Annotated in this window: 50 protein-coding genes (1 of these 50 running past the window's edge); 32 read left to right on the top strand and 18 right to left on the bottom strand. The window is 71.7% G+C overall.

The genetic code is table 11. The annotated features are described in order from the left end of the window. Positions 1-163: 163 nt before the first annotated feature. From ACZ4FV_RS22750 to ACZ4FV_RS22605, 30 genes are all read left to right on the top strand, one after another. Positions 164-886, top strand: coding sequence for a hypothetical protein (locus ACZ4FV_RS22750; protein ID WP_465323161.1), 723 nt, complete (start codon positions 164-166; stop codon positions 884-886). A 349-nt stretch (positions 887-1,235) separates the two neighbouring features. Next, positions 1,236-1,475, top strand: a complete 240-nt coding sequence (locus ACZ4FV_RS22745; protein ID WP_465323160.1) for a hypothetical protein — start codon at positions 1,236-1,238, stop codon at positions 1,473-1,475. Then, positions 1,472-1,846 carry a hypothetical protein gene (locus ACZ4FV_RS22740; protein WP_465323159.1) on the top strand — a complete coding sequence of 125 codons (375 nt, stop codon included), beginning with the start codon at positions 1,472-1,474 and terminating at the stop codon, positions 1,844-1,846. Before ACZ4FV_RS22745 ends, ACZ4FV_RS22740 begins: the two co-directional genes overlap by 4 nt. A 26-nt stretch (positions 1,847-1,872) precedes the next feature. Beyond that, entirely contained in the window at positions 1,873-2,961 is a 1,089-nt protein-coding gene (locus ACZ4FV_RS22735; RefSeq protein WP_465323158.1) for a hypothetical protein, read from the top strand. 141 nt (positions 2,962-3,102) lie between these two features. Further along, a complete protein-coding gene (locus ACZ4FV_RS22730) occupies positions 3,103-3,300 on the top strand; it encodes a hypothetical protein (protein ID WP_465323157.1) in 198 nt (65 codons plus the stop codon). Positions 3,301-3,436: 136 nt separating this feature from the next. Then, positions 3,437-3,661 carry a hypothetical protein gene (locus ACZ4FV_RS22725; RefSeq protein WP_465323156.1) on the top strand — a complete coding sequence of 75 codons (225 nt, stop codon included), beginning with the start codon at positions 3,437-3,439 and terminating at the stop codon, positions 3,659-3,661. A gap of 110 nt (positions 3,662-3,771) precedes the next feature. Beyond that, complete coding sequence (locus ACZ4FV_RS22720) at positions 3,772-4,239, top strand: hypothetical protein (protein WP_465323155.1); 468 nt, start codon at positions 3,772-3,774, stop codon at positions 4,237-4,239. A gap of 22 nt (positions 4,240-4,261) precedes the next feature. Then, positions 4,262-4,522: a hypothetical protein gene (locus ACZ4FV_RS22715; protein WP_465323154.1), complete on the top strand. Its 261-nt coding sequence runs from the start codon at positions 4,262-4,264 to the stop codon at positions 4,520-4,522. Between the two features lie 3 nt (positions 4,523-4,525). Continuing rightward, positions 4,526-4,819 (top strand): HNH endonuclease, encoded by a 294-nt coding sequence (locus ACZ4FV_RS22710; RefSeq protein ID WP_465323153.1) that lies wholly within the window; start codon positions 4,526-4,528, stop codon positions 4,817-4,819. 266 nt (positions 4,820-5,085) lie between these two features. After that, positions 5,086-5,331 carry a hypothetical protein gene (locus tag ACZ4FV_RS22705; RefSeq protein ID WP_465323152.1) on the top strand — a complete coding sequence of 82 codons (246 nt, stop codon included), beginning with the start codon at positions 5,086-5,088 and terminating at the stop codon, positions 5,329-5,331. Beyond that, positions 5,300-6,832 (top strand): terminase large subunit domain-containing protein, encoded by a 1,533-nt coding sequence (locus ACZ4FV_RS22700; RefSeq protein ID WP_465323151.1) that lies wholly within the window; start codon positions 5,300-5,302, stop codon positions 6,830-6,832. The genes ACZ4FV_RS22705 and ACZ4FV_RS22700 overlap by 32 nt, the downstream gene beginning before the upstream one ends. Positions 6,833-6,846: 14 nt before the next feature. Continuing rightward, positions 6,847-7,077: a hypothetical protein gene (locus tag ACZ4FV_RS22695; RefSeq protein WP_465323150.1), complete on the top strand. Its 231-nt coding sequence runs from the start codon at positions 6,847-6,849 to the stop codon at positions 7,075-7,077. Between the two features lie 2 nt (positions 7,078-7,079). Further along, positions 7,080-8,297: a phage portal protein gene (locus tag ACZ4FV_RS22690; RefSeq protein ID WP_465323162.1), complete on the top strand. Its 1,218-nt coding sequence runs from the start codon at positions 7,080-7,082 to the stop codon at positions 8,295-8,297. Positions 8,298-8,300: 3 nt separating this feature from the next. Continuing rightward, entirely contained in the window at positions 8,301-9,143 is an 843-nt protein-coding gene (locus tag ACZ4FV_RS22685) for an HK97 family phage prohead protease (RefSeq protein ID WP_402235857.1), read from the top strand. Continuing rightward, the gene (locus ACZ4FV_RS22680) at positions 9,140-10,585 is read left to right on the top strand and encodes a phage major capsid protein (RefSeq protein ID WP_402235856.1); all 1,446 of its coding nucleotides are present in this window, start codon (positions 9,140-9,142) and stop codon (positions 10,583-10,585) included. Before ACZ4FV_RS22685 ends, ACZ4FV_RS22680 begins: the two co-directional genes overlap by 4 nt. A gap of 94 nt (positions 10,586-10,679) precedes the next feature. Continuing rightward, entirely contained in the window at positions 10,680-10,916 is a 237-nt protein-coding gene (locus tag ACZ4FV_RS22675) for a hypothetical protein (protein ID WP_465323149.1), read from the top strand. Continuing rightward, positions 10,909-11,676 (top strand): hypothetical protein, encoded by a 768-nt coding sequence (locus ACZ4FV_RS22670; protein ID WP_465323148.1) that lies wholly within the window; start codon positions 10,909-10,911, stop codon positions 11,674-11,676. The genes ACZ4FV_RS22675 and ACZ4FV_RS22670 overlap by 8 nt, the downstream gene beginning before the upstream one ends. After that, the gene (locus ACZ4FV_RS22665) at positions 11,673-12,269 is read left to right on the top strand and encodes a head-tail connector protein (protein WP_465323147.1); all 597 of its coding nucleotides are present in this window, start codon (positions 11,673-11,675) and stop codon (positions 12,267-12,269) included. Before ACZ4FV_RS22670 ends, ACZ4FV_RS22665 begins: the two co-directional genes overlap by 4 nt. 14 nt (positions 12,270-12,283) lie before the next feature. After that, on the top strand, positions 12,284-12,730 hold the full coding sequence (locus ACZ4FV_RS22660) for a hypothetical protein (RefSeq protein ID WP_402235845.1): 447 nt from the start codon (positions 12,284-12,286) through the stop codon (positions 12,728-12,730). A gap of 4 nt (positions 12,731-12,734) precedes the next feature. After that, positions 12,735-13,469: a hypothetical protein gene (locus ACZ4FV_RS22655; RefSeq protein WP_465323146.1), complete on the top strand. Its 735-nt coding sequence runs from the start codon at positions 12,735-12,737 to the stop codon at positions 13,467-13,469. A 4-nt stretch (positions 13,470-13,473) separates the two neighbouring features. Continuing rightward, a complete protein-coding gene (locus ACZ4FV_RS22650) occupies positions 13,474-13,884 on the top strand; it encodes a phage tail tube protein (protein WP_465323145.1) in 411 nt (136 codons plus the stop codon). Beyond that, positions 13,884-14,396 (top strand): hypothetical protein, encoded by a 513-nt coding sequence (locus ACZ4FV_RS22645; protein ID WP_402235838.1) that lies wholly within the window; start codon positions 13,884-13,886, stop codon positions 14,394-14,396. The genes ACZ4FV_RS22650 and ACZ4FV_RS22645 overlap by 1 nt, the downstream gene beginning before the upstream one ends. Before the next feature lie 12 nt (positions 14,397-14,408). Beyond that, complete coding sequence (locus tag ACZ4FV_RS22640; RefSeq protein ID WP_402235835.1) at positions 14,409-14,819, top strand: hypothetical protein; 411 nt, start codon at positions 14,409-14,411, stop codon at positions 14,817-14,819. Then, on the top strand, positions 14,816-14,965 hold the full coding sequence (locus ACZ4FV_RS22635) for a hypothetical protein (protein ID WP_402235832.1): 150 nt from the start codon (positions 14,816-14,818) through the stop codon (positions 14,963-14,965). The genes ACZ4FV_RS22640 and ACZ4FV_RS22635 overlap by 4 nt, the downstream gene beginning before the upstream one ends. A 6-nt stretch (positions 14,966-14,971) precedes the next feature. Then, positions 14,972-16,888, top strand: a complete 1,917-nt coding sequence (locus ACZ4FV_RS22630; protein ID WP_465323144.1) for a phage tail tape measure protein — start codon at positions 14,972-14,974, stop codon at positions 16,886-16,888. A gap of 15 nt (positions 16,889-16,903) precedes the next feature. Beyond that, on the top strand, positions 16,904-19,615 hold the full coding sequence (locus tag ACZ4FV_RS22625; RefSeq protein ID WP_465323143.1) for a hypothetical protein: 2,712 nt from the start codon (positions 16,904-16,906) through the stop codon (positions 19,613-19,615). Positions 19,616-19,631: 16 nt separating this feature from the next. Continuing rightward, positions 19,632-20,093, top strand: a complete 462-nt coding sequence (locus tag ACZ4FV_RS22620; RefSeq protein WP_465323141.1) for a hypothetical protein — start codon at positions 19,632-19,634, stop codon at positions 20,091-20,093. Positions 20,094-20,172: 79 nt separating this feature from the next. Continuing rightward, positions 20,173-21,009, top strand: a complete 837-nt coding sequence (locus ACZ4FV_RS22615; RefSeq protein WP_465323140.1) for an N-acetylmuramoyl-L-alanine amidase — start codon at positions 20,173-20,175, stop codon at positions 21,007-21,009. Next, the gene (locus ACZ4FV_RS22610; RefSeq protein WP_465323139.1) at positions 21,006-21,260 is read left to right on the top strand and encodes a hypothetical protein; all 255 of its coding nucleotides are present in this window, start codon (positions 21,006-21,008) and stop codon (positions 21,258-21,260) included. The genes ACZ4FV_RS22615 and ACZ4FV_RS22610 overlap by 4 nt, the downstream gene beginning before the upstream one ends. Beyond that, positions 21,257-21,583, top strand: coding sequence for a hypothetical protein (locus ACZ4FV_RS22605; protein ID WP_465323138.1), 327 nt, complete (start codon positions 21,257-21,259; stop codon positions 21,581-21,583). The genes ACZ4FV_RS22610 and ACZ4FV_RS22605 overlap by 4 nt, the downstream gene beginning before the upstream one ends. 56 nt (positions 21,584-21,639) lie before the next feature. Here ACZ4FV_RS22605 and ACZ4FV_RS22600 read toward each other — a convergent pair whose 3' ends face one another. The 5 genes from ACZ4FV_RS22600 to ACZ4FV_RS22580 form a co-directional block, all read right to left on the bottom strand. After that, positions 21,640-21,903, bottom strand: coding sequence for a hypothetical protein (locus tag ACZ4FV_RS22600; protein WP_465323137.1), 264 nt, complete (start codon positions 21,901-21,903; stop codon positions 21,640-21,642). A gap of 17 nt (positions 21,904-21,920) precedes the next feature. Then, positions 21,921-22,442 carry a hypothetical protein gene (locus tag ACZ4FV_RS22595; protein WP_465323136.1) on the bottom strand — a complete coding sequence of 174 codons (522 nt, stop codon included), beginning with the start codon at positions 22,440-22,442 and terminating at the stop codon, positions 21,921-21,923. Then, the gene (locus ACZ4FV_RS22590; RefSeq protein WP_465323135.1) at positions 22,439-22,720 is read right to left on the bottom strand and encodes a hypothetical protein; all 282 of its coding nucleotides are present in this window, start codon (positions 22,718-22,720) and stop codon (positions 22,439-22,441) included. The genes ACZ4FV_RS22595 and ACZ4FV_RS22590 overlap by 4 nt, the downstream gene beginning before the upstream one ends. A gap of 217 nt (positions 22,721-22,937) precedes the next feature. Further along, positions 22,938-23,126, bottom strand: a complete 189-nt coding sequence (locus tag ACZ4FV_RS22585; RefSeq protein ID WP_465323134.1) for a hypothetical protein — start codon at positions 23,124-23,126, stop codon at positions 22,938-22,940. Positions 23,127-23,201: 75 nt separating this feature from the next. Then, positions 23,202-24,404: a helix-turn-helix domain-containing protein gene (locus ACZ4FV_RS22580; RefSeq protein WP_465323133.1), complete on the bottom strand. Its 1,203-nt coding sequence runs from the start codon at positions 24,402-24,404 to the stop codon at positions 23,202-23,204. A 207-nt stretch (positions 24,405-24,611) separates the two neighbouring features. Here ACZ4FV_RS22580 and ACZ4FV_RS22575 point away from each other — a divergent pair, with 207 nt between their 5' ends. Further along, positions 24,612-25,364, top strand: coding sequence for a GntR family transcriptional regulator (locus ACZ4FV_RS22575; RefSeq protein ID WP_465323131.1), 753 nt, complete (start codon positions 24,612-24,614; stop codon positions 25,362-25,364). Positions 25,365-25,527: 163 nt separating this feature from the next. Here ACZ4FV_RS22575 and ACZ4FV_RS22570 read toward each other — a convergent pair whose 3' ends face one another. From ACZ4FV_RS22570 to ACZ4FV_RS22530, 9 genes are all read right to left on the bottom strand, one after another. Continuing rightward, a complete protein-coding gene (locus tag ACZ4FV_RS22570; RefSeq protein WP_465323130.1) occupies positions 25,528-26,001 on the bottom strand; it encodes a Dps family protein in 474 nt (157 codons plus the stop codon). Positions 26,002-26,134: 133 nt separating this feature from the next. Then, positions 26,135-26,527 carry a helix-turn-helix domain-containing protein gene (locus tag ACZ4FV_RS22565; protein ID WP_395862211.1) on the bottom strand — a complete coding sequence of 131 codons (393 nt, stop codon included), beginning with the start codon at positions 26,525-26,527 and terminating at the stop codon, positions 26,135-26,137. A 244-nt stretch (positions 26,528-26,771) separates the two neighbouring features. Then, positions 26,772-28,049, bottom strand: coding sequence for a CinA family nicotinamide mononucleotide deamidase-related protein (locus ACZ4FV_RS22560; protein ID WP_402231855.1), 1,278 nt, complete (start codon positions 28,047-28,049; stop codon positions 26,772-26,774). Positions 28,050-28,086: 37 nt separating this feature from the next. Next, positions 28,087-28,761 (bottom strand): CDP-diacylglycerol--glycerol-3-phosphate 3-phosphatidyltransferase, encoded by a 675-nt coding sequence (pgsA, locus tag ACZ4FV_RS22555; protein ID WP_395862207.1) that lies wholly within the window; start codon positions 28,759-28,761, stop codon positions 28,087-28,089. Then, positions 28,758-30,257 (bottom strand): 30S ribosomal protein S12 methylthiotransferase RimO, encoded by a 1,500-nt coding sequence (rimO, locus tag ACZ4FV_RS22550; protein ID WP_395862204.1) that lies wholly within the window; start codon positions 30,255-30,257, stop codon positions 28,758-28,760. Before rimO ends, pgsA begins: the two co-directional genes overlap by 4 nt. An 81-nt stretch (positions 30,258-30,338) precedes the next feature. Further along, positions 30,339-31,229, bottom strand: a complete 891-nt coding sequence (locus ACZ4FV_RS22545; protein ID WP_465323129.1) for a helix-turn-helix domain-containing protein — start codon at positions 31,227-31,229, stop codon at positions 30,339-30,341. A gap of 57 nt (positions 31,230-31,286) precedes the next feature. Beyond that, positions 31,287-33,794 carry a DNA translocase FtsK gene (locus ACZ4FV_RS22540; protein ID WP_395862200.1) on the bottom strand — a complete coding sequence of 836 codons (2,508 nt, stop codon included), beginning with the start codon at positions 33,792-33,794 and terminating at the stop codon, positions 31,287-31,289. A 149-nt stretch (positions 33,795-33,943) separates the two neighbouring features. Then, positions 33,944-34,636: a response regulator gene (locus ACZ4FV_RS22535; RefSeq protein WP_395862198.1), complete on the bottom strand. Its 693-nt coding sequence runs from the start codon at positions 34,634-34,636 to the stop codon at positions 33,944-33,946. 374 nt (positions 34,637-35,010) lie between these two features. Beyond that, positions 35,011-40,701, bottom strand: coding sequence for a HAMP domain-containing protein (locus tag ACZ4FV_RS22530; RefSeq protein WP_395862196.1), 5,691 nt, complete (start codon positions 40,699-40,701; stop codon positions 35,011-35,013). A gap of 319 nt (positions 40,702-41,020) precedes the next feature. Between ACZ4FV_RS22530 and ACZ4FV_RS22525 the strand changes: the two genes are divergently transcribed. Further along, positions 41,021-43,543 (top strand): SpoIIE family protein phosphatase, encoded by a 2,523-nt coding sequence (locus tag ACZ4FV_RS22525; RefSeq protein WP_402231860.1) that lies wholly within the window; start codon positions 41,021-41,023, stop codon positions 43,541-43,543. Between the two features lie 330 nt (positions 43,544-43,873). On the opposite strand, the gene ACZ4FV_RS22520 is transcribed toward ACZ4FV_RS22525, so the two are convergent. From ACZ4FV_RS22520 to ACZ4FV_RS22505, 4 genes are all read right to left on the bottom strand, one after another. Then, complete coding sequence (locus ACZ4FV_RS22520) at positions 43,874-44,395, bottom strand: GNAT family N-acetyltransferase (RefSeq protein ID WP_402231862.1); 522 nt, start codon at positions 44,393-44,395, stop codon at positions 43,874-43,876. A gap of 19 nt (positions 44,396-44,414) precedes the next feature. Further along, positions 44,415-45,335: a type IV toxin-antitoxin system AbiEi family antitoxin domain-containing protein gene (locus ACZ4FV_RS22515; RefSeq protein WP_402231864.1), complete on the bottom strand. Its 921-nt coding sequence runs from the start codon at positions 45,333-45,335 to the stop codon at positions 44,415-44,417. A 178-nt stretch (positions 45,336-45,513) separates the two neighbouring features. Continuing rightward, on the bottom strand, positions 45,514-46,017 hold the full coding sequence (locus ACZ4FV_RS22510) for a peptidoglycan-binding domain-containing protein (protein WP_402231866.1): 504 nt from the start codon (positions 46,015-46,017) through the stop codon (positions 45,514-45,516). 408 nt (positions 46,018-46,425) lie between these two features. Next, positions 46,426-46,888, bottom strand: partial view of a ribonuclease J gene (locus ACZ4FV_RS22505; protein WP_395862186.1) — the end only. Its footprint extends 1,226 nt past the window's final position; the window shows 463 of its 1,689 coding nt (coding positions 1,227-1,689); its start codon lies off the right edge, out of view; it ends in the stop codon at positions 46,426-46,428.

Below are 46,888 nucleotides of genomic sequence, written 5' to 3'. Positions count from 1 at the left end.
TTTTTTTTTTTTTTTTTCTCCCCCCCCCCCCCCCCCCCCCCCCCCCACAACCCCCCCCCCCCCCCCCCCCCCCCCCCCCCCCCCCCCCCCCCCCCCCCCCCCCCCCCCCCCGGGCCCGGTGACCCTGGGGAGGGGTCGCCACCGTACGACGCAGGAGACCGCCATGCAGCCCAGCAGCGCAGATCGCGACCTGACCGCAATCCGAGACCTGTGGCCGGAGTTGGTCGCGGCGCCCGGCACCCGTCCGCGCGACAGCGGCACGCCACGCGCGCTCACCGCCGCCGAACAGGCCCTTCAAGAGGAGCGGTTCGCCGCCGAACGGGCCGACCGCGAGGGCGGTGCCATCGGCCGCGGCGCATCGCCCGCGCCCCTGGATCTCAATCTGTTGCACGTCGAGCGCACCCTGGCCGAGGACCTGTGCGACCTCGCCGACCGCGTCGCGCAACGCGTGCAGCGTCCGCCGGCGTCGGTGAGCACGCGTGTGGAGAGCAGCCGCGTGTGGCTCGCCAGGGGCGTGCGGCCGGTGCGGATCGCCCGCCCGGTCCTGGGCCCGTTCCCCGCCGACGACCCCGGGCGGTGGCGCTACAACGCCTCGCACCGCCACGGGGCCGAGTGGGCGTGCACGTGGCTGCTGAGCGCGCTCGACGACGGCGTGCCCACGCTCGTCCTCGACGACATCACCATCACCGCTCGCCGCATCCTGCGGCAGCTCCGGACCGCGCTCGACCACCAGGACGAGCGGTACGTCGGCGCCTGCCCCAATCCCGCGTGCGGTGTCGACCTGGCGGTCGCGCCCGACGACGACGTCGTCACCTGCACCGGATGCCGCACCGCGTACGGCCGGCGGGCCTGGACCCGCATCGCCCGCGCCCGCGGCGCCGCCTGACCCCCACAACGCAATCGGCGTCCGGCCGGGGCTCGTATCCCCGGCCGAACGCCTCACCACCGACAGGCAGGAAAACCCGATGGCTGATCGGCACCGTACCCGCCGACACGACACCGCGACACCCACCCGACACCACCCGACACGCCGCCAACCACACGGCTGCGCCGCCTAATCGACCCGCCAACCAGGCGACTGGAACCCACGCCCGGACCCGACCGGTGTGCCGTACACGCACCGACAACCAGGTCGTTGTCGCCCCGACCCGACACGACGTGTCGGGTGGGCGAATCGGGCGGACACAGGACCCGACACGACCCGCCACCACACCCGCCATCCGGGCGGTCGCGGCATGAGCTTGCACCAGCTCGCCGGCGAGATGCTCGCCCAGGCCGACACGCGCACGACCAACCCGAAGCAGATCGGTGTCGGCCTGTCCGTCGCGTTCAGCATCGCCGGCTACATCGCCGGACAGTGGCGCAAGACCGGCAAGGGCAAGCGGTCGGACGCCCAGCGCACGGCGATGCTGTGGTTCACGCTCGGCGCCGTCATGGTCCTCGCGCTGGGCCTGGCCCTGCGCGGCGCGCGGTGACCGCGCCGACCCGCGCCGAGATGCGACGCGAGGCCTACCTGGTCCTGGTCCTGGCGATCATCGGACCCGGCCGCCTCGCCGTCCACCTCGCCGAGTTGTACGCCACCCTGCGCGGCTACCCGCACTGGGCCGACCGCGACGACCGCGCCCTGCGCGCGCTCCTCGAGGACCTCGCGGTCCCGGTACGCCCGCAGGTCCGTGTCGGCCTCGTCGGCGGCCGCGCCGGCATCCACCGCCAGGACGTCGAGCCGCTGCTGTCCGGGGTGCCCGTTCCGGACCCGCCGCCGACCCCGACACCACCCACCCACGCCCCCTGTCCGCGCCCCGACACCGAGTACGAAAACCGCCGCTTCTCACCCGCCAACGGATGACACCCGCCACCCGGGAAGGACCGATCGTGACCAAGCCCGAACCGATCCCGCACTACCCAAGCTGGGCCGCCATCCCGGTGCCGACACTGCTGACCGGCACCCAACACGCCGCCCTTGACCTGCCCCGCGTGCCCGCGACGCACCCGGCCGCCCGGGTCGCCGCCCACGACCACCGGGGCCGGGCCGCCACCTACGACCTGTACGACGCCACCGAGAGCGTCCCGAACAAGAGCACCGCCACACGCCTGCTCGCGATGGACCGGGACGCCCACACGTGCGAGGACTGCGGCGCCCGCACCGAACGCCCGGCCGCCGTACGCCACGGACACACCCGCCGGCAGTGCCCCACGTGCGCCCTGGTCGACGCCATCGTCACCGCCCAGGGCCGAGCACGCCTCGACCGCACGGCACAGACCGCGTGGGCCCGCGAGGTGATGGCCGACCCGAGGTCGGTGTGGGTCCACCTGGACTACGCACCCCGATCGCGCACCGCCACCGGCCGGTTGCGCGCGTGCCCCGCCGTCACGGTGCACGCCGCCGACCACGCAGGCCTGCCCGTACTACGCACCATCGTGCGCCTGGTCGCCCCCGGCAACCGCGAGGTGCCGCCGCACGCGATCGACGAGGCCACCGCCGCCCGGCTGATCGCCGAACGCCTCGGCGACCGCCGCGTGATCATGTGGGACACCGACCAGGCTGCCCGACTGTCCTTCCTCGCGCATCGGCACGCGCCCCTCACCGTCGACCCGCTCGACCTGCTCGACGCCCGCCTGCCGGCGTGGCGCGGCCTGGTCGACGCCACCGGCGTACCCGTGCGGACATGCCTGCCCCCGGGGCGGGCCGACCGGCTGTTGGTCGCCACCGCCCGCATGGCCGACACCACCGACGCCGCCACCGAACACCGCGAGTGGCTGACCGGCGGCCGCGGCGCAACCGTCGTCGACATCACCGGCGGCGACGACGACACCCACCGCATCGCCACGATCCTTCGCGCGGTCGGCGTGGACGTGGAGGGCACCGATACCGAACCCACCCGCGTCCCCGACACCGAGGGCCTGGTCCGACTGCGGGTGCTCTGCCACCGCGACGGCATCGCCGGACCACCCACCCGCTGACCACTCCCCCACCGCCCCGACCTACGCCTACACCGCAGGTCGGGGCGACGTAGACCACCCCGTAGACCACACGGTGACCCCAGGGGAGCGGGTCACGCGAACTCCGAGCAGGCACCGCGATCGGGACGTAGCATCGGCCACATGGACCGGGTGATCATCGTCGACCTGCCCGCGGCCGCGCTGCACTGCGAGGTCGACCCCAGGCTGCTCCGGCAGTGGCTCCACCGCGGCCGGCTCAGCCACCACGGGTACGACGCCCGGCGGCGCGCGCTCGTCGATCTGCTCGAAGTCGAGGCCCTGGTACCCGAGGAGAGCGCCGCGCAAATCGATCACGCTTGATCACGTCGCGACCGAGTGTCACACTGCGTGCAGTGCCACCAGTGCGCCCACACACCACCGAGAGCCCCGAGCCGACCCGGCCCGGGGCTCTCGTCGTACCACCCGCCGAACCCGCCTTCGAGTGGCTGGAATCCACATGCCCCGCATCGACACCACCGACCGACACCCCGCCACCGTCGCGATCACTCGCTGGTTCGACTACGACCACCTCGTCGGCGAACAGCGGGCGATCAGCGTCCTGTTCCACACGATCGCGGTCGACCTGCTCGCCCGCCTCAACGACAGCCCCGAACTGGTCGTCGCGCTGCGGAAGCTCCTCGAATCCAAGGACGCCGCGGTACGGGCGTCACTGCCCCAGTGACCGACGCCGCAACCGGTTGTCGACCGGTTGCGGTTGGTCGTGTCGCTGCGCCGTACAACCTCCGGCGGCCGCCAACAGTCGAACCAGGGACGTCAACCCTGGGGAGACCAATGCGCCACCGCCACACCGCCGCTCTCGTCACCGCGGCCGGTCTGCTGTTACTCACCGCGTGCGGCGGCGACAGCGACGACAAGAAGGCCGACGCGCCGGCGGCGAAGGCCGAGACGACCGCGCCCGCCAAGGCCGGCGCGAGCAGCGCCGCCGCCGTGGCGGTGCCCAAGTACACCGTGATCAACGAGTCCAAGCGGGCCGCCGGCGGGAAAGCGGACCTGGTCGTGCCGGACGTCACGGTCGACCAGGCCCAGGCCGCGATCCGCGACTATGCCAAGGGCATCGACGGCGGCGCCAAGGACGTGTCGATCACCGTGGTTCGCACCGCCGACGCCAAGGTGTACGTGTGCTCGGGCCGGTGGATCAAGGACGAGGCCGCCTCGAAGCTGTACACCGGCGGCAGCGTCAAGGCCGACAAGTGGCCGACCATCGCGATGAACTGCCCCGACCCGGGCGGCAAGAAGTAGCGCCGTCGCATAGGAGGTGACCGTGTCCGTCGCGCCCATGCACGCCGTGACGCTGACCAGCCGAGGCACCGGGCACGCCCTGGCGGTGGACGGCGCCGACATCTCGGATGCGGTCGCCTGCGTCGACCTGGTCGTCGAGGCCGGGCAGCCGGCGCGCCTGATCCTCACCCCGGCGGTGCACGAGGTCGAGGTGGACCAGGACGAGGTCGAGATCCACCTGGCCCCGCGGGCACATGCCGCGCTGGTGCTGCTGGGATGGACGCCGCCGGCCGGCGGGGCGTGAGCGGTGGCCGGCCGGTCCGACCTCACCTCGCACGCGTACCGCACCATGCGCGCCAGCATCCTGGCTGAGGACGACACCTGCATCTGGTGCGGGCACCCAGGGTCGGACGCCACCGACCACCTCACCCCGGTCGCCCGCGGCGGCGCCCGGATCGACCGGGACAACCTGGCCCCCATCCACGGGGTGGCCGGCTGCCCGACCTGCGGGCGCAAGTGCAACAACGAGAAGGGCACCGGCGCGCTGAGCCAAGCCTCGCGTCTCGTCACGTCGCGTGACTGGTACGCCGGCCCGAGCTGAGGCAACCCAGTCTTTGGGAGGGGCTCATCCCAGCCCCACGCCCAAACTGGGGTTTCTCTCCCCGAGGCCCGCGCCACCGGGCGGCCCGCAGGCCCCTGACCTGCACATATGCCCTCCTGGGCTCTGGCCCGGGCGTGACCGGCGGCCGCCCTGGGGCCCCAACCGCCCGGTGTTGCGTCAAGCCCGGGGCCGGGTGGGTCGGCCGGGCCTGCCTCCGCCGGTCCGCCGCCCGCCGGGGCGGCCACACACAGTGAGGGGGTGGCCGCGTGGGTCCGGTCGAGAAGGCCGTGCACCGCGACGTCGACGACCTGGGCGACCTGGTCGGCGTCGAGCCGTCCCTGTCGGAGATGGCCTACGCCCTGGCCCGCGCGATCGACCAGGGCGGCGGCGACGAGGGCCGGATGCTGCCCGCGCTCAACCGCGAGCTGCGCGCCACGCTCGCCGCGATTCTCGCCGGTCGGATGGTCGAGGAGGGCGACGATGGACTCGGCGACCTGGCAGCACCCGCCTGAGTACGCCGATCGCCTGCGCGAGTTGTACGGCCTGGAGTGCCCGCCGCGGTGGGGCACGCCGCGGTGCCTGGAGCACGCGACCCTGGGCCCGCAGGCCGCGAAGGTCATGGGCCGGCTGGGGTACACCCCGATGCCGTGGCAACGGTACGTCCTCGACGTGGGCCTGGAACTCGACCCGATCACGGGGCTGTTCGTCTACCGCGAGGTGGGCCTGTCGGTGCCGCGCCAGCAGGGCAAGACGCAATTGCTGCTGGCCCTGATGGTGCACCGGGTCATGGCCTGGACCAGACAGAACGTCGTGTACGCCGCGCAGACGCGAAGCATGGCGCGACAGCGGTTGGAGGACGAGTTCGTCCCGACGCTGGACACGTCGTCGCTGCGGCGGCGGTACCGCACCCGGATGACCAACGGCAACGAGGCGGTGCTGTGGACCAGCACCCGGTCCAAGCTCGGCATCACCTCGAACACCGAACGCGCGGGCCACGGTCCGGCGCTCGACCTGGGCGTGATCGACGAGGGCTTCGCGCACACCGACGATCGTGTCGAGCAGGCGATGTCGCCGGCCATGCTGACCCGCGACATGGCGCAACTGTGGTGGGCCTCGGCCGGCGGCACCGACGCGTCGGTGTGGCTCAACCGCAAACGGACGACGGGCCGCGCGCTCATCGAGGAGTGGTGGCAGACCGGCGAGCGTCCGACCGCGGCGTACTTCGAGTGGTACGCGCCGCCGGAGTTGTCGCGCGCCGACCCGGTGACCTGGCGCCTGTGCATGCCGGCGCTGGGCCACACGGTGACCGAGGCGGTGGTGCGCTCGGAGTTGGACCGGCTCGAACCGGCCGAGTACGACAGGGCCTATCTCAACCGGACCAGGCTCAAGACACCCGCCGCCGACCCGAACGTTCCGCGCGCCGGATGGCCGACGCTGGTCGACGCGAGCTCGCAGGCCGGTGACGACCTGGCGTTCGCGATCGACGTCTCGGGCGCACGGGACAAGGCCTCAATCGCGGTGGCGTCGGTGCGAGCGGACGGGCGGATGCACGTCGAGGTCGTCGACCAGCGCCCCGGCACCGACTGGCTGGTGCCGGCGCTGCTGCGCCTGTCCGCGCTGTGGTCCCCGGTGGCGGTGGCGGTGGCCGCGGGTTCGCCCGCGGCCGCGCTGATCAACGACCTGACCGCCGCCGGTTTCCGGGCGCCGGGCCTGCAGGAGGACCCGGTTCGGGGCGACCTGGTGATCGTGCGTCCGAACGACGTGGTCGAGGCGTGCGGCCAACTCTCGGACGCGATGCGCCAGGGCACCCTCGTCCACCTCGACCAGGCGCCGCTCACCGGCGCGGTCAACGGCGCCCGCACCAAGCCGGTCGGCGACGCGTGGCGGTGGCACCGCCGCAGCTCGACGGCCGACGTCTCCCCGCTGCTCGCGGTCACCCTCGCGCGGTGGGCCCTGTTGACCCTGGGCCCGCAGGTCGCCCGGCCGTACGACCCGCTCGCCAACATCTACTGATCGGAGGATCCGACGTGGCCGCACCCCGCAGCGCGCGTGTCCCGCCGCCGTCCCGTGCCGCCCGCGCGGGCGTCGTCGCCGCCGGCGCGGCCGGGCACGCGATCCGTGCCGTGGTCCGCTACGGGCCCGGCCTGGCCGGCGCCGCGCTGATGACGTGGGCCGGGTGGATGCTGTGGCCCGCCCTCGGCGCCGCCGTCGCCGGCGGGTTCTGCCTGGCGCTCGACCACCGCCGGGAGGACGCGTGAGCATGTGGACCCGCCGCCCCGACCGCGACCGGGCGCGCGCGGGCGTTCGGCCCGTCCGCTCGACCGTCGACGAGATCCTGGCGACGTTCCGCGGCCTGAACAACTCGTACACCGACGTGGACCTCTCCAGCGCCGAAGGCCCGCTGCAGGCCGTGGCGGTGTGGTCCGCGTGCGACCTGGTCGCCAGCCTGGTCTCCGAACTTCCCGTCGACCTCTACCGGGGTGCGGGTGCGGAGCGACGGCAGTTGCCGATGCCCTCGTACCTGCTGGATCCCGACGGGTCCGGGCACGGCCTGGCCGACTGGTCGTATCGCGTGGTGATGTCGTGGCTGCTGCGCGGCAACACCTACGGGGCGGTCCTGGACCGGGGGGCGGGCGGGTTCCTGCGCCAGGTCGACCTGTTCCACCCCGATCGGGTGCGCCCGACCCGTGTCGACGGCTCGGTGGCGTGGACGGCCGACGGCGCCCCGGTGCCCGATGCGCAGATGCTGCACCGGCGGGTGAACCCCATGCCCGGGTGCCTGCTGGGCCTGTCGCCGGTGCAGCTGCACATGACCACCATCGGCCAGCAGGTGACCGCCGGCCGGTTCGGTCTGCAGTGGTTCCAGGACGGCGCGCACCCCTCGGCGTTGCTGATCAACACCGAGACGGCGCTGGACGCGGACCAGGCCGCCACCGCGAAGGAGCGGTTCCTGGCCGCGGTCCGCGGCCGCCGGGAACCGCTGGTGATGGGCAAGGGCTGGGACTACAGGCCCCTGCAGGTCTCGGCCGAGGAGTCACAGTTCCTGCAGACGCAGGGATACAGCGCGGCCGAGTGCGCGCGGATCTTCGGCCCCGGCATCGCCGAGGTCCTGGGCTACGGCTCCGGGTCGATGACGTACGCGAACATCGTCGACCGCGACCTGCACCTGCTCAAGTACGCCGTCGGGAAGTGGATCCGCCGCCTGGAACGGCTGCTGTTCGAGTTCCTGCCGCGGCCGCAGTACGTGCGGCTGAACCGGGACGCGCTCCTGGAGACGAACACCGCCCAGCGGTACGCCGCGTACGGCTCGTCGCTGACCGCGGCCTGGCAGACGATCAACGAGGTCCGGGCGATCGAGGACCGGCCGCCCGTGCCGTGGGGCGACGCCCCGTACGTGCCCGCCGCCGCGACCGGCCCCGCACCCGACGAGTCCGACGATCCACCACCGACGGACGTCGACCCCACCCAGGAGGAGTGACCCATGGCCGCGATCCGCGGGCTGTATCTGATCCGCGGCACCACCGCCGCCCCCGCACTCGCCGCACCGCCCGCCCCGCATGCCGCACGCGCCGCCCGCGCGGACGACGAGGCGGGCATGCCGGTGATGACCGTCGAGTTCTCCCGGTTCGGCACCTGGTACGAGATCGACAGCTGGTGGGAGGGGCGGTTCCTGGAGTCGACGGCGCCGGGCGCGTTCAAACGGACGATCGCCAACAACGGGTCGGCGGTCAAGGTGCTGTTCAACCACGGCCGCGACAGCGCGATCGGGTCCAAGGCGTTGGGTGTGCCGGCCCTGATCGAGGAACGCGAGACGTCCCCCTACATGGAGGTCCCGCTGCTGGACACCTCCTACAACCGCGACCTGGTCCCCGGCCTGGAAGCCGGCGCCTACGGCAGCTCGTTCATGTTCGAGGTCCTCGCCGAGGAGTGGAACAACGAGCCCGAGGCGTCCGACCACAACCCGCAACGCCTGCCCGAGCGCACCATCACCGAGGTTCGGCTGATGGAGGCCGGGCCGGTGACGTGGCCGGCGAACCCCGACGCCACGGCCGGGCTGCGCTCCGGCGCCGACTGGCTCATGGCCGACCTCGCCGAACATGGCGACGAACACTCCGTCCGCGAGCAACAGCGCGCGTACGACGCATTCCGCGCCCTGCACGGGCTCCGCACCACCTCGCCCACCCGGCAGGTGCCCGCGGCCCCCGAACAGGGCGAACCCGCCACCTCGGCACCCGACGCGCCCGCGTCGGCCCGCCACGTCGGCGAGCTCACCGCGGCGGAACGACTCCGCCGCCTGAACCGCTACGGCGTAAGGAACCGATGACCATGCCGACCGAATACCTGGCGAGCGCGAACGCCGACGCGGCGAGGCGCCGCATCGAACAGATCAACGAAGAGCTCGCGCGCATGCACCGCGAGGCGGGCGACCAGCCGCTGAGCGCGGCCGCGCGCGAGGACTGGGACACCCTGGAGACCGAACGCGCCTGGCGCGAGGACGAGCACTCCACCCTGGAGCGCCGCGCCCGCCTGAACGCGTCCCGCGAACGCTGGAACAGCACACAGTTCACGCCCGACACCGACCCGTTCGAGGACGACCCGCGGACCCTGCGCGGCGACGCGGTGTACTCGCGGGCGATGGCCGTCCTCGACGACCCGCAGGGCGGCCGGCACCTGCGCGCCGACCAGAAGTCCCAGGTCCAGAGCATCCTGCGCACACACACCGGCGACACGAACGGCGAGCTCGTCGGTCAGTTGCTGCTCGCGACGGAGAACCCGGCCTACCGCAGCGCGTTCCAGCGGTCGGCCGCCTCGCAGTCCCCGGCGTTCACCCAGGACGAGGCCCGCGCGATCGAGCGGGTACAACTGATCAAACGCGCGATGTCGGTCGGGGTGGACGCCGCCGGCGGGTTCGCGGTGCCGGTCCTGATCGACCCCACCGTGATCCTCACCGCGCAGGGCTCCTCGAACGACATCCTTCGTTTGGCCAGGGTCGAGACGATCACCAACGACACCTGGCGCGGCCTGTCCAGCGCGGGCGTCACCTGGTCGTTCAAGGCCGAGGGCGCCACCGCCGCCGACAACTCGCCGACGATCGCCCAGCCGGAGGTGCCCACCCGCCGCGCGGACGGGTTCGTGCCGTTCTCGATCGAGGTCGGCATGGACTGGCCCGGGTTCGCCGAACAGATGGCACAGCTCCTCGCCGACGGGTACGACGAACTCCTGGCGAGCAAGCTGACCAACGGCACCGCCGGGTCCAACGAGCCGACCGGCCTGGTGGCCGCGCTCGACGCGAACACCAACGTCGAGCTGGAGGTGACCACGTCCGGGGCGATCGGCGCCGCCGACATCTACGACCTGTGGGCCGCGCTGCCCCAGCGGCACCGCCGCTCGGAAACCACCGCGTTCATGAGCTCGACCGACGTGCAGAACGTGGTCCGGCAACTTGGTACCACGGACCCGAACTTCTCCGTCAACATCACCGAGTCCGCGATCCCGCGCCTGTTCGGCCGCGAGTACCCGATGAACGACTACATGAGCTCGCTCATCGCCGGAACCGGCACCCAGCCGCTCCTGCTGGTCGGCGACTTCCGGAACTACCTGGTCGCCCAACGCGCGGGCATGTCGGTCGAGTTCGTGCCGATGCTGTTCGACGTCACGAACAACCGGCCGACCGGCCAGCGCGGCTGGTTCGCCTGGGCCCGCGTCGGCGCCGGCGTCATCAACCCGACCGGGTTCCGGCTCCTGGTCAACAACGACGGCGCCTGACCGGCGGCGGCGTGCCCTCGGGCACGCATTCCCCCGGGCGGCGGCGCGCCCCACGCGTGCCGCCGCCCCCATTCCAGGGCGAGAGGAGCCCACGGTGAAGCACGCACTGATGACCTGCGTCGTGCGCTGGTCCGGCGGCAGCACGACGCTGCGCGAGGGCATGACCGTCGACGACGATCACCCGCTGGTGATCGAGCGGCCCGACCTGTTCGGCGACGGCGACGCACCCGCGCAACTGCCGATGCCCCCGCGGATCGAGCGGGCGACCCGCGAACCGGGCCAACGCAGCCCCGCCCGCCCGCCCAGGAAGACGACCGCCCCGAATGCGTGAGCCCGAACCCGCCGTCCCGATGGGGGCGCCGGAGGAGTCCACCGGCGACGGCCTGGTCCAAGTCGCCTACCTGCACCCGCACATCGTGTCCCACTGCTGGCACGAGTCGGTCACGGCGCTGCTCCTGCACGACCTCGACCACGACGGCCGTATCGTCCGCAGCGGCGGACCGATCATGGTGTCCTGCCCCACCGGCGGCCTCGTCCAGGCCCGCAACTCCGTGATGCGGCAGTGGCTCGACGAGACCGACCACGAATGGCTGTGGTGGATCGACACCGACATGGGCTTTCGTCCCGACACCGTCGACCGCCTCCTGGCCGCCGCCGACCCCGCCACCCGGCCCGTCGTCGGCGCACTGGCCTACTCCGCCCGCGAGATCGGCCCGGACGGGTACGGCGGCCGCCACATCACCGCCGTGCCCACGATGTACCAGGTCGCGACCGACCCCCAGGGCCGGACCGGGTTCGCGCCCGTCGCCGACGTCCCACCCGACACGCTCGTTCCGGTCGCCGGCACCGGCTCGGCGTGCATCCTCATCCACCGCTACGTCGCCGAGGCGATCCGCCGCCGCCACGGCGACAGCTGGTACGACCCCATCCGCTACCAGGACGGCCGGTGGGTGTCCGAGGACCTCTCGTTCTGCAGGCGCGTGGCGGACGCGAGCGCCCCCGTCCACGTCCACACCGGGATCCTGGCCACCCACCACAAACAGGTGTGGATCGGCGCCCCGCCGCCCGCCGCCCCCGGGACCGGCCCATGAGCGAACCGGCGTACGTGACCCTGGCGTTCTTCAAGGAATCCATGGGCATCCTCGACGACGACCGCGACGAACAGCTGCAGCAGCGTCTGGACGCCGCCTCACGCGGCGTGGACTCGCACTGCGGCCGCCGATTCCACCTCGACGACATCCCCGCACCACGCACCCTGCGGATCGCCCGCCGGGTCGTCGTCGACCAGGACGGCCCGCGGCTGCTGGTCCCCGACATCGGCACCACCACCGGCCTCGTCGTCGAGCTCGGCCGCCCCGGCGCCTGGCGCGACATCACCACCGAGGTCGAACCCATCCGCGACCACGACGACGACCAGACATGGCCGTACACCTCACTCGCCCGGCCCGGCGGATGGCACGCCGCGCCCGGCACCCGCGCACGGATCACCGCCCGGTGGGGATGGCCCGCCATCCCCACCGCCGTCGAGATGGCCACCGTGCTGCAGGCCTCACGGCTGTGGAACCGCAGAAACAGCCCCGAGGGCATCACCGGGTCCGCCGAGTGGGGCGGGATGCGCCTGACCCGCGTCGACCCCGACGTCGGCATGCAGCTGCAGCGCCTGGTCCTGCCGGCGTTCGCATAGAGGAAGGAACCGCCGTGCAGATCTCCGCCGTACGCGCGGCCATCGCCACCGCCGCCCGCGCGGTCGTCCTGCCCAAAATCGCCGGCCACCTCACCTGCAGCGGCTTCACACCCGACGCGGTGATCGAACCGCACTTCTTCGTCGGCGAATACAACATCACCTACGACAAGGCCTTCGGGCGCGGCCAGGACGAGGTCGAGTTCACCGCCCGGGTCCTGGTCGGCCGCGCCGACGACCGCACCGCCCAGGCCCACCTCGACGCCATGCTCTCCGGCGGCGGACCCGCATCGCTGAAACAGGCGATCGAGGCGGCCCGCGGCGCGCCCGGCGAGGCGGCCCTGGGCGGCCTCGCCGACGACCTGCACGTGGTGCGTGTCGCCGGCTACCGCTGGTACGAACACGCCGGCACCCAATACGTCGGCGCCGAGCTCACGATCCGCGTGATCGGGGACGGGAGTTGAAGTCATGGGCATGATCCTGCTCAACGTGCGCGCGTTCGCCGTCGGCCTCGACCTCACCGGGGCCTCGACCAAGGTCGAGATCTCGGCAGAGGTCGAGGACAAGGACGCCACCACCTACGGCAGCGGCGGATGGAAGGAACTGCTCGGCGGCCTGTCGTCGGCCGAGATCTCCGCCGAAGGCCTGTGGGAGGCCGGCGACCCGAGCATGGTCGACGACGCATCCTGGTCCCAACTCGGCGGCATCGGCCCGTGGACGGTGGGCCCGGTCGGCGCCGCCGTGGGCGATCTCGCGTACTTCACCCAGGCCCTGCGCGCGGCCTACAGCCTCGGTGACCAGGTCGGCGAGATCGCCCCGTGGAAGGGCAGCGCGAAATCGTCATGGCCGCTGGTGCGCGGGAGCGTCGCGCACCCGCCCGGTACCGCGCGCACCGTGACCGGGGTCGGCACCGCCATGCAGCTCGGCGCCGTCACCACCGGGAAACGGCTGTACGCCGCACTGCACGTGCTCTCGGTCGCGGGCACCGCCACGCCGACCATCACCGCGCGGGTCGAGTCGGACGACGCGAGCGGTTTCGCGAGCCCCACCACCCGCGCCACCTTCACCGCGGCGAGCGTCGCCGGCGGTCAGACCCTACGCACCGACGGCACCGCGATCGCCGACACCTGGTACCGGCTTGCCTGGACCATCACCGGCACCGCCCCCTCGTTCATGTTCGCCAGCGCACTCGGAATCAGGTGATCCCATGCCCAAGATGGTCCTGCTCGCCGCCTACGTATCGATCAACGCCAACGACCTGTCGACCTACGCCACCAAGGCCGAGATCGCGATCGAGGTCGAGGACAAGGACGTCACGACCTACGGATCACTCGGCTGGAAGGAAGTACTCGGCGGCCTCAAGTCCGGCGAGATCGCGCTGGAGTTCAAGCAGGACTTCGCCGCGACCAAGCTCGACTCGATCATGTGGCCGCTCCTCGGCCAGGTCGTGTCCTTCGAAGTCCGCGCGGACCAGGCCGCCGTCGGCACGTCCAACCCGAAGTACACCGGCAGCGTGCTGATCAACAAGTGGTCCCCGATCGAGGGCGGCGTGGGCGACGACGCGTCCGTCAAGGTCTCGTACCCGACGTCCGGCGTGGTGACCAGGGCGACCGCCTGATGGCCCGCCCCGACCCGCCGGTCGACCTCAGCGTGTCCCACGAAGGTCTCGACGCCCTCGTGCGGGCGATCCGCGCCGAGGCCGACGGCAAGGAACTGCGCAAGGAACTCGCCCAGGGTTTGCGCGACGCCCTGAAGCCGGCGATCGGCGACGCCCGCACCGGGATCATGGGCATGGCGTCCGCGGGCATGGGCACCGCGTCCCCGGGCCTGCGCACCTCGATCGCCCGCAGGATCCGGTCCGAGGTCAAGCTGGGCGGCCGCTGGTCGGGCGCGCGGGTCAAGGCCCGCAAGACGCCCAACGTCAGGGGCTTCGCGAACGCCGCGAAAAGGACCCAGCAGGAGACGTGGCGCACGCAGATCTACAAGAGCGACGTCTGGCACGAACAGCGCGGGTCGCTCAACTGGTTCGACGACGCCATGAGCCGCCGCGGCCACCTGTACGCCGACGCGATCCGCGACGCCATGGAATCCATGGCCCGCCGCATCGCCAACCGCATCCCACCCACGTAAGGAGCGACGCCCGTGTACCTGGTCTACACCCCCGACGGCGCCGACGAGCCGACCCGCTGGCGCTACGACCCGCGCAAGCTCATGTCGATCGAGCGCGAGGACCTCGAGCGCAGGACCGACCGGCCGTTCACCCAATTCACCATGGACGTCATCCAGGGGCACGCCTTGTGTCGGCGCGCGCTCTTGTTCACTTTCATGCGGCGCGAGCACCCCAAGTTGCGGTTCGCCGACGTCGATTTCGCCTGGGACGAACTGAAGTTGGAGTTCTCCAAGGCCGAGCTGATCGAGCTGCGCGCGGAGACCGCCGAGGCCCTGCACGGCGACGAGCTCGCCGCCCGGCTGACCGCGTTGGACGCCGAGATCGAGACGGCATGGGACGACCCGGCCGACGAGGGAAAAGCACGGCGGCCGATCGCCGATTGAGGCAGCTCGGCAACGCCGCGCACCTGCTCGGCATCCGGCCGTGGGAGTGGGCCCTGCTCACCGTCGACGAGGCCGACGAGGTGCTGGCCTGGTTGGACTCCTACCGCGACGAGATCGAAAAGGCCGAGTCGGCCGGGAGGAGGTGAGCCGGCATGTCGGACACGTCGCTGGTGTTCAACCTGATCGCCAAGGACCGCGCGAGCGGCCAACTGGACGCGATGAAGGACAAGTTCACCGCCACCGCCGGCGCGATCAGCGCAGGTATCGCCGGTGCTCTCGCGTCGGGTGTGGCCACCAACTTGGACATGAGCCGCGCCAACAGCGTGATGGCCGCGCAGCTCGACCTCACCGGCGACCAGGCCGCCCGCGTCGCGAAGCTGTCGGGGGCGGCATTCAAGTCGGGATTCGGCGAGAGCATCCAGGACGTCAACGGCGCGCTGAGTGCGGTCATCACCTCGGTCGGCGCCCTGGGCACGACCAGCGACACCGAACTGATCCGGATGACCAAGCAGGCGACGGCGCTCGCCGAGGTCTTCGAGTTCGACGTGGGTGAGGCGACGACGGCCGCCGGCCAGCTCATCAAGACCGGCCTCGCCAAGAACGGCGTCGAGGCGTTCGACCTGATCACCTCGGCCGCACAGAGCCTGCCCAAGAGCATGCAGGCCGACCTGCCAGCCACGATTAACGAGTACAGCACGCAGTTCCGCAGGCTGGGCCTGGACGGCACCACTGCCATGGCGCTGCTCGCCCAGGGCGTCAAGGGCGGCGCCCGCGACATCGACCAGGTCGCCGATGCCATCGGCCAGTTCGGCGAGCTGGCCCTGGCCGGCGGCACCGCCGCGAAAGACGCGTTCAAGAGCATCGGCCTGGACGCGGACGACATGGCCGCCAAGATCGCCAAGGGCGGCCCGACCGCCGCGTCGGCACTCCAGATCACCCTCGACGCGCTACGCGGCACCAAGGACGAGAGCGTCAAACTCAACGCGGCCACGGCACTTTTTGGTGACCCCGGCACTGTGATGGCCGATGCCCTTTTCGCACTGAATCCCGCCTCTGCGGCGGCCGCGACGGGCATGGACAACACGGCCGGGGCGGCTACCAGGATGACCGACACCCTGGCAAAGGACCCCTCGCGCAGGCTTGAGGCCTTCAAGCGGACCGTGATGGCCAAGCTCGGCGAAATCGGCGGCGTAGTCGTGCAGTTCGCACAGACCCACCAGCAGTACATGCGGCCCGCGTTGATCACGCTGGCCGGTATCGCCGCCGCCGTCCTGGTCGTCAAGGCGGGCATGATGACGTGGGCTGCGGCGCAGGTCGTGTGGACCGGCGCCACTGCGGCCGCGACCGGCGTGCAGTGGTTGTGGAACGCAGCCATGGCCGCATCGCCGATCACCTGGGTGATCATCGGCATCATCGCCCTGGTCGCCGCGCTGGTGCTCCTGTGGCAGAACTCGGAGACCTTCCGCGCGATCGTGACCGCCGCCTGGTCGGCGACCTGGTCGACGATCCAGTCGGTCGCCGGCTGGTTCACCGGCACCCTGTGGCCGGGCGTCGTCGCGGTCTGGGACGGGATCGCCGGCGGCGCGACCCGCATGGGCGAGGGCATCCGCGGCACCTGGGACGGAATGATGTCCTGGCTCACCGGACTACCGGGCCGGGTGACCAGCGCCACCGCCGGCATGTGGAACGGCATCAGCGGCGGCTTCCGATCAGCCGTGAACGGCGTGATCGGCGGCTGGAATCGCCTGTCGTTCACCGTCGGCGGCGGCAGCTTCATGGGCGTGTCCGTCCCCTCGTTCACCCTGGGCACCCCCGATATCCCGTTCCTGGCGCGCGGTGGTGACATCGTCCGCGGCGGCCGGGTCGTCGTCGGCGACGGCGGGCCCGAGATCCTCGACCTGCCGGCCGGCGCGCGGGTGACGCCGCTCTCGCGCGCGGGAGGGGGCGGCGGCCAGACCGTGCGCCTGGTCCTCGACGTCACCGGCGCCGACGAGGACATGAAGAGGTTGATCCGCCGCATGGTCCGCGTCGACGGCCGCGGCCAGGTCCAGACCGCGTTCGGCACCTGAGATCGGAGGAACACCGTGGCGTTTCCCCAGAGTCCGCTGCCGGTCGAGGTGGCCGTGCGCATCGGCACGGCCTGGACCGACATCACCTCCGACGTGTACCTGCGCGACCGCATCACCATCACCCGCGGCCGCGCCGACGAGGGCGCCCGCGTCGACGCCGGCCGATGCAGCCTGACCCTGAACAACAGGTCCGGGAAGTACTCGCCGCGCAACCCGACGAGCCCCTACTACGGGCAGATCGGCCGCAACACGCCGGTGCGCGTCTCGGTCCTGGCCGGGCCGTCCTACCTCGACGCGCCCGGCGGCGCGGGCGACCGCGCGACCACCCCCGACCACGCCGCCCTGGACATCACCGGCGACCTCGACGTGCGCATCGACGCCACCCTGCCCGACTGGCGCACCCCGGACACGGTCGAGCTCATCGCCAAATACTTGCCCACCGGCAACCAGCGATCGTGGAGGTTGATCACCTTCGGCGGCGGCACCCTGTTTTTCGGGTGGAGCACGGACGGCACGAGCGTCCTTCAGTCCGGGGCCACCGCCCCGCTGGACATCCCGCCGTCCGGGCGCCTGGCCGTGCGCGTGACCCTGGACGTGAACAACGGCGCCGGCGGGAACACGGTGGTGTTCTACACCGCGCCCACCATCGCCGGGCCCTGGACCGCCCTGGGCGATCCCGTCGTCACCGCCGGCACCACCAGCGTGTACGCGAGCACCGCGCCCCTACAGATCGCCGACGTCGCCGACCTCGTGTTCACGCCCCTGGTCGGTCGGGTCCACGCCGCCCAGGTCCGCAACGGCATCGCCGGCACGCTGGTGGCCTCCCCCGACTTCACTGCCCAGACCCCGGGCACCACGACGTTCGCCGACTCCGCCGGCCGCACCTGGACCCTCGGCGGCGCCGCCACGATCACCAACCGCCGCACAAGGTTCGTCGGCGAGATCAGCGCGTGGCCTTCGCGGTGGGACGTCTCCGGACGGGACGTGTGGGTACCGGTCGAGGCCGCCGGCATCCTGCGCCGCCTCGGCCAGGGAGCCTCACCCCTGGACTCGACCCTGCGCCGGCGCATCCCCTCGCAGGCCCCGCTGGCGTACTGGCCCATGGAGGACGACCGCGACGCCACCCACGCCTACTCGCCGCTCCCCGGCATCGCGCCCCTGGACGTGTCCGGCCTGACGTTCGCCGACAACGACGGCCTTGCCGGCTCCCGAGCCCTGCCCTCGATCGGGACGGGCGCCACCATCCGCGCCACCGTCCCGCCGCCCGCGACCGTCACCGGGCAATGGAGCGTGCAATTCGTGTTCCGCCTCGACGCGCTGGCCGCCGGCGAGTCGACGCTGATGGAGTGGAGCTCCACCGGGACCGTCGTGCGGTGGGTCGTTGCGGTACAGAACAACCTGGCCATCACCACCGGATACGACTCCACCGGCGTCAAGGTCGTCGACCAGGCCGTCGCGTTCGCCCCCGCGGTCGACGTGTGGTGTCGACAGCAGTTCAGCGCCGTCCAGGAAAGCGGAAACGTGCGCTGGACGCTGCGATGGGACACCATCGGCGGCTCGGCCGGGCAGTTCGACACCACCTACGTCGGCACCGCCGGCCGGGTCACCGCGATCGACACGGCGTTCGGTCCCGACCTGGCCGGCACCCACATCGGGCACCTCGGCGTGTTCGCCTCGACCGCCGTCGAGGCCTACGCGTTCGCGGACCACGGATTCAACGCCGAGGTCGCCGGCACCCGAATCAGGCGTCTGTGCGACGAGGAGGGCGTGCCCGCGGCCGCCGGCGGCATCCTCGCCGAACAGATGCCCCTGGGCCCGCAACGCCCGGCGACCCTGCTCGACCTGCTCGGCGAGTGCGCCGACGCGGACGGCGGCATCCTCACCGAGGCCCGCGACCGCACCGCCCTCACCTACCGTCCCCGCACCTCCCTCTACAACCAGGCCGCCGCGCTCGTCCTGGACTACGCCGCGCCCGGCGAGGTCGCCCCGCCGCTGGAACCCGTCGACGACGACCAGGCCACCCGCAACGACGTCACCGTCAGCCGCGCCGGCGGCTCGTCGGCGCGCCTGGTCGACCAGACGTCGCCCCTGTCCGTCCTCGCGCCGCCGGCCGGGATCGGACGGTACGACGAGTCCGTCACCCTCAACCTCACCCACGACACCCAGCCCGAGCCGATCGCCGGGTGGCGCCTGCACCTGGGCACCTGGTCCGAAGCCCGCTATCCCACCGTCCACGTGGACCTGGCGGCCGCGCCGCACCTCATCACCGCGGCGACCACCCTGGACGTCGGCGACCGCCTCACCATCACCCACCCACCCGCGTGGCTGCCGCCCGACCCCATCGACCTGCTGGCCCAGGGGTACACCGAGACCCTCGGCAGCCGCGACTGGGACCTGGTCCTGAACTGCTCACCGGCCGGGCCCTGGTACGTCGGCACGGTCGAGACCGACACCGTCGACACCGACGGATCCAAACTCGCCGCCGCCGCCGGCGCCACCGCCACCGCGCTGTCGGTCGCGGTGACCACCGGCCCGCTGTGGACCACCAGCGGCGCCGAGATGCCGGTCGACATCCGCGTCGGCGGCGAGGTCATGACCGTCACCGCGATCAGCGGCACCAGCTCGCCGCAGACGTTCACCGTCACCCGGTCCGTCAACGGCGTCGTCAAGGCCCAACTCGCCGACGCCGACGTGCGCCTGGCCCGCCCGGCGATCGTCGCCCTGTAGGTAGAGAGGAACCGTCGTGACGCAGTGGCTGCCCGGCATGCGCATCACCGCCGCAAGGCTCAACGACCAGGCGGGACTGTGGACTTCGTACACGCCGACATGGACGGCGACCGGCGGCGGCGGCGTCCTGGGCACCGGCGGCGTCATCGCCGGGTCCTGGACCCGCATCGGCCGCAGCATCACCACCCGCGTCGCCCTCACGTTCGGCACCGGCGCGAACGCCGGCAGCGGCTTCTGGACCTTCACCCTGCCGGTCGCCGCCGCGGCGGTCGCCACCGGGCAGGCCGGTCTGGGCATCGGCATGGCCACCAACGCGGGCGTCGCCATCAACCTCGGCGTCGCCTACGTCGCGGGCGGCGCCACCGACGTCTCCGTGTTCTCCGACAACTCCGGCGCCCCCTGGGGAGCGAACAGGCCCTTCACCTGGGGCATCGGCGACAACGTCACCATCCTCGCCGTCTACGAATCGGCCACCTGACCCACCATCACCGACCATCCGACCACGCCCCGCGCCGCCGCCGGCCGGGGCGTTTCCCATGCCCAGGGAGGACACACCCATGACCTGGTACCCGGGAGCCCGCAAACGCGAGCTGCAGCCCGAATCCGACAGCCAACCCGCCATCAGGCCGACACAGTTGCTGTTCCACTCGATCGCCGCGCCGTGGTCGGGCGAGCGGATGTACGAGTACTGGCGCGACTCGACCAACCTCGAATCGCACTTCGGCTGCGACTACGACGGCGGCCTGTGGCAGTTCATCGGGACCGAGACCCGCGCGGACGCCAACGCGTCGGCGAACCGCCGCGCCGACGGCACCGGCGCGGTCAGCGTCGAGACCGCGAGCAACCTCAAGCACACCGACCCCTGGACCGACAGACAGGTCGACAGCCTGATCCGGCTGGGCGTGTGGCTGCACGAGCGGCACGAACTGCCGCTGCGGATCTGCCGCACCTGGGACGACCCGGGCTACGGGTATCACCGACTGTTCGCCAAGTGGTCCGTGAGCGGCACCGCGTGCCCCGGCGACGCGCGCGTGCGTCAGTTCCACGACGAGGTGTTCCCGGGCATCGTGGCCGGAGCGGGCGGCTCGACGCCGCCGCCGAGTTCGCTGCCCGAGGTGTCGCTGTCCCGGCTGATCTCGGCAGCGCGCAGCAACCCACCGTCGTCCGGCACGCCGGTCACCTACGGGCCTGCGCGCCTGGTCGAGGTCGCCCTGGCCGACGAGGGCCTGCTGGCCCGCGGCTTGGTCGACGGGCACTACGGCACCGCCACCGTCACCGCCTACGCCGCGTGGCAGCGGCGCCTTGGCTACCGAGGCACCGACGCCGACGGCATCCCCGGCCAGACCAGCCTCTCGCGCCTCGGCGCGGCTCACGGATTCAAGGTGACCTCATGAAGGACAGCAGCAGGCGCACGATCCGCACTCTGGTCCAGGCCGCGCTCAGTCTTGCCGCGGGCCTGCCCGTGATCGTCGCCGCGTCCGGCATCCCGCAGACCACCGCCGGGGTCGGCGTGGTCCTGGCCGTGGCCGGCGGACTGACCCGCGTCATGGCGACACCGGTCGTCGATCGCCTGCTGCCGTCGTGGCTGCGGGCGACCGACCCGGACGCCGACATCCGGGCTGCGCTCGATCGGGGCCGCGAGTGAACTGGCTTCAGGTTGCCGCGACGGCGACGACGGCGGCGACCGGAACCACCGGGTTCGTGTGGCGGTTCGTCGTGCGGCCGTTGCGCGAGATCGTCCGTCGGCAGGAGGAGTTCCGCGAGGACTGGCAGGGGACACCGGCCCGGCCGGGTGTGCCGGAGCGCCAGGGCGTGATGCCGCGTCTCGCGCGGATCGAGGCGCGCCAAGCCGCGACGGAGGAACGCACCGCGCGGATCGAGCACGAGCTGCGGCCGAACTCCGGGACCAGCCTGCGCGATGCGGTCGACCGGGTCGAGCAGGCCGTCACCCCGGACCCACCCTCTTAGACAGCACGAAGCCGGCCCGCCCATCGATGGGCGGGCCGGCTTCGTGCTGTGTGGGGTCAAGTGGTCCGGCGGGCACTGCGGATGATGCTGCCGATCCGCTGAGCGGTCACACCGAGCACTGCGGCGAGCTCGGTAGGCGTAACGCCGGCGGCGTGCGCGTCGACAACGGCGGCGCGAACCTTCCGGTCTGCAATCCGCAACATCCCCTGTGAAAGCTGCCGTTCCTCGGACCCCTGGGGAAACGCATCTCGCACGGCCCTCGCCGAGCCGCGCAACCGGACCTCGGTCGCGAGGGTCGCACGGGCGATGTCGACGGCCACGCGACCACTGTCGCCGTTCACAGCGGTTCGCTACCGGCCGGGCGCGCTGCCAGCACCACCCGGCTGATCATTGCCGGGCTCACGTCCAGGATGCGACCGAGCGCCATCGGGGTTGCCCCGTCCGCGTGGGCGTCGACGATCGCCTGGTGCGTCACCGGGTGCGCCGTGCCGTACACGGCCGCCGAAGCGATCACCGCATTCAGGACCCGCCTGCGCCGGACACCGGCCAGACGCGGCGACCACCTGTAAGGGTCGACGGGCCGTGCGCGGCGCAGGATCGAGGTCGTGTATCGCTGGGTCAGTCCGGCGGTGGTGGCAATCTTCGACGCGGGCACACCGTGGCGGTGGGCATCAATCACCGCGGCGTGCAAGGCAGCGACTGCGGCACGAACCGCTCGGCGGTGGGCGCGGCCGTCCTCGGTCGACGCGATCCCCGGGTGGACACGGCACGCAGCGAGGCGGGCGCGTTCGGCGGCGGCCGCGGCAAGACGTTCGATGGCAGGGGCAGGGTCGGGCGGCGGCGTGGGCATCTCGGTCACGCCTCGTCGCCGCCCATGGCCCTGATCGTTCCGGTGAGCGGGTGCGTGGGGTCGAGGGTGTAGCCCATGGCACCTAGTCGCTTGAGCCTGATTGCGTCGTCCTTGCGGACTTCCTCGCGAAGGATGTCGGTGCGCTCGTTCTGGTCGGCGCGGGCCAGGATCGCCGCGACCAGGGCGCCAGCGGATCCCTCGGGAATCTTGAGGGTGTCGCGCTCGTAGTCCTGTCCGTCGGCGGTCAGGTAGCGGCCGACGACCAACTGATCGCCTAGACCGCCCATAACCTCGAAGTCGATCCATGTGCTGTCGGGGGATGGGGATGGTGAGGCCACGTCCTGACTCCATCGTGGGTGCGCGCGGGTGGTGGGTGCGAGGCGGGACCGGTGCCGCCATTGGGACGGCGCGGGGCAGACCTCCAGTGGTCGGGCGCCCTGCCGGCCCCGCCTCGGGGCCCGACCCGGCGGCAGGGAGTCGCCGCCGGGTCGGGGGTAAGGGGAGTCAGCCTCCGCTGTTGGTCACGCGTAGCGGCTGGTGAGGGATGGTCCGGATCAGGTAGGCGCCGAGCTGCCGGTACAGAGAGGCGGCTTCGTCGCGGGTGATGTCCGGGATAGCGCGCCCGGGGATGTGTATCCGCACCTGTTCGTCGGGATCACCGCTGCTCTCTACGCGCACCGTGTCATCGACCATGTATCCAGCGTGACGTGAGCACAGCGACGGACCGGGTACAGGGTGTACCCGGTCCGTCAAGAGAAGGTAAAGCGATCAGCTCACGCCGATGCGACGCGCCATGCGGTGCACCGGCTCACGCGACGTCAGCAGATCTCGCCGGCGCGCGGTCACGACCATGTCGCGCACCATGGCGTGTGAGTGCACGTACTCCGGTGCCAGTCGGTCGGCCTCCAGCAGAGAGCGCATCGACTCGGCGTCGTCGCGGGCCTGGGCGTGGGCGCGGCCGACGTCGATGAGGTGCCGGGCGCGGCGCTCCGTGGGCAGCACCGACAGGTCCACGCCTCGCGTCGCCTTCAGAGCAGCCCGGCCGTCCCCGAGTTCGAGCCGAGCCGACAGGTTCATCAGTGCGGTATTGGCCGGCCCGAACACCGTGCCATGGTCGTTGCGTTCGCCAGTCCGTTGGGCGGCGCCCTCGGCCTGCCTGATGTGGTCCTCGACGGTCGCCCGGTCCGACCACTGTGCAGCCTGTACCGCCGCGACCAGGTGCATGGTGCCCCACAGGCTCCATGCCGGCATGTTGTTGTCGCTCAGCAGTGCGTCGAGTCGGTCGAGACCCGCCTGTACGATGCCGAGTCCCTCGACCCGGGCGCCCGCCGATACGCACACCTCGGCCTGCGTCCACATCGCGGCGATCTCCAGCAGCGGATCGCCCGCAGCAACGGCTGCGTCAACGGCCTGGCGGGACGCCACGTTCGCCAAGTCGATCTGCCCGAGCCTCTTGACCAGCATGGCGGTGTCGCACAACACCGCCGACAACAGGCCGTGGATCTGCTCGCGTTCGTCGCCGTCGTGGTTGGCAGCTGCTGTCGACGCGTCGTCGATCAGGCCAGGGAGTAGGGCGCCGAGGTCGCCGAAGTGGGCGGCCTGCCGGTGGCGGTGGGCGGTGTATGCGTCGAGACGTAGGTCCGCGAGGGGCCGCGGGTGGCCGGTGGGTTGCCCAAGCTGGTGCCGCAGGAGCGACCGCCGAAGCTGAGGCACTGCGTCGTAGCCGGTGCGCTGGCTGCGGTCATCGCGCGGGGCCACGCCGATGAGTTCGGTGAGGTCGACGCCGAGCCGCTCGGCGATGGCCATCAGTGGGCCGATGCGGTCGAGCTGCCGCCGGCCCAGCTCGACCGACTTGAGCCAGTCGGTGCCGCGGTCGGCGACGCTGGCGAGGTCGGCGCGGGAGATGCCCTCGCGCCGGCGGATGTCGTAGATGCGCTGCCCGATACTGCGGATGTCGTGGTCGTCAGCCACTGTGTCCCCTGCCTGTGCAGTGGGCGTGCCCCCTGTGTGGCGCGGCGGGAGCGGTACCCTGCCAGTGAGATCTGTCACCGCCAGGCTACGCCTGCACGTGGCACCTGCGGCCCTGCTGTCCGGCTCGTCACCGGCGCAGGGCCGTCGCTTGTCTATGTGGCCACAAACTTGCCACCCTGTACATGGGCGCAACGAGAGGCCGGCACCATGCCGCACGAAATACCCGCCTATCAGCGGGTCGCTGCCGATCTGCGTCGGCAGATCCTCGACGGCACCCTGCCGCCCGGGGCGCGGGCCCCCTCGCGCGTCGAGATCGCCGCGATGTACGGCGTGTCCGAGCCGGTCGCTCTGTCGGCGTGGCGGCTGCTGGCCGCCGAGGGCCTGATCGAGGGCAAAGCAGGTTCGGAAGCGTACGTCCGCGAGCAGGCGGAACTCACCAGGCTTGTGCGCCACCCGCGCCCCCACCACGGGCAGGCACCCTGGACCGCCGCAATGGCCCGGCGTGGACAGACAGGCACCTGGTCGGCCCGCTCGGATATCACGACCGCCCAGCCCGACATCGCGTCCCGGCTCCACATCCCGGCTGGCGCCCGGGTGATGCACACCCAGTACGTGTACCGGGCCGACGGCTCGCCGGTGATGCTGGCCCACTCCTACGAACCGCTGGAGATCACGGACGGCTCGCCGGTGATGTTCCCCGAGGCGGGACCGCTGGCGTCCCGCGGCGTGGTTGAGCGGATGGCGGCGATCGGCATCGAGGTGATTGGCTCCGAGGAAGACATCACGGCCAGGCCCGCGCTCGCCGAGGAGGCCGCGCTGCTCGGAGAGCCGACCGGCGCGATGGTGATGGTGGTGCGGCGGGTCTATCACGACACGGCTGGCCGCCCGGTCGAGACCGCAGACGTCCTGTCGCCAGCCGCCCGGTTCAGCCTGGTGTATCGGCTGCCCCTCGAAGGGTGATCACACCAAGGGCCGCCCCGACGATGGTCGGGGCGGCCCTTTTTCGTGCGCCGCACGTGCGCCACGTGCGCCAGATATGCGCCGAGAGCGTCGACATGCTCGACATCCTCGACATGTTTCGGCGGTGCTTACGCCCTGGTCAGAGCGCTGCAACGCGCTGACCTCAGCTTTGGTTCTCGGCCTGGAACATCCAGCTCATCTTCTCGAGATCCGCGGCGATCGTGATGAACAGGTCCTGGCTGACCGGGTCCGGTTCCTCGGTGGCCGCGATCCGCTCGCGCATGCGCTCGATGACCGCGCCGTACACACCGACGAAGTAACCGACCACGTCGGCGTCCTTGATCCAGCCGGAGTCGGGCTGCGGGACACCGCTGCCCGCCGTGATGGTCGCGGCCCGGCCGTCCGGGTTGTACCCGATCGCCGAGGCGCGCTCCGCGACGGTGTCCGCGAAGGCGCGCGCCGAGGCGACCACCTCGTCCAACTGGAGGTGGATCGAACGGAAGCGCGGACCCACCACGTTCCAGTGGGTCTGCTTGGCGACCAGCGAGAGATCTATCAGGTCGACGAGGGCACCCTGAAGCGCCTCGCCGGTGATCTTGCGCGCATCGTCGGACAGGGGGCTCTTGACGACGACCATGGTGCTACGACTCCTCGGGGTTGGTGTCGATTCGACCACCGGGCCGGGGGACCCGGTGTACACGACACCGGATGCCCCGATTCGGGCGAACGATGCTCCCGAGTGGGAAAGACCACACCACCGGTCGTCGAGGTCAGGCCGCCACCACCACACTCACCGCGTTGTCGGCGGAGATCGGGCCCGTGCCCGACGACCGGTCGTTGTTCTGACGTTCCGCGGCGGCGCGCTCGTTCGGCGTGAAGCCGGCGCCGACCGGTTCCAGGACCGGACGCATCGCCTCGGCCGAGGCCAGCTCGGCGAGGGCCAGCTCGTCGCTGACCTCCCGCATGAGCACGGACATGCGCACGTCCAGCGCGTCGCAGATCGCGGCGAGCAGTTCGGACGAGGCTTCCTTTTGGCCGCGCTCGACCTCGGACAGGTAGCCAAGGGATACCCGGGCTGAGGACGACACCTCGCGCAGGGTGCGACCCTGACGCTGGCGCTGGCGCCGCAGCACGTCACCCAGCAGGCGACGGAGCAGGATCATCGGTCGCTCCCTCCTAGGGCGGCTCGGGGGGTCACAGCCCCACCGTACCTGCCCGACCGCGCGGGTGTGCCCGCCTTACGGTCCTGTTCACTCAGGGCGTGGAACCTTGACGGCGGGGGTGTCCAGGGTCCATGGGGTTTCCGGCCCACTCCCACCTCGATTCGCAGCACGTCGTTGCACAGCCTTCCGCGTGTCCCGCGCATTCTTGACCGGAGCGCTCTCCCCGGTCCACCGGGGAGCCCGGTCACCCCGTGCACGACGGGTCCTGCTCGGCCGGCAGCCCCGCCACGACGCACCGGAGCAGATCCAGGACGCGGACCGTGGTCATCTCCCGAATCCTGCTCCGACTGCCCGAGAACAGCAACGAAAGCACGGTTGTTCCCTCGGGTCCGGCCACCGCGATGTGCACGGTGCCCACAGGCTTGCCGTCCTGGGGGTCCGGCCCGGCGACCCCCGTCGTGGCCACCCCGTAGGTACCCGACATCAGGCGCCGCACACCCTCGGCCATCGCCGCCGCCACGTCCGGGTGAACCGCGCCCTCGGCGGCCAGCAGGTCGGCGTCCACGCCGAGCACCGCGGCCTTGACGTCGGTGGCGTACGCGGTGATCGAACCGCGCACGCTCACGGACGCGCCCGGCACCGAGGTCAGTTCGGCGGCGACCAGGCCGCCGGTGAGCGACTCGGCCACCGCGACGGTGGCGCCGCGCTCGCGCAGCAGGTCCAGCACGACGCCGGCCGGCGTGTCGCCCGCCTCGCCGTACACACAGCCCCCGAGCAGTTCGCGGGCCCGCGCCGCGGCGGCGTCGACCGCGTCGGCGCCGCCGGGAGCGGTCGAGGTGAGCTTGACCCTGGTCTGCCCGGCGGTGGCGAGGTAGGCCACCTCGACCGCGCCCACGACCGCGAGTTCCTTCTCCAGCGGCTCCAGCGCCGCGGCGATCACGCCCTCACCGACCGACGCGGTGAGCAACTGGCGCTGGGCCCGGATCGGTGGGTTGCCCGCGCGGCGCAACAGGTCGGGCAGCACCCGGTCCTCGGTCATCGCGATCATCTCGTGCGGCGGGCCGGGCACCGCGTACACCTGCACGTCGCCGATCTCGATAGCCACGCCCGGGGCGCTGCCGTTGGGGTTGGGCAACGAGCGGCCGCCCTCGGGCACGTCCGCCTGCTGCAGGCCGAGCGCGGTGAGGGTACGGTTCAGGCCCTGGTACCGGCGGCGCAGCCAGTCCTCGATCGCCGGTTCCCGGCGCAGCGCCACCCCGGCCACGGCGGCGATCGCCTCGCGCGTGCGGTCGTCGGACGTGGGACCGAGGCCGCCGGAGACCAGTACCGCGTCGGCGCGCCGCACGGCCTGGGTGAGCACGTCGATCATCTCGTCGAGTCCATCGCCCACGGTGGACACGCCGGTGACCCGCAGCCCGGCCGCGGTGAGTCGGCGGCCGAGGGTGACCGCGTTCGTGTTCACCACGTCGCCGACGAGCAACTCGTCCCCCACCGCGACCAGTTCGACCTTCAATTCGCGCATGGTCCCTCTCCCCCCGTGGTCGGGTTCCGTCCCGACGTCAAACCTGTCCGGCGGGCACCGGCGTGCCGCGTCGCAGTCGTACGGCCTTGACGATGTAGTCCAGGCCGGTCACCACGGTGATGATCACCGCGGCCGCCATCACCCAGGCCCGGGTGCTGGCCAGCGGGCCGGTCATGACCAGTGTGTACATGCCGATCGCGACACCCTGGAGCATGGTCTTGGCCTTGCCTCCCCGGCTGGCCGGGATCACGCCGTGGCGGATCACCCAGAAGCGCAGCAAGGTGATGCCGATCTCCCGGGCGAGCACCACGAGGGTGACCCACCACGGCAGGTCGCCGAGCGCGGACAGGCTGATCAGCGCGGCACCCATCAGCGCCTTGTCGGCGATCGGGTCGACCAGTTTGCCGAAGTCGGTGACCAGGTTGTGCATCCGGGCCAGCTTGCCGTCGAAGAGGTCGCTGATGCTGGCCACGGTGAACGCGGCCCAGGCCCAGGCCCGCCACGCGGGATCGTGGCCGCCGTCCTGGAGCAGCAGGACGACGAAGACCGGCACCAGGGCCACCCGCATCATGGTCAGCGCGTTGGCCGCGTTCCACGCGCTCACCGAGGTGGTGGGGTCGCCGAGTCGATCCGGCTTCGGCGGGTGGTTGGCCGCGGCGGCGCGGACCGCCTCGGCCGGACGCCGACGCTGCGGTGCCGGATCGGCCGTCACCGATCGCCCCCGGGCACGATCACGTCGATCGCATCGCCGTGCAGGTCGGCGCCCTCGCTGTCGGTGACCCGGACCCGGACCAGGTCGCCGACCCGCAGGCCCTCGCCGATCACGGTGGTCGAGCCGTCGGTCTCGGGGGCCTGGTGGTGCGCGTGGCCCTCGGCGCTGCCGTCCTCGCCGAGTTCCTCGATCAGCACGATCACCTCGGTGCCGATCCGGTCCTCGGCGCGTTGCGCGACGAGTTCCTCGGCCAGCCGGGAGATCCGCTCCACGCGCGCGGCCACCACATCCGGATCGATCTTGTCGGCGTAGCCCGCCGCCTCGGTGCCGTCCTCGTCCGAGTAGCCGAACACGCCGATCGCGTCGAGTCGGGCGGCGATCAGGAAGCGCTCCAGCTCGTCCACGTCCTCCTCGGTCTCGCCCGGGAAGCCGACGATGAAGTTCGAGCGCGCGCCGGCCTCGGGGGCCTTGGCCCGGGCCTGCTCCAGGAGGGTGGTGAACGCCTCGCGCGAGCCGAAGCGGCGCATCCTGCGCAGCACCGGCTCGGAGGCGTGCTGGAAGGACAGGTCGAAGTAGGGCGCGACGCCGGGCGTGCCGGTGAGCACGTCGATCAGGGTCGGCCGCATCTCGGCAGGCTGGAGGTAGTTGACCCGGACCCGCTCGATGCCCTCGATGGCGGCCAGCTCCGGCAGCAGCGTCTCGAGCAGGCGCAGGTCGCCCAGGTCCTTGCCGTAGGAGGTGGAGTTCTCGCTGACCAGGACGATCTCGCGGACGCCCTGCTCGGCCAGCCAGCGGGCCTCGGCGATCACGTCCGAGGGGCGTCGGGAGAGGAACGAGCCGCGGAAGGAGGGGATCGCGCAGAACGAGCAGCGTCGGTCGCAGCCGGAGGCGAGCTTGAGCGAGGCGACCGGGCCGGAGCCGAGCCGGCGGCGCAGCGCGCGCGGCCCGGAGGCCGGGGCGACGCCTTCCGGCAGGTCTGCGGGTGCGCCGTGTCCGGGCACCGCGACATCGGCGGCCTGGCGCTCGACCGGGGTGATCGGCAGCAGTGCGCGGCGGTCGCGCGGCACGTGCGAGGTGTGCTCGTCGCCCGCGAGGATCGAGCGCAGCCGGGTGGAGATGTCGCCGTAGTCGTCGAAGCCGAGCACCGCGTCCGCCTCGGGCAGGGCGCCCGCGAGCTGGTCGCCGTAGCGCTCGGCCAGACAGCCGACCGCGACGACGGCCTGCGTGCGGCCCTCGCCCTTGAGGTCGGCGGCTTCCAGGACGGTGTCGATCGAGTCCTTCTTGGCGGACTCGACGAAACCGCACGTGTTGACCATCACGACGGACGCGTCCGCGGCGTCCTCGACGAGGGACCAGCCGTCGGCCTCCAGCCGGCCGGCGAGTTCCTCGGAGTCCACCTCGTTGCGGGCGCAGCCGAGGGTGACCAGGGCGACGGTGCGCAGGGCGGAGGGGCTCTCGGCCGGGGCGGCGGGGCTGGTGGTATCGCGGGCGGGCATGCCGGAAAGCCTACGTCAGGCGCGGGCGTGGACCGGACGCAGGGAAGCGTCCGATGGTTCCGGGGAGGTCACGATGGCTCGTCAACGAGGGGAAGCACCCGCCGACGAGGTGGTCCGCGTCGGAGAAGGGTCGGCCGACGCGCTCGTCCGCGTCGGGGAGGGGCGGGCCGATGAGGTGGTCGGCGTCGGGGAAGGTTCGGCCGACGCGCTCGTCCGCATCTGCGGGAGGGGGTCGCCGGGTACGAACGTGTGCTGGGCCACGTCGCCCTCCTCGCCCGCCGGGCCCAGGTCCTTGCCGTTGACGTTCAGTCGCGCGGCGCCGGAGTTGCCGATCTGGAGCTTGAGCTGCTCGGGGTCGGTGAGCGTCTTGGCCTCGCCCTTGTTCAGGATCGTCTCGAAGATCTGCTTGTTCTCGGCGTCGAACGCGCGGATCCAGCTGCGGCCGTCGACGGCGGTGATCGTGACGACCACCTCGGCCGGGAACTCGGGGGTCTTGGTCGACGGCTCGACCGGAGGCGGTGGGGGCGGCGGGGCCGGGGCTACGAGGGCGGTCGTGGTCGGCGCGACCCGCGACGCGGTCTCCTTCTTGTCGTCGTCGGCGCGACCGCCGGCGAGCTGGACGAACGCGAAGATCAGCACGATGACCACCGCGACGCCCATGGCCAGGGTCCAGTTCGGCCGGCGGTACTCGATCGATTTGCGGGGGGAGTCGAAGATCTCGGTCGGGCGGGGAGTGCTGGTGCCGCCGACCGTGTGGTCGTACTCGGCGATCAGCGGATCGGGTTCCAGGCCGGTCGCGCGGGCCAGGGTGCGGATGTGGCCGCGGGCGTAGAAGTCGCCGCCGCACGGTTCGAAGTCGTCCCGTTCGACGCCCTCGATGATGACCTGCCGGATGCGGGTGACCTCACTGAGCCGTTCGACAGTGAGACCGGCCCGCACTCGTGCCTCGGCGAGGCTTTGACCGATCGACACGATTCGCCCCTTATGCGTCATTCATCACGACTGACACCAATCATCACTTAAGTCAGATCATTCACCACGCAACGTGGCCATAACCTGCTCGATTTCATCCGGTTTGATCAACACCTCGCGCGCCTTGGAGCCCTCGCTGGGTCCGACGATGTCCCGGCTCTCCATCAGGTCCATCAGCCGCCCGGCCTTCGCGAAGCCGACCCGCAGCTTGCGCTGGAGCATCGAGGTCGAGCCGAACTGGGTGGAGACCACCAGTTCGACCGCCTGGCAGAGCAGGTCGAGGTCGTCGCCGACCTCCTCGTCCACCTGCTTCTTGCGATCCGGCGCGGCGGTGACCTCCTCGCGGTACTCCGGCTGGAGTTGCTCCTTGCAGTGCCGGGCGACCGCGTCGATCTCCTCCTCGGTGACGTAGGCGCCCTGCATGCGGATCGGCTTGCTCGCGCCCATCGGCAGGAACAGCGCGTCGCCCTTGCCGATCAGCTTCTCCGCGCCGGGCTGGTCCAGGATCACCCGGCTGTCCGCCAGCGAGGAGGTGGCGAACGCGAGTCGGGACGGCACATTGGCCTTGATCAGCCCGGTCACCACGTCGACGCTGGGCCGCTGGGTGGCCAGCACCAGGTGGATGCCCGCCGCGCGGGCGAGCTGGGTGATCCGCACGATCGAGTCCTCGACGTCGCGCGGGGCGACCATCATCAGGTCGGCCAACTCGTCCACGATCACCAGCAGGTACGGGTACGGCTGCGCCTCGCGCTCGCTGCCCGGCGGCATCTTGAGCTTGCCCGCGCGCACCGCGACGTTGAAGTCGTCCACGTGCCGGAAGCCGAAGTTGGCCAGGTCGTCGTAGCGCATGTCCATCTCGCGCACGACCCACTGGAGCGCCTCGGCGGCCTTCTTCGGATTGGTGATGATCGGCGTGATCAGGTGCGGGATGCCCTCGTAGGTGGTCAGTTCGACCCGCTTGGGGTCGACCAGCACCATCCGCACCTCCTCCGGGGTGGCACGCATCATGATCGAGGTGATCAGGCCGTTGATGCAGCTCGACTTGCCCGCGCCGGTGGCGCCCGCGACCAGCAGGTGCGGCATCTTGGCCAGGTTGGCCACCACGTCGTTGCCCTCGACGTCCTTGCCGAGCGCGGCGATCATCGGATGCGCGTCGCCGCTCGCGGTGTCCGAGGCCAGGATGTCGCCCAGGCTGACCATCTCGCGGTCGGTGTTGGGAATCTCGATGCCGACCGCGGACTTGCCCGGGATCGGGCTGATGATCCGCACGTCGGCGCTGGCCACCGCGTACGCGATGTTCTTGGCGAGCGCGGTGATCCGCTCCACCTTGACCGCCGGGCCCAGTTCGATCACGTAGCGGGTCACCGTCGGGCCCCGGGAGAAACCGGTGACCTGCGCGTCCACGTTGAACTGCTCGAACACCTTGGACAGCGCGGCGACCACGTCGTCGTTGGCCTTGCTGCGGGCCTTGGCCGGCGGGCCCTTCTTGAGCAGCGACGGGCCGGGCAGGTGGTAGGTGATGTCGCCGGACAGCCGCAGTTGCTCGCTGCGCGGCGGCGCGGGGGTGTGCGCCGGCGCGTCGGCGGCGCGCGCCCGCAGGTCGGTGACCACCCGGGCGGCGGCGGCTTTGCGCGAGCGCGCGGGCGGTACGACCAGGCCCGCGTCGTTCGCGTCCAGCGCCGCGGCGGCGGCCGCGGCCACGTCGATCGCGTCCGGATGGCCGTCGGCACCGCTGGACCGGCGGCGCGGTCGGGTCCTGCGGACCGGCGCGGCGGCGGGAGGCGCGTCGTCCTCGTCGAACCCGGCGAAGCCGCTCGGGCGCTCGTCCTCATCGAACGGCGCGGGCTCGGGCCCCTCGATGAAGCCCAGGAAGACCCCGAGCCGCTCGGGTACCGCGTTGATCGGCGTGGCGGTCACCACGAGCAGGCCGAACACGATCAGCAGCACGAGAAGCGGCACCGCGACCCACCGGGTCACCAGGTGCACGGGCGGGGTCGCGAAGGCCCAACCGACCAGGCCGCCGGCGTCGCGCATCGCGGCCGCGCCGTCGCCCGGTTGCGGCGTCCCGCAGCCGACGTGGATCAGCCCGAGCACGCTGCACACCAGCGCCGTGCAGCCGATCATGATCCGCCCGGTGGCGTCCTTCTGGTCGGGGTGGCGCATCACCCGTACGCCCAGCGCGCCGACCAGGAACGGCACCAGCAGGTCGAGCCGGCCCACCAGGCCCGCGACGACCGCGTTGACCGCCTCGCCGACCGCGCCGTCGATGGTGCCCCACGCGCCGGCCGCGATCACTATGGCCAGGCCGAGCAGGGCCAGTCCCAGGCCGTCCCGGCGGTGCGCCGGGTCCAGCCCGCGCGCGCCGGAACCGATTCCGCGCGCGGCCGAGCCGAACGCGTGGGCCAGCCCCAGCCACAGTCGCTTGAGCCCCTTCCCGAGCAACGCGGGTACCCCGCCGAGCAGTTTCGGCGGGGGCGGCGGGGGTGGCGCGGGTTTCTTGGCGGCAGCCTTCTTCTTCGCGGCCGTGCGCGGTTGCGCTCCGCCGCCGGACGCACGTGTGGCCATGTTCCGAGGTTACCGGTGGACCCTTCACACCTCATGCGTCCCAGCCCGGAGGGCGCGCGTGTCGGATTCGCACGCCGCTTCCGGACCCGGGGTGGCCCCGAGCCCCGACCGGGCCGTGTGCGGCCCGGTCGGGGCTCGGGATCACCGGGTCAGGCGTCCGCCTCGCCGGTGTCCGGTGCCGGTACCAGCGGCGGGCCGCCGTGCCCGGCCGCGGCCGGGGCGAGGGCGTCGAGCGCGGCGCGCATCCGGGCCACCCGGCGGCGGAGTTGACTTGCCGAGGCGGCCAGGATCGGATCGTCCGCCGACTCGACCTGCTTGGCCATGCCGTCGGCCTGCTCCTCGACCGAGGCCAGCCGCGCGGACAACTCCGCGATCACGTCCGCCCCGGCCCGGTCGCCGCCGGCCACGCCTTCGAGCCGCCCGCGCAGCAACGCGGCCTGCTCGCGCAGTTGGCAGTTCTTCTTGTACAGGTCCACGAACACGGAGACCTTGGCCCGCAGCACCCACGGGTCGAACGGTTTGGAGATGTAGTCGACGGCACCGGCCGCGTATCCGCGGAAGGTGTGGTGCGGACCGTGGTTGATCGCGGTCAGGAAGATGATCGGGATGTCCCGGGTCTTCTCCCGGCGCTTGATGTGCGCGGCCGTCTCGAAACCGTCCATGCCGGGCATCTGGACGTCGAGCAGGATCACCGCGAACTCGTCCGTGAGCAGCGCCTTGAGGGCTTCCTCGCCCGAATGCGCCCGAACCAGGGTCTGGTCCAGCGCGGACAGGATCGCCTCCAGGGCGAGCAGATTCTCCTGACGGTCATCGACCAGGAGGATCTTGGCCTTCTCCGTCATGGCCCACCCTCTTCGATCCGACACGGTGGGTGACCCCGCGTATCGGTCGGCTCCACTCGTCCTTGTGCATCTTTTCGGTTTACGCGGCCCTGAATGACACAGCCTCGATCGACACGGTTTCGCTCGACCCGACCTTCGCCGTGGCCGTCCCGGCGCACACCACACCGGTCGAGCACACGTTCCGGGTGGTGCTCGTCCCGGTCATGGTAGTGGCCAGGCGATCGGCTCGGCAGGTATTCCGACACAGACGACCGCATGGTGTCACCACGCCTCGACCCACGGTCGCGACAACACCGCATCGACCCCTCCGCCCCTTCAACGTCGCTCGGTCCGTTCGGGTTCCATCATGGGGCGCCGGCCGCCCGGGAAGCGAACTAGTGGTCGAGCCAAGTCCGGATGAGTCCCAACAAGTGCCGCGTGTCGACCGGCTTGGCGACGTAGTCGGAGGCCCCGGAGTCGATGCTCTTCTCCTGATCCCCCTTCATCGCCTTCGCCGTCAACGCGATGATCGGCAGCCCGGCGTATTGCGGCATCCGGCGAATCGCCGAAGTCGTGGCGTATCCGTCCATCTCCGGCATCATCACGTCCATCAGCACGATCGCGATGTCGTCGTGCGCCTGGAGCACCTCGATGCCCTCACGGCCGTTCTCCGCGTACAGCACGCTCAGCCCGTACTGCTCCAGCACGCTGGTGAGCGCGAACACGTTGCGCACGTCGTCGTCGACGATCAGCACCCGCTCGCCGTCGAAGGTGCCCTCGAACGGCTCGACCACCGGCTTGGCCGGGACCGGGTGGTCGGGGCGGACCGGGGCGGTGGCGCCGATCACCGCCCGGGTCAGCCCGTCCGGGGTGGAGACCCGCTGGAGCAGCACGATCCGACGTCGATAGCCGCGCAGGCGACCCGACTCGGAGCGGGTCGGCCGGTGCGGGACGTGCACCACGACCGGCAGGTTCTGCAGCTCGGGCCGGGAGGCGACCGCGTCCAGCACCTGCCAGGCCCCCTCGTCGGCCAGCCGCAGGTCCACCACCAGGCACGCGGGCGGCGTCTCGGCGAGCAGCCGGACCGCCTCCCCCTCGTCGCCGGCGGTACTCACCTCGATCGCCCCGTTCATCGCGGCCAGCGCGCCGGCCAGCGGAGCTCCGTCGGACTGCGGGGTCTCCACCACCAGCACCCGGCTCGGGACCGAGTCGCCCTTGTCCTCGTCCACCTCCTCGCCGTCGGCGAGGAGGTCGGGGGCATCGCTCAGCAGCGGGGTGGACGGCGCGGCGGCGGGCAGCGCCGCCCGGTACGGCGTCGGGGCCAGCTCGGTGTGCCGGTCGTGGATCACCTCGTCGCCCGGGACCAGGACGCTGTCCAGCGGGAGGTAGAGGGTGAACGTGCTGCCTCGGCCCGGCATGCTCTCGGCGTGGATCTCACCGCCGAGCAGCCACGCGATCTCCCGGCTGATCGACAGGCCCAGGCCGGTGCCGCCGTAGCGGCGGCTGGTGGTGCCGTCGGCCTGCTGGAACGCCTCGAAGATCACCTTGAGCTTGTCCACCGCGATGCCGATGCCCGTGTCGATCACCGAGAACGCCACCGCGTGTTCGGCGTTGTCCAACTCGGTGTTGGTCAGCGGGATGTCGTCGGTGAGGGTGATCAGCACCTCCACCGAGCCGGAGTCGGTGAACTTGACCGCGTTCGAGAGCAGGTTGCGCAACACCTGTTGCAGGCGCTGCTCGTCGGTGAACAGGATCCCGGGCACCGCGGGCGAGACGTGCACCGTGAAGTCGAGGTTCTTCTCCGAGGTCAGCGGCCGGATGGTCGCCTCGACGTAGTCCATGAGCTGGGCCAGCGCGATCCGCGCCGGCCGCACGTCCATCTTCCCGGCCTGCACCTTGGACAGGTCCAGGATGTCGTTGATCAGTTGCAGCAGGTCGGATCCGGCGCCGTGGATGGTCTCGGCGAACTCGACCTGCTTGCGGGTCAGGTTGCCCTCGACGTTGTCCGCGAGCAGCTTGGCCAGGATCAGCAGGCTGTTCAGCGGGGTGCGCAGCTCGTGCGACATGTTGGCGAGGAACTCGGACTTGTACTTGGAGGACAGCGCGAGTTGCTCGGCCCGCTCCTCCAGCGCCTGCCGGGCCTGTTCGATCTCCCGGTTCTTGATCTCGATGTCCCGGTTCTGCCGGGCGAGCAGCGCCGCCTTGTCCTCCAACTCGGCGTTGGAGTGCCTCAGTTCGCCCTGCTGGCGCTGGAGCTCCTCGGAGCGTTCCTGGAGTTCCTCGGTCAGCCGCTGCGATTCGGCCAGCAACATCTCGGTGCGCGAGTTCGCCATGATCGTGTTGACCGTGACGCCGATCTGCTCGTTGAGCTGCTCCAGGAAGTTGCGGTGCACCTTGGTGAACGGACGGAACGAGGCGAGTTCGAGGACGCCGAGCAGTTGGTCCTCGAACAGCACCGGCAGCACGATCACGTTGGCCGGGGCGGCCTCGCCCAGGCCGGAGGCGATCTTGATGTAGCCGGGAGGCGCGTCCAGGATCAGGATCGAGCGCTTCTCCAGCGCGGCCTGGCCGACCAGGGACTGGCCGAGCCGGAAGCGGGTGGGTACGCCGCCGCCGTCCTGGTAGCCGTAGGAGGCGATCAGCCGCAGCTCGACCACGTCCTCCTGGGTCAGCTCGGCCAGGAAGAACGCGCCGTGCTGGGCGTCGACGACCGGGGTGAGCTCGCTCATGATCAGCGCGGCGACCGCCATCAGGTCGCGGCGACCCTGCATGAGACCGGAGATCCGGGCCAGGTTGGTCTTGAGCCAGTCCTGTTCGCGGTTGGCCCGGGTGGTCTCGCGCAGGTTGTAGATCATCTGGTTGATGTTGTCCTTGAGCTCGTCGAGCTCTCCGGACGCGTCCACCGCGATCTGCAGGGACAGGTCGCCGCGGGTCACCGCGGTCGCCACCTCGGCGATGGCCCGCACCTGACGGGTCAGATTGCCGGCCAACTCGTTGACGTTCTCCGTGAGTTGCTTCCACGTCCCGGAGACGCCCTCGACCTCGGCCTGGCCGCCGAGCATGCCCTCGGTGCCCACCTCGCGGGCCACCCGGGTCACCTCGCCGGCGAACGCCGACAGCTGATCGACCATCGTGTTGATGGTGGTCTTGAGTTCGAGCATCTCGCCGCGCGCGTCCACGTCGATCTTCTGCGACAGGTCGCCGCCCGCGATCGCGGTGGTCACCTTGGCGATGTTGCGGACCTGGCCGGTGAGGTTGTTCGCCATCGAGTTGACGTTGTCGGTCAGGTCCTTCCAGGTACCCGAGACACCGGGGACGTGCGCCTGGCCGCCCAGGATGCCCTCGGTACCCACCTCGCGGGCGACCCGGGTGACCTCGTCGGCGAACGCGCGCAGCGTGTCCACCATCGTGTTGATGGTGCCCGCGAGTCCGGCCATCTCGCCCTTGGCCTCGACCGTGCTCTTCTGCGACAGGTCGCCGTCGGCGACGGCGGTGGCCACCTGGGCGATGTTGCGGACCTGCGACGTCAGGTTGTTGGCCATGACGTTGACGTTGTCGGTCAGGTCCTTCCAGATGCCGGACACCCCGCGCACCCGCGCCTGCCCGCCCAGGCGGCCCTCGGTGCCCACCTCGCGGGCCACCCGGGTCACCTCGTCGGCGAACGCGGAGAGCTGGTCGACCATCGTGTTGACGGTCTCCTTCAGCTCGAGGATCTCGCCCCGGGCATCGACGGTGATCTTCTTGGACAGGTCGCCGGTGGCCACCGCCGTGGTCACGTCGGCGATGCTGCGCACCTGGCCGGTCAGGTTGCCGGCCATCACGTTGACCGACTCGGTGAGGTCCTTCCAGGTGCCGGAGACGCCCTTGACGTCGGCCTGACCGCCGAGCCGACCCTCGGTGCCCACCTCGCGGGCCACCCTGGTCACCTCGTCGGCGAAGCCGGAGAGCTGGTCGACCATGGTGTTCACGGTGTTCTTGAGTTCGAGGATCTCGCCGCGCGCGTCCACGGTGATCTTCTGCGACAGGTCGCCCCGGGCCACCGCCGTGGTGACCTGGCCCAGACTGCGCACCTGTTCGGTGAGGTTTCCGGCCATCGAGTTCACCGAGTAGGTGAGGTCGCGCCAGACGCCGGCCACGCCGAGCACCTGGGCCTGCCCGCCGAGGCGGCCCTCGGTGCCCACCTCGCGCGCCACCCGGGTCACCTCGTCGGCGAACGCGGACAACTGGTCCACCATCGTGTTGACGGTGTTCTTGACCTCGAGGATCTCGCCGCGCGCGTCGACGTCGATCTTCTTGGACAGGTCGCCGCGCGCGACCGCCGTGGTCACCTCGGCGATGTTGCGGACCTGGGCGGTCAGGTTGCCCGCCATGAAGTTCACCGAATCGGTCAGGTCGAGCCAGACGCCGGCGACGCCCGGGACGACCCGGGCCTGACCGCCCAGACGCCCCTCACCGCCCACCTCGCGGGCGACGCGGGTGACCTCCGAGGCGAACGCGGAGAGTTGATCCACCATCGTGTTGACGGTGTTCTTGAGCTCCAGCATCTCGCCGGAGACGTCGACCGTGATCTTCTGTGACAGGTCGCCTCGGGCCACCGCGGTGGAGACCTGGGCGATGTTGCGGACCTGACCGGTCAGGTTGCCGGCCATCACGTTGACCGAGTCGGTCAGGTCCTTCCACGTGCCGGCCACGCCGGACACCTGCGCCTGACCGCCCAGAATGCCCTCGCTGCCCACCTCGCGGGCGACTCGGGTCACCTCCGAGGCGAACGCGGACAACTGGCCGACCATGGTGTTGACGGTGTTCTTGAGCTCCAGCATCTCGCCGGAGACGTCCACGGTGATCTTCTGCGACAGGTCGCCCTGGGCGACCGCCGTGGTCACCCCGGCGATGTCACGCACCTGCGCGGTGAGGTTGAAGAAGGCGGTGTTGACCGAGTCGGTCAGGTCCTTCCAGATGCCCGCGCCGCCGGGTACCTGGGCCTGGCCGCCCAGTCGCCCCTCGAAGCCGACCTCGCGGGCGACCCGGGTCACCTCGGACGCGAACGTGCGCAGCGTGCCGGTCATCGCGTTGATCGTCTCGGCGAGCTGGGCCATCTCGCCGCGCGCGGACACGGTGATGGTCTGCGACAGGTCGCCGTACGCGACCGCCTTGGTCACCTGCGCGATGTCGCGCACCTGGGCGGTGAGGTTGCCGGCCATGATGTTGACCGAGTCGGTGAGGTCCTTCCAGGTCCCGGAGACCCCCTCCACCCGGGCCTGGCCGCCCAGGCGGCCCTCGGTGCCCACCTCGCGGGCCACCCGGGTCACCTCCTGGGCGAAGCCGGAGAGCTGGTCGACCATCGTGTTGACGGTCTCCTTCAGCTCCAGCATCTCGCCGGCCACCTCGACGGTGACCGTGCGGGAGAGGTCGCCCTTGGCCACCGCGGTGGTCACCAGCGCGATGTCGCGCACCTGGAGGGTCAACCGGCTGGCCATCGTGTTGACCGAGTCGGTGAGGTCCTTCCAACTGCCGGACACTCCGCGCACCCGGGCCTGGCCGCCGAGCTTGCCCTCGGTGCCCACCTCGCGGGCCACCCGGGTGACCTCGTCGGCGAACGCGCTGAGCTGGTCCACCAGACCGTTGGCGGTACGGCCCATGCGCAGGAACTCGCCCCGCAGCGGCTGCTCGGCGATCCGCAGGTCCATCCGCTGGGACAGATCGCCCTCGGCGACCGCGGCCAGCACCCGGCCGACCTCGACCGTCGGCCGGACCAGGTCCTCCACGAGGGCGTTCGCCGCGTCGATGCTGGTCGCCCACGCGCCCTCGCCCGGTCCGGGGTCCAGCCGCTCGGTGAGTTTGCCCTCACGGCCGACCACCCTGCGGACCCGGGCCAGCTCACCGGCCAGGTGCTGGTTGCGCTCGACCATGTCGTTGAACACGACGGCGATCTCGGACATGATCCCGTCGCCGGAGACCGTCAGGCGCTTGCGGAAGTTGCCGTCGCGGACGCCGGTCAGCGCCGCCAGCAGACGACGCAGATCCTGCTCGTCGTGCCGGCTCCGGGCGGCCGTCGTCCGTGCCTGCCCTGGGGAAGCCTTCGCCATCTCGCATTTCCTCCGCCGGACCGATTCGCCGCGACCGCTCGTGCTCCCGGCCGCTTGCCATCGACAGTCTTTCACTCACAGGGTTGAGAGCAGAGGCGGTCCGGGAGGATGGTGCTTGTCAACCGGAAAGTGTGGGCTCGAAAGGCTCGCTTCGGCCGGAAGTTCTGTCGGAATCGTGACGGATCCGTCACTGTTTGGAAGGGGTCCGCCCGATCGTCCGAAACCGATAGGGTGCGAATCTGCCGGACTGTGGAGCCGGATTCGTCACCGCAGCCGCCGTTCGTCGCAGATGCGGGAGTGTATGGATCAGGGAACGAGCATGCTCATCACTGCCCGGATGAGCGCTGCCTTCGCACCCGAGGGCAGGTCCGTGGCGGCCGCGCGCTCGTTCGTCCGCAAGACGCTCAGCGACTGGGACGCCGGCGACGTCGTGGACGACGCCGTGCTGCTGACCAGTGAGTTGGTCACCAATGCGATCGTGCACGCGGGTACCTCGGCCGAGGTCTCGTGCGTGCGCTACGACGGCGGCGTGCAGATCGAGGTCACCGACCACTACCCCAGCCGCGAGCTGCCCGAGCCCGCCACCGGTTTCGACGACGGCGACGAAAGCGGGCGCGGCCTGTTCCTGTCCGCGTCGTTGGCCTCGGCGTGGGGCGTCGAGTACGCCAAGAACGTCAAGCGCGTCTGGTTCCGGCTCGAACTGCCCGACCCGGTCTCGGCGACCAGCTCGGCGGGGCCGCTGCTGCCGGCCAACGCGCTGCCCGACGCCACGGTGCCGGTCGGCGTGGCCGTGCTGCACGCGGACGCCTCGCGCAAGGTGACGCACTGGAGCACCGAGGCCGCCGAGCTGTTCGGCCTCACCGACGACGAGGCGATCGGCATGGCGCTGAACGACCTGGTCGCGTGGCCGCAGACGCCCGGTACCGAGCTGACCCTGGACGAGATGCTGGAGCTGTCCCGCTGGCAGGGCGGCTACGACATCCGCGCCGCGAACGGGGTCGCCTCCCGGGTGTTCGCGTCCCATGTGCGGCTGCGCGACGCGGGCGGCGATCCGGCCCTGGTCGCCCTGCTGGTGCCCGCCCAGGCGCGGGCCGTGCTGGAGCACCGGGACGGCTCCCGCGGTCGCGCGGGCGGTGCGGTGCCGGTGGACAACGAGTGGGACGGCATCGACGGGCTGAGCCGGCTGGGTCTGGAGGACCTGCTGCAACGCGCCGTCGAACGGGCCCGTGACCTGCTCGACGCGGACGCCGCGTTCGTCCTGCTGGCCACCGACGACGAGAGCGAGATGGAGGTGCGCGCCACCACCGGCCTGGCCGGCGCCGCGCATCGGTTGTCCCGGGTGCCGGTGGAGACCTCGGTGGGCCGCTACGGCTCGGCCCGGATGCCCGCGGTGCACGAGGACCTGGAGGCCGGGCCCGACGCGGTGCCGATCCTGCAGGACACCCGGATGCGCTCGGCGGTGACCGTCCCGCTCAAGGTCGAGGGCCGGCTGACCGGCACCCTCGGCGTCGCCTCCGAGTCCGCCGCGCGCTTCGACAACGACGACGCGGCCCGGCTCCAGCGCGCCGCCGACCGGGTCTCGCTGACCGTGGAGAGCGCCCGGCTGTCCGAGCTCGAACGTGTCCGCCGGGGCTCGCTGTCCTTCCTAGCCGAGGCGTCCGACCTGCTCGCGGGCACCCTGGACCCGGAAATGACGTTGGCGATGATCGCCCAGATCGTGGTGCCCCGGCTCGGCACGTGGTGCGCGGTCCACACCGGCGAGTCGCACGCGCCGGTGCTGAGCGTGGTGTGGCACGCCGACGAGATGCGGATCGACGACCTGCGCGCGCTGCTCGACCGGGCGGAGCCGCCGCGCGCCCAGCCCACCCCGGGCGCGCGCCGCTGGCTGGGCCTGCGGCACCTGGACCCGGAGGTCGTCCGCGAGCACGCCGACCTGGTCACCGGCGAGGCGGTCACCCTGCCGCTGGTCGCCCGCGGCCGGGGCATCGGCATGCTGACCTTCGGCATCCTGGCCGGCGACCGCTTCCGCCGGGACACCCTGGAACTGGCCGAGGACCTGTCCCGGCGCGCCGCGCTGGCGATGGACAACGCCCGGCTGTACTCCGAGCGGAATTCGACCAGCCAGGCCCTGCAGCGCAGCCTGCTACCGCCGGAGCTGCCCAAGATCCCGGGGGTCGACGTCGAGGTGGTCTACCAGGCCTCCGGCGAGGGCAACGAGGTCGGCGGCGACTTCTACGACCTGTTCACCATCGGCGGCGACAAATGGGGCTTCGCGATCGGCGACGTGTGCGGAACCGGTCCCGAGGCGGCCGCGGTCACCGGGCTGGCCCGCCAGGCCCTGCGGCTGCTGACCCGCGAGGGGCTGTCGGTACCGGCCGTCCTGCAGCGGCTGAACACCGCGATCCTGGAGGAGGGACCGCGCAGCCGGTTCCTGACCCTGCTGCACGGCCACATCACCCACCGCGAGAGCGGCGGCATCCGGCTGAGCCTGGTCTCCGCGGGACACCCGCTCCCGCTGCGGCTGCGCCCCGACGGCACGGTCACCTCGGTGGCCACGCCACAACCACTGCTGGGCGTGCTGGACGAGGTCGATCTGGTCCTGGAGACGGTGGACCTGGACCCGGGCGACGTCCTGGTCTGCGTCACCGACGGCGTCACCGAACGCCGCGAGGGCACTCGCATGCTCGGCGACGACGGCCTGGCCGAGGTGCTCTCCGGCTGCACCGGACTGACCGCGGGCGCGGTCGCGACCCGAATCCACCGCGCCGTCGAACAGTTCGCCGAGGAACAGGCCCGGGACGACATGGCCATCCTGGTCATGCGCGTCTCCGGCGAGGACTGACCGGGACGAACACCCCGACGCCCCGACAAACCGTGCTGCCCCGGCCGCCGGCCGCTCGCTCGAGGGGCCGGGAGCCGGCGGCCCCGACGCCTGTCTTCGATCCCGCCTCGGGCTCCGCGGCGGGACCGGAGCGAGGCGCCCGACGGGCGGTCTCCGAGCGTCGGCGTACCGGAGAAGCGCCCGCATCGTGGTTGCGTTCGGGTGTTTTCCGGGCGGCGAGCGCAGCGCGGAGCCCGAGGGCGGATGTGCTGCCGGACGTGGTGGGGCTCGGCGAGAGATCGAAGACAGGCCCGGGGCCACCGGATCCCGACGGGTTCGTCGGCGCCGGGCTCAGCTGGTGTTCGGAGCGAAGCGGCCCGTCGACCAGCGTTGTTCGTCCTCCTGCCAGGTGTCGGTGACACGAAGGCCCGCGGCTCTCGCGACGCCGGCGGAGGCGAGGTTGGCCGGGTGGATGTGCGCGCGGACCTCCTCGACGCCGTGCGCGCGCAACCAGGTCACCCACGCGACCACCGCCTCCTTGGCGATGCCCAGGCCCTGCCACGCTCCACCCACGACCCAGGCCGCCTCGGCGACCGGACCGGGGCCGACCGTGGCCTGGACCGTGCCCACCAGGCGCTCCCCCGCGCGCAGCCGGATCACCCGGTTCAACCAGACCACCTCGGGATCGGGCGAACCTTTCGCCCAGCGCTCGTACCGAGCCCGCAGCTCATCCGGATCCTCCGGTGCACCGCCGATGAAGGTGTGCAGCGCCGGATCACCGAGCACCGCGGCCATCTCCTCGGCGTGATCGACCTCGACCGGGATCAGGTCCAGCCGACCGGTGCGCACCCACGCGGTCTCGTTCACGTTCATCGCCGCAGCATGCCGGCGCTCACGCGGCGATGTCGCCGGCGTTTCCCCGCACGCGCAGCCGCAACTCGGACCCGATCCGGGCGACCGTGGCCGCCGGGTCCCGGCGCGCCTGCGCCGTCGGGCACTCCAGCACCAGCCAGCCCTGCCCGGCGACGCTCCGGTGCCGTGCCCGCACCCACTGCCGATCCGCCGTCAACTCCACCCCGACCCGCGCCGCGGGCCAGGCCAGCGCGAAGCGGCCGATGATCCGGCCGAACGCCGAGCGGAGCTCCCACCCCACCTCGACCGGCGGCAACCCCGCGCCGAGCAGCGCCAGCCGCAGTCGGGTCTCGTCCTCGCTCGCGCTGCGCCCGTCGGCCAGCCGCACCGCCTCGGCGAGCCGGTAGCGCCCCGGATGACCGGCGTAGCGTCCGAGCAGCCCGGCCGACGCGCCGGCCGGGATGAGACCGGCCCGCAGGAAGCCGTCGAGCACCACCACGCCGGTGTCCCGATCCGAGGTCCGGACCAGGTCCGCCGCCGTCCTGATCGGCGAGGTGACCGGGATCCCGCCCGGCCACACCACCTCCCCGGCCGCCAGCGCCATGACCCGGGCCCGGCAGCCGTGCCGGCGGGGCAGAGCCGCCCCCACCGGCACGACCACCTCGATCGGTGCCGTGCGCCGAGCCTCGTCCCGGGGATCCGCCGGAACGCGCACGCCGTGCAACCACGCTGCGGTGCGCCCACAGACCACGGCCCCGCGGGGCAGCACCATGACCGCGGCCCGGGCCCGCACCTCCAACGTGTCGACGACGTGCGCGCCGACGTAGACCCCGTGTATGACCCGACGCACGTCGCCGTCGCGCACCAGGCGCCGGACGACCGACCGGCCGATGCCGTGGCGGGCCGCGACGGCGAGGGTGAAGGGTCGGGACAGCAGGGCGGAAAGGTCGGTCGGCGTCATGCGGGTCAGTGTGCGCGCGTCCCCTCCGCGCGTGCCGCCCGTCGTCCACAGCCCCCGGGATGAGTGTGACCATCACACCCGGCCTGTGCACGGCGCGTGGCCCGAACCGCCCCCACGGCCCGGCCCCCGGCCGACCCGCGACGCCCCTTCGCCCCGCCTCCCGGCTTCACCCGCCCTCTCAGCCGATCCCGATCGCCGGTTCCGCCGCCTTGCCGCATCCCTTCTTCGCGCGGTAGAGCACCTTCCAGGTGGCCGCGTCCGTGACCCCCGACGGATCGAGGCCGCTGCACTTCTGCACCCACCGGACCCCGTCCGCGGTGGCCGCGTCGAACACGCCGCTCACCGGCAGGTCCCCGGGGGCACCGGACCTCGTGTCGACCAGGCACTGCACCTGGGCGACCGCGTCGTCCCGATCCCCTTCACGCAACTCCGGCCGGTTGTCCTTGGCCACGTGATCGCAGCGCGAGGCGGCCGCCGCCGGCGACCCGGGGCCCGTCATCCCCGTGCCCAGACCCAACGCCGCGCACGAGGTCAGCGCGATCGCCGCGACCCGCCCCCGACGCCGCAGCCCGGGCCGGGCCGAGGGCGGCCGGGGCGCCGGGATCGGCGGGGTCTGCGGGGTCGGCGGCTCCGCACCCCGTCGCGGTCCGCCGCAGCGCCGGTTCCGCTGTACCGCGTTCATCTCTGCTCCTGACTGCCGATCCTGTCGACCGTGTCGACCTGTCCTGAGCCCGAAGGACCGAGTGCCCTCCGAACACGACCGACGTTAGGAGCCGGCATCAGCGGCACCGAGAGGTACGAAAACCCGACTTCCACATCGCAAAATCAGACCGAATGTCGTTATTGCCGCCCCATTTCCGGCGCTCTCCCCACGGAACCGACACCCGACGCCCACCCCCGACCCCTCTCACCCCGCACAACCGGTCGAGAACCCGCCGCCGCCGGCGACCACAACCGGGACCCGACCGGCACCACCCCGACCACCGCCCGCACACGACAAGCCACCGCCACCACCAAACGACAACGACGACGACAAAGGGCCCGCTACGAAGAATTCGTAGCGGGCCCCACGCAAACCGTCGGCGAGGTCTCAGACCTCCACGACCACCGGCAGAATCATCGGCCGGCGCCGATAGGTGTCGGACACCCACTTGCCCACGATCCGGCGCACCTGCTGCTGGAGCTGATACGGCTCCGCCACACCGTCGGCGGCCGCCTTCTGCAACATCTCCTCGATCTTCGGGATCACCGCGTCGAAGCGGGCGTCGTCGATGCCCGATCCACGCGCGGTGATCGTCGGTCCGCCGACCACCTTGCCGGAGGAGGAGTCCACGGCGAGGAACACGGACACGAAACCCTCCTCGCCCAGGATCCGACGATCCTTGAGCGAGGACTCGGTCACGTCGCCCACGGACAAACCGTCCACGTAGACGTACCCGGCCTGCACCTTGCCGGTGATCTTGGCGACACCGTTGACCAGGTCCACGGTGAGGCCGTCCTCGGCCAGCACCACCCGGTCCTTGCGCACGCCCGTCTTGATGCCCAGGTCGGCG

This window comes from Embleya sp. NPDC025285, from assembly GCF_055558835.1.
Note: the sequence above shows the minus strand (reverse complement) of the source record. Positions and strands in the feature narration are given on the sequence as shown.

Bases quoted from the DNA above. Each gene is read 5' to 3' on its own strand.
- ACZ4FV_RS22750 (WP_465323161.1), top strand. From the start codon at position 164: ATGCAGCCCAGCAGCGCAGATCGCGACCTGACCGCAATCCGAGACCTG.
- ACZ4FV_RS22745 (WP_465323160.1), top strand. From the start codon at position 1,236: ATGAGCTTGCACCAGCTCGCCGGCGAGATGCTCGCCCAGGCCGACACG.
- ACZ4FV_RS22730 (WP_465323157.1), top strand. From the start codon at position 3,103: ATGGACCGGGTGATCATCGTCGACCTGCCCGCGGCCGCGCTGCACTGC.
- ACZ4FV_RS22725 (WP_465323156.1), top strand. From the start codon at position 3,437: ATGCCCCGCATCGACACCACCGACCGACACCCCGCCACCGTCGCGATC.
- ACZ4FV_RS22720 (WP_465323155.1), top strand. From the start codon at position 3,772: ATGCGCCACCGCCACACCGCCGCTCTCGTCACCGCGGCCGGTCTGCTG.
- ACZ4FV_RS22700 (WP_465323151.1), top strand. From the start codon at position 5,300: ATGGACTCGGCGACCTGGCAGCACCCGCCTGAGTACGCCGATCGCCTG.
- ACZ4FV_RS22690 (WP_465323162.1), top strand. From the start codon at position 7,080: ATGTGGACCCGCCGCCCCGACCGCGACCGGGCGCGCGCGGGCGTTCGG.
- ACZ4FV_RS22685 (WP_402235857.1), top strand. From the start codon at position 8,301: ATGGCCGCGATCCGCGGGCTGTATCTGATCCGCGGCACCACCGCCGCC.
- ACZ4FV_RS22680 (WP_402235856.1), top strand. From the start codon at position 9,140: ATGACCATGCCGACCGAATACCTGGCGAGCGCGAACGCCGACGCGGCG.
- ACZ4FV_RS22670 (WP_465323148.1), top strand. From the start codon at position 10,909: ATGCGTGAGCCCGAACCCGCCGTCCCGATGGGGGCGCCGGAGGAGTCC.
- ACZ4FV_RS22665 (WP_465323147.1), top strand. From the start codon at position 11,673: ATGAGCGAACCGGCGTACGTGACCCTGGCGTTCTTCAAGGAATCCATG.
- ACZ4FV_RS22655 (WP_465323146.1), top strand. From the start codon at position 12,735: ATGGGCATGATCCTGCTCAACGTGCGCGCGTTCGCCGTCGGCCTCGAC.
- ACZ4FV_RS22650 (WP_465323145.1), top strand. From the start codon at position 13,474: ATGCCCAAGATGGTCCTGCTCGCCGCCTACGTATCGATCAACGCCAAC.
- ACZ4FV_RS22645 (WP_402235838.1), top strand. From the start codon at position 13,884: ATGGCCCGCCCCGACCCGCCGGTCGACCTCAGCGTGTCCCACGAAGGT.
- ACZ4FV_RS22630 (WP_465323144.1), top strand. From the start codon at position 14,972: ATGTCGGACACGTCGCTGGTGTTCAACCTGATCGCCAAGGACCGCGCG.
- ACZ4FV_RS22615 (WP_465323140.1), top strand. From the start codon at position 20,173: ATGACCTGGTACCCGGGAGCCCGCAAACGCGAGCTGCAGCCCGAATCC.
- ACZ4FV_RS22610 (WP_465323139.1), top strand. From the start codon at position 21,006: ATGAAGGACAGCAGCAGGCGCACGATCCGCACTCTGGTCCAGGCCGCG.
- ACZ4FV_RS22590 (WP_465323135.1), bottom strand. From the start codon at position 22,720: ATGGGCGGTCTAGGCGATCAGTTGGTCGTCGGCCGCTACCTGACCGCC.
- ACZ4FV_RS22585 (WP_465323134.1), bottom strand. From the start codon at position 23,126: ATGGTCGATGACACGGTGCGCGTAGAGAGCAGCGGTGATCCCGACGAA.
- ACZ4FV_RS22575 (WP_465323131.1), top strand. From the start codon at position 24,612: ATGCCGCACGAAATACCCGCCTATCAGCGGGTCGCTGCCGATCTGCGT.
- ACZ4FV_RS22570 (WP_465323130.1), bottom strand. From the start codon at position 26,001: ATGGTCGTCGTCAAGAGCCCCCTGTCCGACGATGCGCGCAAGATCACC.
- ACZ4FV_RS22565 (WP_395862211.1), bottom strand. From the start codon at position 26,527: ATGATCCTGCTCCGTCGCCTGCTGGGTGACGTGCTGCGGCGCCAGCGC.
- ACZ4FV_RS22560 (WP_402231855.1), bottom strand. From the start codon at position 28,049: ATGCGCGAATTGAAGGTCGAACTGGTCGCGGTGGGGGACGAGTTGCTC.
- rimO (WP_395862204.1), bottom strand. From the start codon at position 30,257: ATGCCCGCCCGCGATACCACCAGCCCCGCCGCCCCGGCCGAGAGCCCC.
- ACZ4FV_RS22540 (WP_395862200.1), bottom strand. From the start codon at position 33,794: ATGGCCACACGTGCGTCCGGCGGCGGAGCGCAACCGCGCACGGCCGCG.
- ACZ4FV_RS22535 (WP_395862198.1), bottom strand. From the start codon at position 34,636: ATGACGGAGAAGGCCAAGATCCTCCTGGTCGATGACCGTCAGGAGAAT.
- ACZ4FV_RS22530 (WP_395862196.1), bottom strand. From the start codon at position 40,701: ATGGCGAAGGCTTCCCCAGGGCAGGCACGGACGACGGCCGCCCGGAGC.
- ACZ4FV_RS22525 (WP_402231860.1), top strand. From the start codon at position 41,021: ATGCTCATCACTGCCCGGATGAGCGCTGCCTTCGCACCCGAGGGCAGG.
- ACZ4FV_RS22520 (WP_402231862.1), bottom strand. From the start codon at position 44,395: ATGAACGTGAACGAGACCGCGTGGGTGCGCACCGGTCGGCTGGACCTG.
- ACZ4FV_RS22515 (WP_402231864.1), bottom strand. From the start codon at position 45,335: ATGACGCCGACCGACCTTTCCGCCCTGCTGTCCCGACCCTTCACCCTC.
- ACZ4FV_RS22510 (WP_402231866.1), bottom strand. From the start codon at position 46,017: ATGAACGCGGTACAGCGGAACCGGCGCTGCGGCGGACCGCGACGGGGT.